A 57671-nucleotide genomic window follows, 5' to 3' on the forward strand; every position below is an offset into this window, starting at 1 on the left:
CTTTCCGCCCGCGGAGCGCGGCCGGGAGAGCGGGTGGTGCTCGCCTTCGAGGACGGCGACTGGCTCCGTTTCGTCACCTGCTTCATGGGCGTGCTGGCGGCGGGCGGGGTGGCCGTCCCGGTACGCGCCCCCGTTCCCCCGGCGCACCTGTCGTCCACCGCCGCCCAGGTGGGCGCGGCCGGCCTGGTCGCCGGGGAAGAACCCCGGGGGGCGGCCTTCGGCGGATGGCTGGCGAACGCCGCCGACCTGACCGCCACGCCACCGTCGCCGGAGACGACGCCCCGCGCGCAGACCGATCCGGCGGCGGTGATCCTCACGTCCGGCACCACGGGCGCGGCCAAGGCCGTGCTGAGCAGCCACAGCTCCCTCACCGACGACTGGCAGCAGGACGGCGAAGTACCGGCGGCCCAGCTCAACGCCCTGTTCACCTCCGTGGCGATCGGCACGAACGCGGCGCAGTCCGTGCTCAAGAGCTGCCTGATCAACGGCGTGCACGTGGTGCTCGGCCAGCCGTTCGCGCCGGAACGGCTGGCCGCGCTGATCGACGGGCATCGGGTGAGCGCCATGAGCCTGGTGCCGACCACCGCGCGGCTCGCCGTGGCCGCGCTGCGCGGGCAGGGACGCGCACCGGCGCGGATCCGGTCGGTGGTGTCGTCCTCGGCTCCGCTGGACCAGCCCACCGTGGACGGCCTCGCCGAGGTGTTCCCGCGGGCGGAGATCTTCAACGTCTACACGATCGCCGAGGGAGGCGCCGGGCTTCAGCACCGGTGCCTGCCCGGCCACCCGCCCGCGCTCGGCCGGCTGGGCCGGGACGCGCGCGTGGTGGACGGCACGGGCCACGACGTGGCCCCCGGGCAGGTGGGGGAGCTCTGGCTGCGCGACACCGGCCCGGCGCTGAACTACCTGGAGCCGCCGGGCACCGCCGAGACGGGCACGCGCTACCTGGCCGACGGCTGGATCGCGACCGGCGACCTGTGCCGGCTCGGCGACGACGCCCTCGTGTACTTCGTGGAACGAGCCGACGACGTCATCGTCTCCGGCGGCCTGAACATCGCCTCCGCGACCGTCGAGGCCGCGCTGCGCACCCATCCGGCCGTGCGGGAGGTGGCCGTGTTCGGTGTGCCGCACGCCGCGCTCGGCCTGGCCGTCGCGGCGGCGGTCGTCCTGGAGGCGCCCGGCGAACCGGTGGCCGGGCTGCGCGACCACTGCGCGCGGCGGCTGCCGGGCAGTCACGTGCCGGTGGACATCGTGGTGCTCGATGAACTGCCCGTCACACCCAACGGCAAGGTCCGCAAGCGGCTGCTGGCCGAGGACCACGTCCGCGCGGGCCGGGCCGAGGCGACGGTGGCGCAGGCGCCCGGCGACGAGGTGGAAAGGACGGTCTTCGCCGCCTTCCGCGCCACCCTGGCCGCCGGGCCGATCCAGCGGGACAGCGACTTCTTCCGGCTGGGCGGCCACTCCCTCCTGGCCACGCGGCTCGCCGCCGAACTCGAACGCCGTACCGGGCGGAGCGTCAAACCCGCGCTGGTCCTGCGCCATCCCCGGGCGGGAGACCTGTCCGACGCCCTGCGCCGGGCATGGCTCACTCCGTGATCCGCCCCTTGCACGGTGACCGGTAGCCGTGTCAGAGCGATGTCAGGTCCGTGTCGGGTCGCGGAGCCAGACTTCCCGGCATGAACACATCAACGCGGCCCCCGGCCGAAACGAAAGGCTTCGTCGCGAAGCTCCTCGCCGACCGTCACTCCGTCCCGTTCTCCATCGCCCTGCACCTGGTTCCCGGCGCGTTCATCGTCGCCGTGTACGCGTTCGCCGCCGCCCCCCTGGTCCGGGCGGCGGGTTACCCGATCTTCATGGCCTGGGCCATCGCCCTCGCGGTCGTGCTCTTCCCGCTCCAGTTGTTCCTGCTGTGGCTGGGCAAGAAGCGGACCGGCCGCTTCACGATGAAGGATGTCGTCCGCTACCACGACAGGCCACTCTCGCGCCGTAAGGTCTTCTGGCTCGGAGCCGCGTGCCTCGTGTGGATGACCGTGGTCTCGCTCTCGCTGACCCCGCTGGACAACCTCGTCTACGACTGGTTCTTCACCTGGGTGAACTACCAGGGCGCCGGCCCCGACGGCACCACCTACCTCCAGGGCTACTCGCCGGACCTCGTGCTCACCACGCTGCTCATCTGCGCGCCGTTCACCGGCTTCACCCTGCCCCTGATCGAGGAGTACTACTTCCGCGGCTTCCTGCTGCCCCGTCTCCCGCAGCTCGGCAAGTGGGCCCCGTACTTCAACACCTTCTTCTTCTCCGTGTACCACTTCTGGGCCCCTTGGACGGTCCTGTCGAAGCTCGTCTTCCTCTACCCGGGCGTCTGGCTCGCCTGGAAGGAGAAGGACATCCGCGTCTCGATCGCCATGCACCCCGGCTCGGCGTTGCTGATGACCGTGGTGGGCGTCATCGCCCTCGCCTCCGGTTACAAGATGTGAACCCGCCCTCCCGCCCCCGCCGCCATCACCGTTCTTCCTCGACGGTGATGGCGGCGGCCGTCGTCCCGCCCCGGATGACGCCATCGCACGGCCCATGACGCGCCCCGCACGGGGTAGTGCGTCAGGATGGCAGCCGGTAGGTGGGGCAAGGGGCTCGCGGCATGGTGGGCGGGCGCCCGTCGCCGGCACGGCTGGCTGGATCACCTGGTTCGCGCGGTGGTGCGCTACGACGAGACCGACGGCGGACGTCTCTCCGCCGCCCTCACCTACTACGCCTTCTTCGCCACCTTCGCCCTGGCCCTGCTGGGTTTCGCCATCCTCGGGCACGTCCTGGACGACCCGGCGGTCCTGGAGGCCGTGCAGGACTACCTGGCGGGAAACTTCCCCCGCCTCGACGTCCAGGCGCTGCTGAACGCGAGAGGTACGGCGGGCCTGCTCGCCCTCGTCGGCCTGGTCCTGGCCGGCCTGTTCTGGATGGACACCCTGCGCTCGGCGAGCAGGGCCATCTGGCGGGTGCCGGAGTATCCGGGCGGCTTCTGGTTGCGCCAGCTGATCGACCTGGGCGTCCTGGCCGGTCTCGGCCTCCTGCTCGCCGTCTCGCTCACCCTCGCCTTCGGCGCCAAGACACTGCTGACCTGGCTGGCCATGCGCACCGTCGGGGTCGACGCCTTCCCCGCCCGCTGGCTGCTGGACGGCGCCGCCTTCATGCTCGGCGTCGGCGTGAACACCCTGCTGGCCATCGCGCTGCTCAGCGCCCCACCCCGGCTGCGGGTACGGCTGCGCCGCCTCGCCGGCCCGGCGCTGCTGATCACCATCGGCGTGGAGATCCTCAAGTCCCTCGGCCAGTTCTTCCTCAATCTCACCGCGGCCAACCCCGCCTATCAGGTGGTCGCGGGCGCGGTCGGCATGCTGCTGTTTCTCAAGGTCGTCAACCAGCTCATCCTCTTCGCCGCCGCCCTGGCCGCCACCAGCGACAACGGCCACGTCACCGACCTGGCCATCCGGCCGCGGGAGCGTCAACCGGCAAAGCCTCGCACGAACGGTGAGCACGTCTCCACAGGACCCCGCTCGGCCCCCGGCGCCCGCCGCGAGCAGACAGTGCTCAAGCGGAAGGAGGCCCGTCCCGGCCGGGACCGGCCCCGAGGCACCGGTGCGGGCCAAGGACCGGGTTGAGACGGCCGGCCCCGCCGGTGAGCGGAGCCCGCCAGGGGGTCCGGCCCGCGAGCACATCCGGTTCGTAAATCACTGATAGGCCATCTGGTCACCATAACCTCTTGACACAGAGCCATGCTTGCCAAAAAGTAAATGGTGATTAGTGTCTGGAGGAGAGCGATGCGAGTCAGTGTGCTCGGTGTGGGGATGATCCCATTCACCACACCCGGAGCGAGCGAGCCGTACGACGTCATGGGGGAGAAGGCGGCCAGGGCCGCTCTCGCCGATGCGGGGATCGGCTACGACCAGGTCCAGCAGGCCTACGTCGGCTACGTCTACGGCGATTCCACCAGCGGGCAGGCCGCGCTCTACGGCCTGGGCCAGAGCGGCATCCCGATCATCAACGTCAACAACAACTGCTCGACCGGCTCCTCCGCGCTCTGGCTGGCCAGGCAGGCGGTGGCCGGCGGCGAGGTCGAATGCGTGCTGGCTCTCGGCTTCGAGCAGATGCGCAAGGGCGCGCTGCGAACGGTGTGGGACGACCGCCCCCAGCCGATGTCGCGCAGCGCCGCCACCATGGCCGGCATCCAGGGTGCCGACGAGAAGGCGCCCTTCGCCGCCCAGTACTTCGGCGGCGCCGGCCGTACCTACGCCGAGCGGTACGGCACCCGCCCCGAGACGTTCGCGAAGATCTCGGTCAAGGCCCGCAGGCACGCCGCGCACAACCCCTACGCCGTCTTCCGCGACCCGCTCACCGAGGAGGAGGTGATGGCCTCCCCGCACATCTACGGGCCGCTGACCAGGCTTCAGTGCTGCCCACCCACCTGCGGGGCGGCGGCGGCCGTACTGTGCTCAGATGACTTCGCCCGGCGTCACGGACTCGTCCCGGACGTCGCGATCAGGGCGCAGGCGCTGACGACCGACACCCCCAGCACGTTCGGCGAGGGCGACATGATGAAGGTCGTCGGCTACGACATGACCGCGAACGCCGCGCGCTCCGTCTACGAGAGCGCCGGCGTCGGTCCCGAGGACGTCGGGGTCGTCGAGCTGCACGACTGCTTCACCGCCAACGAACTCATCACCTACGAGGCGCTGGGGCTGACCCCCGAGGGCACCGCCGAGCGGTTCGTCATGGACGGCGACAACACCTACGGCGGGCGTGTGGTCACCAACCCCAGCGGCGGGTTGCTGTCCAAGGGACACCCCCTGGGCGCGACAGGTCTCGCGCAGTGCGCCGAGCTGGTCTGGCAACTGCGGGGACAGGCCGGCGCGCGCCAGGTCGACGGGGTACGGCTGGCGCTGCAGCACAACCTGGGCCTCGGCGGCGCCTGCGTCGTCTCGCTCTACGAGAAGCTGACATGAGCACCGTCGAGGTCGAGCGCGGCAGGCTGCGCTTCTTCGCCAAGGCCACCGGCCAGAGCGACCCGCTCTACACCGACGTCGAGACGGCCGTGAAGGCCGGGCACCCCGACCTGCCGGTGCCGCCGACGTTCCTGTTCTGCCTGGAGATGGAGTGCCGGGACGACACCTTCGCCTTCCTGACCGAGCTGGGCATCGACCTGCGCAAGGTACTCCACGGCGAGCAGGGCTTCACCTACCACGCCATGGCATACGCGGGCGACACGCTGACCTTCGACGGCGCGCTCACCGGCGACTACACGAAAAAGGGCGGCGCGTTGCGCTTCCTGGTCAGGACCACCACGGTGACGCGCGACGGCGAGCCGATCGCCGACCTGACGAACACGATCGTGGTGACCTCATGAGGCTCGAACTCCCGGCGATCAGCCGGACGACGCTGGCGCTGTACGCGGGTGCCTCAGGCGACCACAACCCGATGCACATCGACCTGGACGTCGCACGCGGCGCGGGCGCGCCCGACGTCTTCGCCCACGGCATGCTCTCGATGGCCTACCTCGGACGGCTGCTGACCGGCCTGGTTCCCCAGGAGCGCATCCGCTCCTACGCGGTGCGCTTCACCGCCATCACACCCCTGTACGGCAGGCCCGTCTGCGAGGCCACCGTGACCGGTGCCGAAGACGGGCTGACCCACCTCGACCTGACCGTCACCCTGGCCGACGGCGCCCTCACGCTCAAAGGCCAGGCGATCATCGAAGGAGCACTGTGAAGCTGAACGGCAAAGCCGCCATCGTCACCGGATCTGGCCGGGGCATCGGCCGCGCGATCGCGTTGAAGCTGGCCGCGGAAGGCGCGTCGGTCGTGGTCAACGACCTGGACGCCGAGCCCGCCGAGGAGACGGTGGCGGCGATCAAGGCGGCCGGCGGGGCGGCGGTCGCCTGCCCCGGCAGCGTCACCGAGCCCGGCTTCGGCGAGCGGATGGTGGACACCTGCGCCGAGTCGTTCGGCGCCCTCGACATCATCGTCAACAACGCCGGCTACACCTGGGACAACGTCGTGCAGAAGATGACCGACGACCAGTGGGACGCCATCCTCGACGTCCATCTGAAGGCGCCGTTCCGGATTCTCCGGGCGGCGCAGCCGTACCTGAAGGCCCATCCCGTCGAGCACCACCGCAAGGTGGTGAACATCTCCTCGATCGCGGGCCTGGGCGGCAACGCCGGCCAGGCCAACTACGCGGCCGCCAAGGCGGGCGTGGTCGGCCTGACCAAGACCATGGCCAAGGAGTGGGGCCGCTACCGGGTGAACGTCAACGCGGTGGCGTTCGGCCTCATCGAGACCAGGCTGACCCAGGACTCCTCGATCGAGGTCGAGGGCCAGGAGATCAAGGTCGGGGTGAACGCGAACCTGCTGGCGACGATGAAGCTGATGATCCCGCTCGGCCGCGGCGGCACGCCCGAAGAGGCGGCGGGCTCGGTGTTCCTGCTCTGCCTGCCCGAATCCGACTACGTCAGCGGGCAGGTCCTTGTCTGCGGCGGCGGATATGAGTAACGGCCTGCTGCGCGAGACGGCACGCGCCTTCCTCAAGGCCGAGGCCGTGCCGCACCTGGAACGCTGGGAGGCCCAGCATCACGTCGACCGCGACTTCTGGCGCAAGGCGGGCGAGGCCGGGCTGCTGTGCTGCTCGATCCCCGAGGAGTACGGCGGAGGCGGCGGCACCTTCGCCGACGACCTGGCGGTGCTACAGGAGCAGGCCAGGATCGGCGACTCGGGCTGGGGCAACGCGGTGCACAGCGGCATCGTCGCGCACTACATCCTGGCCTACGGCACCGAGGAGCAGAAGCGGCGCTGGCTGCCGCCCATGGCCACGGGCGAGGTCGTGGGCGCGGTGGCGATGACCGAGCCGGACGCCGGCTCCGACCTGCGCGGCATCCGCACGAAGGCGGTGCGCGACGGCGACGACTACGTGGTCACCGGGTCCAAGACCTTCATCTCCAACGGCGGCTGCGCCGACCTGGTCATCGTGGTGGCCCAGACCGGCAACGGCATCTCCTTGGTCGTCGTGGAGCACGGCTTCAGGCGCGGACGAGTGCTCGACAAGATCGGCATGCCCGCCGCGGACACCTCCGAGCTGTTCTTCGACGAGGTCAGGGTGCCCGCGGCGAACCTCCTGGGCGTCGAGGGGCGCGGTCTCGGCCACCTCATGCAGCAGTTGCCGCAGGAGAGACTGATCATCGGTGTGGTCGCCGTGACCGTCGCCGAGCGGGCACTGGAGGAGACCGTCGCCTACGTGAAGGAGCGGCAGGCGTTCGGCCAGTCGCTGATGGCGATGCAGAACACCCGCTTCGAGCTGGCAGAATGCGCCACCCTGACCAGGGTGGGCCGGGTGTTCGCCGACTCCTGTGTCGAACTGCACCTGCGCGGCGAGCTCGACGCCACCACCGCCTCCATGGCCAAGTGGTGGCTCACAGAGGTGGAGTGCCAGGTCGTCGACCGATGCCTGCAGCTGTTCGGGGGATACGGCTACATGCGCGAGTACCCGATCGCGCGCATGTACGCCGACGCGCGCGTCCAGAAGATCTACGGCGGCGCGAACGAGGTCATGAAGGAACTCATCGCCAGATCCCTGTAGGAGCACGACATGTACCTGACCCAAGGGCTGCATCGGGCCCTTCAGCAACGTCCCGGCAGCCCCTATACCGTCTTCGGCGACAGGACCCGGACCGTGCGCGAGTCGGCGGACCGCGTCGCCAGGCTGGCGGCCGCGTTGCGCGCGCTCGGCGTCGCGGCGGGTGACCGGGTGGCGATGCTCGCGCTCAACTCCGACCGTTTCCACGAATACCTGCTGGCCACATGGTGGATCGGCGCTGTGGTGAACCCGGTGAACATCCGCTGGGCGCCGCCGGAGATCCGCTACTCGCTGGAGGAGTCGGACTCGCGGGTGCTCCTGGTGGACGACGCGTTCGCCGCCGTGGCGCCCATGTTCGCCGACGTACTCGACGTCGTCATCCACTGCGGCGAGCGGCCCGCCCCGGACGGCATGCTCGCCTACGAGGACCTGCTCACCACCCACCAGCCGATCGAGGACTCGCGTACGGGCGGCGACACACTGGCCGGGATCTTCTACACCGGCGGCACCACCGGCTTCCCCAAGGGCGTCATGCTCAGCCACGCCAACATGATCACTTCGGCGCTGGGCAGCCAGGCGGGCGGCAGCTTCACCGTCCCCGGCGGGCGGCTCCTGCACGCCGCGCCGATGTTCCACCTGGCCGCCCTGTCCGCGTGGACCGCGCAGAGCCTCGTCGGCGGCACCCACGTCATCATCCCCATGTTCGAGCCCGTGGCCGTCATGCAGGCGATCGAGACCCACCGCGCCGACAGCGGCGTACTCGTTCCGGCGATGATCCAGCTGGTCGTCGACCACCCCGCGCTGGACGAGCACGACCTGTCCGACTTCAGGACCGTCCTGTACGGCGCCTCGCCCATCCCCGCGTCCCTGCTCACGCGGGCCATGAACGCCTTCCCCGGCGCCGGGTTCGTCCAGGCCTTCGGCATGACCGAACTGTCGCCCGTGGCCACGCTCCTCACCGCCGCCGACCACCGCGACGGGACCAAGCTGCGCTCCGGCGGCCGGGCGGCCCCGCACGCCGAAGTCCGCATCGTCGACCCCGAGGGCCGGGAGGTGCCCCGCGGCACGGTCGGCGAGGTGGTGGTGCGCGGCGGCCACGTCATGCTCGGCTACTGGGACAAACCTCAAGAGACCGCCCAGGCGTTGCGCGACGGATGGATGCATACCGGCGACGGCGCCTACATGGACGAGGACGGATACGTCTACATCGTCGACCGGCTCAAAGACATGATCGTCTCGGGCGGGGAGAACGTCTACTCCGCCGAGGTGGAGAACGCCCTCGCCCAGCATCCCTCCGTCGCCGCCTGCGCCGTGATCGGCGTGCCCGACCCCGAATGGGGCGAGCGCGTGCACGCCGTCGTGGTACTCAGATCCGGCTGTACGGCAAGCGCCGAAGACCTCCGGGCGCACGCCAAGAACCTGATCGCCGGGTACAAGGCTCCGCGCAGCGCCGAGTTCGTCAGCGAACTGCCCCTCTCCCCGGCCGGCAAGATCCTCAAGCGGGAGCTGCGCCGGCCGTACTGGGAAGGCGCCGACAGGGCGGTCACCTGAGACAATCGGCGCGATGACCACGACCAGGCGGCGCCCGCGCGACCGCAAGCAGCAGATCCTCACCGCGGCTCTCGATCACTTCCATCGGTCCGGCTTCCACGCCACCGGCATGGACGAGATCGCCAAGACCGTCGGGATCACCGCGGGCGCGCTCTACCGCCATTTCCGTGGCAAGCGGGAACTCCTCGGCCAGGTCGTACTCGACGGGCTGGCCCGGCTCGAATCCGCCCTGGCCGAGGCCACGCCGGACGAGGTCGTGGGCACGCTCGCCCGCTACGTGCTCGACCACCGCCAGCTCGGCGTGTTGTGGCGGCGGGAGGCCAGGCACCTGTCCGCCGCCCAGGCCGTCGGGGTGCGCGAGCATCAGCGGGCGATCCACCAGCGCGTCGCCGGACTGCTCGACCGGCCACAGGACGAGGCGGACCTGCTGGCCTGGGCGGTGCTGAGCGCACTGTCCAGCCCCTCCTACCACGCCGTCGAGCTGCCCAGGGCACGCTACGAGAGCCTGATGGCGGAGATCGGGCAGGCGCTGCGCCACACCTCCCGGCTGAGCCCGGCGGGGCCGGGCGCGGTGAGGAAGAACGCGGGGCTGGCCCGCACCTCGCGCAGGGAGACGCTGCTCGCCGCGGCGACCACGCTGTTCCACGAGCGCGGCTACCAGGCGGTCGGCATGGAGGACATCGGCGCGGCGGCGGGAATCGCCGGACCCAGCGTGTACAACCACTTCGGCAGCAAGGCCGAGATCCTCATCACCGCGCTCAACCGGGCCAACGACGGCCTGCAACTGGCGCTGGCCCAGGCGCTGACGTCCAGCTCCGGCCCGCGCGAGGCCCTGGAGGCGGTGCTGCGTTCCTACGTGGACAACACCCTGGCGCACAGCGAGCTGAACGCGATGCTGGTCACCGAGGTCATGCACCTGCCCGGTGAACAGCTCCGCGCCATGCGCCGCGCCCAGCACGACTACATCCTCGAATGGGTCGGCCTGCTGTCCGCCCAACGCCCCGAGCTGACCCAGGACGAGGCCAGGGTGCTCGTCCAGAGTGCGATGACCCTGGTCAACGATCTGTCCTTGAGCACCAGGGCCCGTTCGCGCGCGCACCTGGCCGGCGAGCTGACGGGGCTGTCGCTCGACGTCCTGGGCCTGGCATAGGCGCGCACGCGGCCACCAGCGCATCGGAGCGCGCGGGCTCGATCGCGTACCCAACGTCTCGGTCGGTGAGAGGGGGATGTCGGACAGCTGCATTCGGTATGTAAGATCGCAGGCGAAGTGGAGGGGAGTACTCCTTCGCGGCCGCGTCGTCATCACGGACCCGCCCCCGGGGCCCGGCGCGGTCGGTCCGCGAACTCGCGGGCGGAGAAGACCTCCGACGGACGTGCCAACGCCAAGTCGGAGGAGCTTTCATGCCCCCACCCTTGCCCGTGCCCGCCTGGCTGTGGGCGGCCACCATCGCCGCCCTGCTCGGGCTGATCCTGCTCGATCTGATCATCGTCAACAGGAGACCCCACAAGGTCACGATCGCCGAGTCGGCGCGGTGGATCGCCTTTTACATCGGCTGTGCCGTCGCCTTCGGCGCGGCCGTGTGGATCTTCGGCGGCGACGACCACGCGGCTTCCTACATCACCGGCTACATCACCGAGTACACGCTGAGCGTGGACAACCTGTTCATCTTCATGCTCATCATGGCGAACTTCGCCGTCCCCGCCATCCACCAGCATCGCGTCCTGCTCATCGGGATCGTGATGGCGCTGGTCATGCGTGGTGTCTTCATCGCTGTGGGCGCGCAGGCCGTACAACGTTTCAGCTGGGTGTTCTGGCTCTTCGGCGGCATTCTCATCTACACCGCGTGGAAGTTCGCCTTCGACAGCAAGGACGACGACGAGTACGACCCCAACGGCGGCGTCGTCCGGCTGGTGCGCAAGTTGTTCCCCGTCACCGACGACTACCACGGCTCACGGCTGACCATCAAACAGGACGGCCGCCGCCTGCTGACCCCGATGTTCATCGTCATCATCGCCATCGGCGGTGCGGACCTGGTCTTCGCGGTCGACTCGATCCCCGCGATCTTCGGCATCACCCAGGACGCCTACCTGGTCTTCGCCGCCAACGCGTTCGCGCTGATGGGGCTCAGGCAGTTGTACTTCCTGCTCGGCGGCCTCGTGGAGAAACTCGTCTATCTCACGTACGGCCTCGCCGTCATCCTCGCGTTCATCGGCGCGAAACTCGTCCTGCACGCGCTGCACGAGAATGAGCTGCCGTTCATCAACGGCGGCGAACACGTCACCTGGGTTCCTGAGATCAACAACTGGATATCGCTGGGAGTCATCGTCACCGTCCTCGCCGTCACAACGGTGGCCAGCCTGGTCAAGTCCAGGCGCGACAGCCGCAGGACCACCGAGCCGGCCGTGCCCGCGCACGCCGACAGGCCGAGCGACTGACGAGGGGGCGGGCCCGCCGACCGGCGGCGGGCCCGCCCCCTCGGATCATCGTCCCGGTCTGGGCAGCAGGCAGCCGGGCCGGTTCAGGTCGATCTTGTTTCCCGGCGCGACGCACGTGGTGAGCCAGTACGTCTGGGTACCGTAGGCGGTCGCCTTCTTCGCGGTGATGACGCCGTCGCGGTTCATCTCACACGGGTTGTTCAGCGTGCACCTGCCCCCGTCGCGGTTGCTGGTGTTGTTGATCCCGACGACCTCGCCGCTCGCCGCGTCGAGGACCGGGGAGCCCGAGGTGCCGGGGCCGGTCTTGCAGGCCGTCGTGTAGCGCAGGACGTCCTTGGTCATGTAGCCCGACTCCAGCACACGGTACGCGAGCCGGTCGATGGCGCACGAGTAGACCTTCTTCAGGCTGCCGGAGACCACCCGGACCTCCCTGCCCGGCTCCGGGCGCCGCGCCGAGATCGTGAGGGGGCGGATGCGGTGGTCCCGCTCCAGTTGCCGGTAGGTCGTGCCGAGCTGGTACAGCGCGACGTCGGTGCCGGTCATGGTCACATAGAGCGCTTTGGCGGCGTGCAGGGCGGCCGCGGGTCTGCCGGTGGCGTCGAGCACCTCGACCAGGCGGTGGGAGGGCCGGTCCACCAGAACCTCGTCGGGTACGGGCCACGCGCCCTCGTAGCAGTGCCCGTTCGTCAGGATGAGCGCCGGGTCGGCGGGGGTGGAGGCCGGCAGCCGTACCAGCGCTCCCGAGCAGCCGTTGACGTTGACGCTTCCGGCCAGGTCCTCGGTCGCGGCCTGCGCCGGGTGCGTCACCAGCGACAGGCTCAGAAGGGTGACGGTCAGCGCCGCGGTGATTCGTTGAAGTCTGCGCATGTCAGGTCCGTTCATTGCATGCCGGGGCAGGAGCCCCCGCTGGTGCGGCCGGTACGGAAGAAGTCGATCGCCTTCGCGGCGCAGGGCAGCCGGCTCAGCGAGCCGTGTATGTCGTCCTGGATCGTCAGCAGGGTTCCGCCGGCGGCCTTCGCGGCGTCCACCGCCCAGGCGTACGGCGTGACGGATTCGCCGACGTGGCCGGACAGTTGCAGCGGGCTGCTCCCCTTGACCGGCTGCCACGGGCGTGCGGGCCACGGCCATCCCGCGCACCAGCCGCCGAACTCGATTCTGCCGCCGGCGCCCGGGAAGCGTTGCCGGCGAGCCTCGGCGTCGGCCCACACCTGTTCGAAGTCGCGCCCGCCGGTTCCCTCGTTGCAGAAGATCGCGTTGTACTGGGTGGTGTTCATGCCCAAGGGCGCGTCGTCGAAGCCGTACACCTGCCCGGCGGCCGGGTCCGGCCGCGCCGATCGCGGGATGCCGCCCTCCCGGACGGTGGCCAGATCCCTGGCCGAGGCGGCCCAGCCGCCGGCGCCCACGCCGAGCAGCCCGCTGACCCACTCGCCGTCCAGCCGGGTGTCCTTGCCGTCCACCACCGGCTCGCGGTCGAGCCGGTCACGGAGGGCGAAGATCGTCGTGCGGACCGCGGCGGCGTCCGTCCCGAAGTGGTACTCGGCGTCGCGCCCGGCCAGCCAGGTCAGGAACCGCTCGAAGGACCTCTCGCCGACCGCGTCGGTGACGGCGTCCATGGCGGCGAGGTCCATGACGGGCGGCATCACCGAGTCCACCCACATCCGGTCCACCCGGTCGTCGAACATCGAGCGGTAGGTCAAGCCCACGGCGGTGCCGTACGACACCCCATAGAAACTGATCTTCGGCGCGTCGAGCGCCGCCCGGATCGCATCGACGTCACGGGCGATGTTCGATGTGGTCAACTGCCGGACGAAGTCGGGATCCATCGCGGCGCACCGCTTGTTGGAGGCGGCCATCCGGCTGAAGGCGGCCTTCGCCTTGGCCTTGGCGGACGCGCCGGGCGGCGGCTCGCCGGGGGAGCCCTCCTCGCAATTGATCTTGTCGCTGTAGCCCACGCCTCTGGGGTCGAACCCGATGAGGTCGTGGTCGGTGGCCAGCGTGCCTAGGCCGTTGGCCGCATACGTCGCCGAGGCGGTGATGTTGGAGATGCCGGGGCCGCCGGGGCTGATCACCAGCACGCCGCGGCGCCTGCCGGGGTCGGTGGCCTTGAGCCTGCTCACCGCGATCTTGATCGTACGGCCCCGCGGGTTCGCATGGTCCATCGGCACCGTCAGCAACGCGCATTCGGTCCCGGGGTCGTTCGCGACGGGCCAGTCCTTGGCCGTCGTGGCGCATCTCTTCCATGCCAAAGGCTCCGTCGCCGCGCCCGCCGTACCGGCCACAGGCGGCAGGCCGGTCAGGCACACGGTCGCGGCCAGCGTCAGCGCGGCACGTGAGAGATGACGAGTGCTGAGCATCGTCGCACCCTTCCGTGGTCCAGCCCGCGCGCCCCGTGGCACGCGAGGTACGCCGTCAGGCGCACTCCGGCCATCCTGGGCACCCCATGTATCCACACCGTGTCGGCCGCCCATCAGCGGTGTTTGACCTTGACGCGACGACAATGCCTAGCGTGGCGGCATGAAGAGAATCGGCGATCGACGGTACGGCGTCCGCCGTATCGGCCGTCCGGGTTTCGACCTCGCCTACGTCCGGGCGGGCAAGCCTGGCGCGACGCCGCTTCTGGTGATCCCGGGCGGCCCCGGCCTGGCCTCGGTTCTGCCCTACCGCCGCCTGCGGCGGATGGCGGCCGCGGGCGGCTTCGACGTCATCATGGTCGAGCACCGCGGTGTCGGGTTCTCCCGCCGCGACCGTGACGGCGTGGACCTGCCGTGGCCGGCCCTCACCATCACCGCGGCCGTCGAGGATCTGGTGGCGGTGCTGGACGCGTGCGAGGTGGAGCGGGCCGTGGTGTACGGCACCTCGTACGGCGGCCATCTCGCCCAGGTACTCGGTGCCACCCACCCCGGCCGGGTGGCCTCCATGGTGCTGGACTCGACCTATGCCTCGGTCACCGACTTCGACACCTGCCGCGACCACCTTCGGCGACTGCTGTGGGACGGCGCGGAGCCGGGTACGGCCGGCGTGGCCGCGACGCTGCGCAGGCTGGTGGCGTCCGGGCCGGCCCTCGCCGAGGAGGCCGGCACCGTGGTGCCCCTGGTCTATGAGATCGGTGGAGTGCCGCTGCTGAGCAAGCTACTGGCCGCCATGGCCAAGGGACGGCGGCGGCTGTGGAACCGGCTGGCCGCCCTGATCACGGCAGAGCTCACCCGGGTGCGCCCGTACTTCATGGAGTTCGACCTGGCCGGAGTGATCTACTTCCGCGAGGCGTACGCGCAGAAACCGGACGGGCGCCCGCTCGATCCGGCGATCGCCTACGCCGGAATCGCCGGCCGCTACCCGGCGTTCGCCGGCGAGCCCATCGACGTTCCCGCGGCCCTGCCGGGCTTCACCTGGCCGGTGGCCGTGCTGTCCGGTGCCCGCGACCTGCGCTCGGTCCGGTCCGTCGCCGAGCGGATCGGCGACCTGGTCCCGGACGGCGTTCTGGTGCCGTTCGACAGCCTGGCTCACAGCATCCTGGACTCCCACCCCGCCGCGGCTCTGGCCGTCGCGAAGGCCGTGGCCCGCGGCGATCATCACCTTCTCCCGCCTCTGGCGAACGGACTGGCGGCACGACGCGGCGGCGGCCGGGCCCGCCTGGCCGCCACCGCCCTGCACGTCTCACTCGCCGTCACCAGCCCCGGCAGGTAGCCCCGCGTCCGAGCGACCTCACCCGCCACCTGCTGAGCTCCCTGACGCGACCACCGTCGTCCGCTGACTGGCGGACGGCATGGGTCTGGTCATCAGTGGGCAAGATCCGTTCCCTCCGGGCACGTTCATCGGCTACGGCCGCGACCGATGCTTAGGATCAACCCATCGGGGCGCGGTGCGGGCCGCACCATGCGGCCACGCCGCGAATGAACCCCCCAGCACCAACCCTGGAGCGTTCAGCCATGTTCACCGTAGAACTCACCTGTCCTGGCACCAGAGACAACGCGGTCACGATCAAGACCGACCTGGATCTCAATCGCGGCGGCCTGGACACGATCTCCAACTCCGGAACCTGCCCCTTGTTCATCGGATCGCTCGACGCATCGGGAACCGTACTCCATGACCTGGAGGTGAAGCCCCAGGAATCCGTCAGCCACTACCAGCCGCCGGCCGGCGCCACGAGGATCTATGCCGTGTGCGTCAACTCCTGCGACGGGTTCGCGGTGCTGACCTACGACGATCCCGACCTCCGTTCCTGAGCACCTGCCTTCTGAGGGCTCCGAGGGGGCCCCGGTAAATGCGTTGCGGGGTCCGCGACGGACGGGCAAGCTGTGTTGATCGAGCGGCGGAGAGCGCTGCCTGGACTAAGGAGGGCTGACGGATGGCCATCACCGTGCTGCGGCATGTCCGCACCAGCCCCACCTCTTTGTTCAGGAGCACAGCAGTTGTCTTCCGAGTACGAACTCTCTGACCTCAATCACCAGCCGGTTCCGGCCGACGCCTTCGCCTTCACCTTCCATGCCGTCGACGAGACGCTGGGCCGCGGTCAGCGGTGGTCCACCTGGCTGGACGTCGAGCGCGGTTCGCGCGGCCCGGAACCACGCCCCTCGTGGGTCGTGACGGAACAGGCCGCCATCGACACCGAGCTCGGCATACTCAAAACCGGCAAGGAAGCCGACGTCTTCCTGCTCGAACGGGCCGTCGAAGCCATCGGGGACAATCCGGCGAAGTCCTCGCTGCTGGCCGCGAAACGGTACCGCACGGAGGAACACCGGTCCTTCCACCGCAGTACGTCCTACGTCGAAGGCCGCCGTACCCGCAACAGCCGCGACGGCCGGGCGATGGCGAAGAAGACCTCGCACGGCCGCAGCGTCGCGGCCGGTCAGTGGGCGTACGCCGAATGGGACGCCCTCAACCGGCTGTGGACCGCCGGCGTCCCGGTCCCGTATCCCGTGCAGGTGGACGGCACCGAGCTGCTGATGGAGTTCATCGACGACGGCGAGGGCGGTGCCGCGCCCCGGCTCGCCCAGGTCCGGCCGTCGAAGGAACTGCTCGGCGTGTACTTCGAGCAACTCCGCGACGGCATGCGTGAACTGGCCCGCGCGGGCCTCGCGCACGGCGACCTCTCGCCATTCAACGTCCTCGCGCAGGCGGAGCGGATCGTGATGATCGACCTTCCCCAGGTCGTCGACATCGTCGGCAACCCGAAGGGCATGGACTTCCTGATGCGCGACTGCCACAACATGGCCACGTGGTTCACGAACCGAGGGCTCAAGATCGACGAACAGGAGTTGTTCGCCGACCTGATCACGATGATGTTCTGACCACACCGGCCCCGCGTCGCTGTGTCCACCGGTGCCGGGCTACGACAGGTCGCGCCAGGAAGAGACGTCGACGAGCCGGACCAGGCCGCGGTGGCCTTCGTAGTTGCTGTAGCCGCCGTAGGCGAGGGTCTTCCGGTCGGGGCTGAAGGCCAGGGCGTCCACGCTGCTGATCTGGGAGTGAGCGAGGAGAGCCAGTTGGTGGCGGGTGCCTGGGTCCCACAGTCGTAGCGAGTCATCGCCGGCGCTGGCCAGGAGCTTGCCATCCGGGCTGAAGGCCAGGTCTTCCACAACGCCGGTGTGACCCTTCAGGGGTGCTCCGACGGGTTGTCGGCCGACAGGATCCCACAACCGTATGGAGGCCTCCCGGCCGGCGTCGCCGGCGCTGGCCAGGAGCTTGCCGTCGGGGCTGAAGGCCAGCGCGAAGACGGGCAGCGAATGGCCAACGAGAGGGACTCCACCGGGTTCGCGGGTGACCAGATCCCAGAAGCGCGTAGTGGTGTCTCGGGAGCTGTAGGGGTTGTCGCCGCTGCCGCTGGCCAGGAGCTTGCCGTCCGGGCTGAAGGCCAGCGCCTGCGCGCTGGCGGTATGGCCGGTCAGCGGGTCGCCGACAGGCTGACCGTTCGCGGGGTCCCATAGCCGCACGGTGGTGTCGTCGGCTTCGGCGGTGTTGGAGTTGTAGCCGCCGGCGCTGGCCAGGAGCTTGCCGTCCGGGCTAAAGGCCAGCGTGGTGACGATGCCGGTGTGGCCGGTCAGAGGGTCGCCGACGGGCCGGCCGGTGGCCGGGTTCCATAGCCGTACGGTCTGGTCATCGCCGGCGCTGGCCAGGAGCTTGCCGTCCGGGCTGAAGGCCAGCGCGTTCACACCGTAGGCGTGACCGGACAGCTCGGTGCCGACCTGGAGGCGGGTTTGGGGATCCCACAGCTGGATCGTGTTGCCATCGGTGGCGATGGCCAGGAGCTTGCCGTCGGGACTGAAGGCGAGCGCGGTGACGGGGTTGGTGGTGCGGGTCAGGCGGTCCGGGTCATACAGCTGCCAGGCGACGATGACGCCGGTGATGATGGCGGCCACGACGATGACGGCCACGATGAGGAGTCCGAACTGGGGGGTGAAGCCGACCATGACGACCCGGTGGGCCGGCCCACCGGCGGGCGCTGTCCAGATACTGTCCGGCCAGGTCAGCGCGGTGTCCGGCGCGTCTTGGTCACCGGCCGGGACGTCCCGGCGCGCGTCTTGGTCGCCGGCCGGGATGTCCCGGCCGGACAGCCGGACGGCAGGCGCGGAAGCATGCGGGTCATCGCGGTCGCCGCCACCGGAGACCGTGGTGGCGGCGGAGGTGGAGGTGTCGGCCAGATCGCGGCGTAACCCGCTCAGGCCCGCCGCCTCGTCGGCCAGGACGTCATCGAGCCGGGACAGGATCTCGTTGCCTGCTTGCTGGTCGAAGGAGTCCATCAGCTTCTCCCGCGCCTGCCCGGGCTCGGGTGGGGATGGGACGCCTCGGGTCAGTGACGGCGGCGCGTCCAGGGTGCGCAGCAGCGTCTGGACCTGCTGCAGGGCCTGGTCCTTGAGCCGTTCGGCCTGGGCGCGCTGGCGTTCGCTCTGGTCCAGGCGGCGGCTGGTCTGCTCATACAGCTGTTCGGCCGCCTCCAGCCGGCGCTGGGTATCTTGCAGCTCGTGGCGGATGCGGTTCAGGTCGCCTTCCAGGTCGGTGTGCTGGCGGCGTTCGGCCAGCAGGCTGTCGCGCTCGCCCCGCAGCGTGTCGCGTTCCTGGGTGAGCTCGGCGACCGCGTCCGCGAGTTGCTGGAGCATCTGCAGCAGGCCGGTGCTCAACGCCTGATGCCGGCTCACCGCCAGCTGCGCCCGGGCCAGCACCTGCTGACGGCCCGCGACCTCGGCCAGCAGCGCCACCCATTGGCGGACCTCGGCCGGCACCACCTGGCCCGCGTGTTCCTCGGCCACCGTCTCCACCGGCACCGGCAGCAACGTCGCCCGGTCAGGATCGGCCGCCTCCCACAGCGGCCGCACCTTGGCCCGTAACACATCCAGGGCCTGCCCATCGCGGCCCGCACACGCGACCAGGAACGCCTCGACGAACGGCCAGCCCGGCCGGCGTGAGCCGTTGAGGTTGGCGGAGATGACGCTACGGCTGTGCGGGATCTTCTGCGCCAGCCCGCGCACCGTCTGCCCCCGCTGGTCGGCGATCGCCCGCAACGTCGCGGCCAGCTCCCGCACCTGCACGTACTCACCGCGCAGCGGACCCCAAGTCGCCACCGCCCACGGCCCCTTCCCATCCCGGCCCATGATCCTCGGCGGACGTCCGGCCCTGTCCGCCGTTGTGCTGCGACAACACCGAACCAGCCGGGCGGACACATCTCATCACGCCTATACCGGCGTTAGCAGGCCCATCACCACGGGCGTGAGGAGATCGCAATGAACCACCCCATCGCCCAGCTCACCGCCACGCCATCACCACCCGCACCCGGCGCGCCACCCTCACCCGGCCCACCCCCACCACGGCCCCAGCCGCCACCTCCCCGACCGGGCAGATTCGGCCGGGGGAGATGGCCGCTATGGTCCTTCTGTGCATCGTATGACGCCTTCGGACCCGCGGCAGATCGAGGACTACGTGCTGAGCGAGGTGCTCGGCCGCGGTGGCCAGGGGTCGGTGTACCTGGGTGAGGACCCCACGGGTGGCAAGGTGGCGGTGAAACTGCTGCACACCACCTTCACGGGGGAAGCGGACGCGCTCAGACGGTTCACCCGGGAGGCGGAGACCGCGCGGAGGGTGGCGCCGTTCTGTACCGCGCGGGTGCTGGCCGTGGGGGTGGCCGAGGCCAGGCCGTACATCGTGAGTGAGTTCGTCCCCGGCCCCTCGCTGGAGGAGTTGGTGCGTGAGCAGGGAGTGCGGTCCGGCAGTGGCCTTGAGCGGCTCGCGGTCGCGACCCTGACCGCGCTGGCGGCCATTCACCACGTGGGAGTCGTGCACCGGGACTTCAAGCCGAACAATGTGATCATGGGTCCCGAGGGGCCCGTGGTGATCGACTTCGGGATCTCGCGGGCACTCGAACAGACCGCCACCAGCAGCGTCATGGGGACTCCCGCGTTCATGGCGCCGGAACAGTTCGCCGGTACGGCTGGCGCGGCGGCGGACATGTTCAGCTGGGCCAGCACGATGATCTACGCGGCGACGGGGCGGGTCGCGTTCCGCGGGGACACGATGCCCGCCGTGATGCACGCGATCCTCACCTCTGAGCCGGACTTGTCCGGCGTGCCGGAGGGATTGCGGGCGCTGGTGGCTCGCTGCCTGGCCAAGGACCCTCTGGTACGGCCCAGCGCGGAGGAACTGCTTGCGCGGCTGACCGGGCGCGGCATGCCCGCGACGGCGTGGATCGGCAGCGCGCCCGCCGAGGGGCCTCGCGAGGTGGCCAGGACCCTGGTGTGGGACGGGACGCCCAACCCGGGACCCTACGCGCCAGGGTCAGGCCCGAATGCGCCGGCCATGCACGCGGCGAGCGGCCGCAGAGCGGGCTCGTATGGCCCGGGCCCTCTCGCACACGCCCCGGGCCTTCACCGGCAGGGCCCGTACGGTCCGGCCCCTCATGGACAAGGCCCGTACGCGCCGACCGCTCCCGGACAGCGGACGCCGCAGAAGGGCGCGGCGAGCCTGCCGATGGCGATCGCGGCGCTGATCTGCATCGGACTGCTGATCCTGCCCCTGCTCGGAGAGGTTCTGGGCTGGGCCCCCGCGCGCCTGTTCGCCATGGGGGGCATGGTCCTGTTCATGCCCGTGATCGGCCTCGCCCTGCGGCCGCACAACATCGGCGCGACGATCACCACGATGCTGACGCTTCCGCTGGGTCTCGTCTTCTTGCTGTGGGCCACCGTGCTGGGCAGCGAGGACCACATGCCCCTGCTCCTGCTGGCCTTCGTACCGGCGATTCTGGTGGGCTTGCTGCTCGCGGCGACCGCGCTGCTGACGTGGCGGCTGAGCGCGGTGGCGGCCGTGCTCGGGGCACTGGGCGGTGCGCTGCTCTCCCTGGAAGTGGCCCTCTACCTGCTCGTTGAGATCTCCAGCTTCGACCTCTCCACGCTGGTCGCCCAGATGATCACGGCGCTGTCCCGGCTGCTGATCATCGGGTGGCTGGGGGTAACGGGCATTCAGCTGGTACGGCGAGCAGCGACCTAAGACTCCCGGCCGGATGCCGATTTCAGAGGGCCACCCTGCACCCGATCCAGGTACCAAGGGCCGTCGACCCGGGTCGCTGACCTGCATGGCCTTGAGCGGATGTGCGAAAGCGCCTGTAGCCACCGCGGGCCGGCCGCCGGTCTTCTCCTCGAACACCTTCAAGCAGATCGCATCGAGGGCGTCGTGCGTTCTGCTTATCACGACAGATCGCGTCCGGAGGGTACACGGAAACGCATGACGATCTTCGCCTGCGCAGGGTGCGATGCCGTCCTGACAGCGCCGGTGTCACCGGTCGCGCTCCCCGTCCACGCCGGCCAGAACTACGGCCATGACCTCATCGGCGTCCTCATGGAACCCGGCACCTACGCCGTCGACCCCGAGCCCTTCGGCCCGCCGTGGCGACCGTGGGCCGAGAACACTTCAGAAGAAGTGCAGGCCCGCGGCCTGTACGCGCCGGTCTACGCACTGTCCCACGGTCCACGGGACGCGATCGTTATCCCGCCGGGCGATATCCGTGGAACCGTACTGATCCCCGAGCGTTGTGACGGCGGATGCTGCGGGCCGGACGGGCGCGGCGGCCCGAACCTGGCCTGCGTGCAATGCGGTACCGAGGTGGCCACCCGCATCGATGACTGCGGGCGCTGGCAAGCCGTGTGGCTGGACCCACGCTGCGTGCGCGCACTGCCAGGACAAGATCTCGTCCCTGACAGCGTCGGCTGGGAGCATCTGCGGGAACGCTGGCCGGGCACTCCGCCGGTGGAGCCGGAAGGTTTCTGGAGCCCGCGGTGGGCTGCCGCGGTCGGCGCGGCCCTGGCCCATGTGCTGGCGGTTTCGGCCGGTACCCGGGTCACTGTTGCCGAGGGCCTCCTCGCCGAGCTCTTCCGTCGGCCGCTTGACGTCCTACTTCCTCAGCGATCGCCCTCCAAGCATCTGACCTTGGCCGGACCGGGCCTGCCCGTCGTTGCCGAAGCCATCGCTCTGGCCCCTCGGCATCCCCACACCGGCGAGACCTGGCAGCCATCTGGCGCTGGGGACGTGGTCTCACTCGATGCCGAGGTGTGGACCTACTTGGCAGCCCCCCGTGAGCGCGCTCCTGCTGCCAGAGGGCGCGCGATCCCCGAAATTGTCTACCGCGACGATCCACGGCCCCTGCTGCCGATCGGTCCGTTCCGGCCAGACTGGGGCATCTTTGTCCACACCTTGGCGCGACTGCCCCAGGTCCGTCAGCCTTGGCTCCGCGCCATCTACGATCGCGCGAGGGACCGCCCCTCCGCGGCGCCCTTCTAAGTGCCGGTGAGACGGTATCGCCTGTTGACACGTCCCGGGGGCATCTCGCGCCTTCGCCGAGCGGCCAGGTCCGGATGATCTTCCGCGCGGCCGCTGAGGGTGACGCCCGTACGTGCCCGACCCCGTTGCGCGCCGGCTCCGGGCTATGGGCTTAGAGCGCCTAACGTAATGAGGCTAAGCGTCGCCAGCAGATAAGTGCGCAGGCCAGCTTGAGAAAGGCCTCGTGGATGTCCGCGCGGACCTCCCAGCGAATGCGCAGGCGTCGGAAGGCGTGGAGCAGGGCAAAGGGACGGCCAGGACGACGTCGGGGCGCTGACGGGGGGCCGGCCACGCTTGCCGCGCACCTTGGGGATGGCCTCCAGCAGCGGGCGCAGTTGGGTGACGTCGTTGCGGTTGGCGCCGGTCAGGATCACCGCAAGCGGGATGCCTCCGGCGTCGGTGATCAGATGGTGCTTACTGCCGGCCCGCCCTCGATCGACCGGAGATGAGCCGGTCTGCGCCCCCCTTTAGCGCTCTGATCTGCGAGGAGTCAACCGCCGCTCGGGAGAGGTCGAGCACGCGCATCGTCAGCGGTGAAGGATCGGGAGCCTTGCCCCCAACCGGCGCGCCGGTGGGAGCGGCTTCGGCATCCCTGCGTACAGGAGCGGCGAGCATCTGCTCGCCACAGGAGCCTGGCCGGCCCCGCCGCCTCACGGCGAGCCAGCCGTCACCACCGATCGGGCCTGCGACATGGGCTCGGCAGACGATGCCATCGAGGCCCGGCCGCGTGAAGAGAGGTAGGCCGGCAACACGCCGATCTGGCAACCCTCGATCCGGCCCCGCGGTGCCGCTGTATGACCGCTGCGCGCCAGCCAAACAGGTGTCCTACTTCACGAAACCGGTCTCATCGGCGGTCAGGCACGCCGCTCGGGCCGAGCCGGCCGACGACAACGCCGATCACTCGCTCCCGCACCGGCAATGGCTCGGCGTCCCGACCACATATCCGCCTCCACGTCCAGCGGGCGCGGCGGGTGGTCAGCGTTTTCAGGGTGATGTCGAGGTGGCTTGGGGCGGGAAAGGTCAGCCGACACGGGTCAGGACGGCCGGGCAGAATCCACGGGGGCCCTCTCCCTTCCGCTGGAGCCATTGATCCAGCAACGCGCCCGCGCTCTGCCCTTGTTCCGCCGACCTCGTCAGACGGTTGTCGGAGAGGGTCCATGTCGTCCGGCCCGCGAAGAGCCTGACCTCCTCGGGCCGGCCCGCGTAGAGGAGCGGGCCCTGCTCGCTCTCCTTGACCAGCGCCGCCCAGCACTCCTCGTCTGCCAGCACGTTCACCTGCTCCCCCAGCGGCCAGCCGGTGTGCCAACGGCCGAGCAGCCGGTCGTGCAGGTCACACTGGCGGGCTTCGGCCACAAACTCCGAGTCGGCGCAATCCATCATGTGCCGGATGAAACCCTTGGCCAGGGCCAGTGCGGGCGTGCCGTCAAGGCGGCAGCCGATCTCGACGCCGCTGGTCAGTCCATGGACGGCGTCGAAGTTGGCGGAGAACAGCGCTCCCGCGTCCTCGTCGGCGAAGGCGCCCTTCACGTGCGTCTCCCGGTCGCCGCACACCTCGACCCCCGCATCGGCCAGCGCGAGCGCCTCCGCCCGGTGCGCCGGCCGGTCGTTGAACGTGCGCACCAGCAGGCGCGTGCGCACCCCGCGCGCGACCGCCTTGCTGATGGGCTCGATGAGCAGGGTGGGGTCCTGGGTCACCGTGTTGAGGTTCCAGGTGGCCAGGAGCAGTTCCGACCGCGCGCCGTCGATGATCGACAGCAGATGCCGCAGCACGTGCTGCTCGTCGTCATCGGTCCAGATGATGCCCGCGCCGACGCCGTCGCCCGGTTGCGGCACCTCCGCTTGCCAAGGCTGGGAAGAGCGGCGCGCCGCCGTATAGATCCCATCGGGTGGCACAGAGGGGATCTCCCAGGTACACCCGGTGTGCCAGAGCCGGGCGAACAGCCGGCCCAGCCGTACGGCTTGGGCCCGGTCGCGGATCAGAACGCCGGCCTCGCCCGTAACGTCCAGTGCCCGGGTGGTGAAGTTCGCGGTGGAGACCAGCGCGATCTCGTCGTCGGCCACGGCGAACTTGGCGTGGCAGTTCTCGTGTCCGCGCACGTAGATTCCAGCCCGGCACAACTCGTCGAACCGTTTGCCCTCAGCCGCGTCCTTGCCGGCCTCGTCTTCGAGGCCTTTCAACCCTCGGGAGAGGCTGTTCTCGTCGATCGCGGAGATCACGTAGACACCCCCGCGTAGGCGTTCCGCGGCCTGGCGCAGCTCCTCGGTCAGTTCCTGGTCGCCGAGGAAGAAGCTGGCCACGAAGACTTTGCGGCGTGCCGACCCGATCAGGTCGAGCAGCGCGGTGCGCAGGGTCCGAGGTGACTTCCGATAGGTGACCAGGTGGCTGTAGGACGCCGTGTCGTCCTCTTCGGTGTACGGCGTCGCCCGCCACCCGGGTCTGGCGAGAAAGAACCCGCCCCCGAGGCGTACCTCTCCCGCGTTGATGTGATCAGTCATAGGCGAAATCCCTCGGCGCGCGCAGCATGTAGACCAGGTCGTACTGGGCCAGCCCCCACAGCCGGTCCGCGAGCGCGGCCAGCGGCAGGGCGTCCTCCGGCAGATCGTGTTCGCGGCAGGCCCGCGCCAGGATCTCGCCCGCCTGCTCGGGCCCCGCGCCCCGCATGTTCGCCGCCGCCCGGTCCAGGGCGAAGAGAATGGCCGCCTCCAGGTCTGCGGGCCTAAGGTCGATGGGCACCGAGATCACCGTCTGGCGGTCCGTGACGTGGAACCCACCCGAGGTCGCGAGGCTGAGCCGGTCGCCCACCGCCGTCGCTGCTCGGGCATTGAGCAGCGCCCGTCCGTCTTCGACGACCAGGTCCCCGGCGTCACAACCGAGTGCCTCGGCCGCGCGAGCGGGCCCGCCCTGATCCTCCAGGAACCCGGCCAGCCGCAGCCAGTGCCCGGCCAAGGTCTCGGCGCCGCTGAGGTCGAGGCGAGCCCGCTGATCACCGGTCAGGACGTACAGGTCGACGCGAGGCGTGCTCGTGCGAACCACGCCTTCCACCCGGTAGACGGGGCAGCTCTCGGGGACGGGCTCATCCTCGGGGAAGGGCCCGATCCCGATCACGTCCTCGGGCAGCCGGGCGATGCGCCCGCGGACCAGAAGTTCGCTGAGCAGCGTGGCGGGATCGATCCCCATCATATCGGGGCCCACCGGAGCGGACACCCGATCGCCGGGGCTTGCCAGGTACGCCGGGGGCGGGCTACGGCGGCGGCGTCCGCGCGCGGGCACGCCGAAGGCGACCGCCTCGTGGGTGTGCGGCAGGTAGAGGACCGAGCAGGTGTCCCAGGCATGGCGCCGCAACGTCTCGCGCCCCAGCGTTTGCGCGATCTCGTCGTCCACCGGGTAGAGCGTCGTCCCGGTCCTGGTCAGCAGGCCGAACTCCGCGAGCCCATCGGTGACGGCCGTGATCACGTCCGCCGGAAGATCGGTGATCTCCTCGACCACCTCGGCCGTCAGCCAGCCCAGGCTGACGGCGGCCTCAAGGAGAAACGTCTCCACCGCGGACAACTCCTCGTCGATAGCCCGGCGGATCGCCACCCTTGGCCAGAAGATCATGGGTACGAGGGCTTCCAGCACCACCGCGAGGACATCGTGGGCCGGTTCTTCGACGTGGTCGGCCCACTCGACCGTGTACGCGCCGCTCACGTCAGGTCCTTGATGAGTTGATAATCGGCGCTGGGGGAATCGACCAGCTCGAACAAGCCCTGGTAGAAGGTCCGCGCGCTGGTGGCGCCGAGACGGCTGAGCGACTTGCGGTGGCCGACCAGCACGAGCGCCCGGTGGGCCCGCGTGCAGGCCACGTTGACGCGGCGCAGATCCTGCAGCCACAACGCGGACCCCGAGCCCGCGTTCGGGACGGCCCGGGTGAAGCTGATCAGGACCAGATCGCTCTCCTGCCCCTGACTGCGGTCGATCGACGAGACCAGCCTGATCTCCAGGCGGCGGAACCTTCGATAGCCAGGCCCGCCGAGCTCTCTCCAGATGAGGTCCGCCTGGGCCTTGTAGAAGCTGAGCACGCTGACCGTGGTCCGCGGCCCGTGCGGGTCGGAACGGCGCAGGTGGTTCTCATACTCGAGGCACGCGCGCACGATCCACTGCGCTTCCAGGCGGTTGACGAAGCCCGTACTGACCTGCTCCGACAGCGCGCCATCGCCTTGGGCGCTAGTGTCCAGGAAGACCACGGGGGCGGAGAAGGTCGAGGTGGTCAGCGGTCGTACTCCGCGTTCGGCCAGATCCTCGGCGGAGGGTGAGGCGTAGGCTCCGCCGTACACGGAGTCTCTGACCAGTTTGGCGATCGGGTCGACCATCCTGCGCTGGGTCACCAGCGGCTCGGTGAGGTGGGGATATCGCGCCACCGAGCGTTCGAAGAGGCTGCGCACGAAGAAGTCACGCACGTTGCGCAGCACGAGGCGGTCGGCGTCGTCGTCGGTCGCACCGCCAAGGGTGTTCTTGGCTGCGCGCCTCGCGCTCCTGAACGTCTTGCGGTACAACTCGGCCCACTGTCCGGAACCGTGGAGCGAACGCGCGTACTCGACGACGTCGTCGATCCTGACCCGGCGCAGTTCCTCTTCGTCCTGCCAGACGGCAGCGAGATGCCGCACGGATTCTTCAAGGGAGGCGGCCTGGTCGCGTTCCCACCTGTCCAGTGCCACGAGGGCGTGCAGGAACCGCTCGTCTTCGTTGTCCACGTGCGGCGGCAATTGCTTCTCGTCGCCGACCAGAACCCACCGGCGGGCCCTGACCGCGCCGATGAGGAACTCGGTGTCGGTGACCCTGCTGGCCTCATCGAGGATCATGGTGTCGAAGTCAGCGTCGCGCACCACGTCGCTGCCGCGCCCGGCGATCCCTGCAGTGGTGGCGCAGATCAGGTTCGCCCAGCGGGTGTAGGCCGCGTCGATGCCGTCGCCGATCTGGTCGTCGCTGAGTTCGCCGGTCAGCTCGCACCAGCGTCGTTCCAGCCTTTGGAGGTACGGCAGGAGCACCTGGCGATTCCTCAGCTCGTCGGCATGGAGGTCAGGCCCCTCCATCTCCAGAAGCTGGGTGGCTTCCTCGATGATCGCGTGCTGCCTCCCGAGCTGATCTCTCATGTCGGCGAGCCGCTGTGTGATCCGGCCGATCAACGCGCGATGCTCCTGCGATCGCTCCCGGATCTCGGCCTCGGCCTGCGCTAACGCGGCGGCGACGCGGGCCTGGAGGGCAGGGAGGTTGTCGAGGTCGGTCAAGCGGGTCTGGGCCTGCCTGATCGATCGCACGAGGCGATCAGGCCCGGATCCGGCCATCCACCCAAGTGGCGGGGCGCCGTTGCGCAGCGCCTCGATCGTGGGGATGATCATGCCGCTTTCGAGCCGGCTGGCCGGATCTCCGCCTATCCCGGCGACGCCCGCTCGCCACTGTTCCGCCAGCCGGTTCAGATGGCCGGTGGTGGCGTCGATGAATGCCCCGATCTCCATGGCTCTGGCCTCGGCCCGTAGCTGCGCGGGCAGGTAATAGGCACGCGCGTGCTCGTGCCGGGCCAGCTCGTGCTGCAAGGGGACGAGTTTGTCGTACCACGCCGCCCAGGACTGCTCCGCGTTCTTGAGACGCATCTTCAGATCGGCCACCTGGGGATCGGGCTGCTTGAAGAAGTCCGCCACCCCCCTTGGACGGATCTGGTCGAGGTGGGCCCGGAAGGTTTCCGCCCAGTACTTGGCATGGGCCAGGTTGGCGTTGACCTCCGCGATGCGGTCCCTGGTCACCGCGATGCGTCCGTCGAACGGGGCGAGCCGGTTCGACATCTCGACGTCTTCTCGATCGGCGGTCGTCTTGTCGGCCCTGGCGCGAGTCAGCCGTTCCTGAACCAGCTCGGCCGACCGGGCGATGCCGCGTAGCCGACCGAGGGCGGGTTCGAAGTCCTTGAGCGCCTCGCGGGCCTCGGCGATCTGCGTCTGGAGCGCCACTCGCGTCTCGGCCGCTATCGCCGACTCTTCGGCTTGTTCCTCCTGGAGTTCACGTAACCGCGTCACGTTGGGGGTGTGGGCAGACATGAGGATGCTCATCCGCCCGTCGGCGGCGACGAGTTCGGCCTCGGCCGTCTCGATGGCGGACTCCAGTGACCGCACCTGTTGCTCGCCCTCACCCGACACCTGGATCGCCGTCAGGCATCGCTCGATCCGGTCGGACTCGGCAGACCAGGCGGCCGCTCGGCTGCTTGCGGCCCGCCGTACACCCACCTTGATCTGCGCGGACAGCCGGTCGGGCAGGAACCTCCGCAGATCCTCGTCGACCTTGCCCTCGCTCCAGCTCAGCCGCAGCGCACGGACGCCCGGCTTGTCGCCGACGCGGCGCAGCGCCTCGTCGACCGCCACGTGGCTGGGAGCCAGGAGCAACACCCGCTCGCCGCGGCTGACGAGCTGTCGGATGATCTCGCAGATCACCGAGGTCTTGCCGGTGCCTGGCGGGCCCTGAACGCAGAACACGTGCGGTGTGGAGATCGCGCCGCTCACCGCGGCACATTGCTCGGGATTGAGGCTGAGTCCCTCCGCGTCAGCGAAGAACTGCTCGGGCCGGTGCTTGGGGCCTGCTTCCAGGGAGTCCGACTGGACCATGAGCGCGGCAAGGCGGGCCCATTCGCCGTGGGTGTCGCCGTTCATCAGGCTGCGCAGTGCCAGGACGTTCTGGTGCATGGTGAACCGGGAGGTCTTGCTCAGCGTCAGCTCGGCCGGGGTCTCGGCGGCGGGCGCGTCGATGACGGCGGTGTCGCCGTGCACATCTGTCACCTTGGTCTCCCAGCGCAGGTCGCCCGCCTCCACGCTCACCTGCGCGTCCTCGAACTCCGCTGCCCGACCGTGAACGCGCACCAGCAGCCGCGCAGGGCGGCCGGGCAGGGTCTCACGCACGGTACAGCGCGCCGTGACGATGTTGTGCTCGGCGCGCGTCTTCAGCAGTTGCTGCAGTTCGCGAAGCGCCCCGTAGCGGCGGGCGAGCAACTGCGCGTAGGGGCGCAGTCCCGCCCCTTTGTCGGAGGTTCGGCGGGTCGGGCCGTTCGCGCCGAGAACCCGCCACAGTTCGCGCAGGTCACACACGGCTTCGGCGTACACGAGCCGGAGCTCGAACTCGGCGCGGAACCATCCCTCGATCGGCAGCATGCGCTCCGTCTCCCGCACCTGCGCGATCACGGCCATCGGCTTGCGCTCCTTGGCGCCCGGGCGGTTGATCAGCTCGATGGTGTAGCCGCGGCCGATGAGCGTGAACCTGTTGCCCGTGGCACGACCGGTCAGAAAGGCGCCGGATCTGAGGTCGGCCGCAACCAGATGGGGATCCACGGCCAGGCTCGGGTAATGGCTGAGGACGATGGGCCCGAACTGACCGGCGGCCCTGCTGCGCTGCTCTTCGAGGTCTTCGCTCCACTCGGCCAGGACGTCGAGCATCGGTTCTCTCGGCATCAATGGTCGTTTCTGAGGAATCTGAGGCTCTCGCACAGCTGCTCCACGTCACCCTCGGGCCCGTTCAGAGCCCAGTAGGCGCGCAGCAGCAACCTGGCCTTCGCCTCCAGCAGCCTGCTCTGCTTGTCCGTGACGGGCTGGTCGCCGTGGGCCAGCACCGACCTGTTACGCGCGGTCACCAGCGTGTCGAGGTTGGACAGTGCCTTGGCGCCCTTCAGCCCCGCCTTCCCAACTACCGGATCGTCGAGCGCGGTCAGGATCACGGCCGCCGAGATGAGCCCGATGACCGGCGGAAGCGCACTGCCCAAAGGCGCGCGCCCGATGCCGCCGAGCACCTCGCGGCACGCCTCGTCGAGCCCGGACACGTCCGCGGTCAGCAGGTGATAGTCAGGCGACTTGCAGGAGAAGCCAGACGCCAGCGAGGCCAGCCGGTTCGCCAGGCTGCCTTCGATGGTCCGGTAGAACAGCAGTGCGGCGAAGTCGTGCCTGCCGACCTCCCGATAGTGCTGGCCGAGCACGAAGAAGCAGACCAGCAGAGCCTGCCCGTCGCCCTTGCGCAGCCGGGTGAGAAACTCGAGCTGCCCCTCGATCCGGGTGACGGTCTCGGCGCTGAGCAGGTTGCGGCTCTGGTCCAGCAGCGCCTCGACCGCGTCCACGCAGGTGGCGAGTTCGGTCAGGTCCAGGTCGCACCAGGCGCGATAGAGGTCTGCGAGCCCCTTCATGAACCGCGCCTTCGCCGGTTCTGCCACGCTGACGGACAGCTCACCGTAACGTCGCGCCGCCTCGCCGAAGGCGCCCGTTTTGAAGGTCTCCAGTGCCGCGTGCATCGCCTGCTCGCCGAAGAGCGAGGTGGGGTTGTCGAGGAGCAGAAACCGATCGGATCCCGGTATAGCACGGCGGGCCACTGGATCGTAGGTGCTGTCCACGTAGCAGAGGTCGAGCTGGAGCTGCCACGCGGCCAGCGCGGCGGCGGCGCTCATGACCTTGCGTCCGCCGGTGATATCGATGAGCGCGTACGGTGGGTCGATGCCGGGCTCCTGGAACCTGTCCAGCTCGCTCTTGACGATGCGGTAGATCTCCAGTGGATCGGTGGGAGCGCAGACGCGGTAAGTAGCGTCGCTGTATTTCATCTTCCGTCGCTCGTAGACATGCTTGTTGATCACGTTGATGCAGTCCACGGCGTCGCTGGAAGAAAGAATCAGCAGCCTTTTCGGGCGCAGGATCTCAAAGGTGAGAATTGTCGTTAACGGCGAAAAGCCGGACAGGCTGATCAGGAGATCGACCTGCCGCCTGGGGCGGCGGCCTCCGTGAGTCAGCGCGCGGGCGACACTCTCTTCGAGCAGGTGGTCGACGTAGTAGGCGATGGCCTGCTCCAGCCTGCTGCCCTCGCCATAGGTGTCCTGACCGCGGTCGACGCGTTCGTATCTGGCAACTCTGGCCGGGAACGAGTCCACACGGAACCCCTTGGTCGCGATGGAATGGGACTTGGACGCCGGTGACGGTAGCAGGGAATGCTGTGGGCTTACCGGAGATTTCGCGAAATAGGCGCTTATGTCGATTTTGACGCAGAAGATTCTTCCGGGTCGTCGACGCAACGGTCGCTGGCCACCTTCAGCGACGGCTTCGAGCCGGCGAACAGCTCCAGAAAGCAGGACATGTATTCACCCGATGTCCGACTCTTAGGGACTCCCGTGCCGAACCATTCAGGTCGTTGAGGCTCGTTTCGGGGCGCCGGGCTGTATCCGTGCGTCCCTCGCCCTGACCACGCTCGAGCGCCCGCGACCCTCAGCAGGGACAGCGGACGGCGCTGAAGTACCGCCGGGCACATGCTCGTTCCGCGCTGGGCGGCGTCGTGGTGAGCGCGGCAGGACAGGCGGAGGCCCGACTGTCTCGCGATAAACGCTTCGTGGATGTCGTCGCGGACTTCCCAGCGGATACGCAGACGGCGAAACCAGGGGGCAGGAGACACGGCTCTAGATCATTTTGTTAGGACCTCTAAGGCCGGGGCAACCGGCGATCCGGTACGGCTGACGCCAGCCTGATCGCGAGAATCAGCACGGCCACCAGGGCCACCGCGACCAGAGGAAGGCCCATCAGGAAACTCGCGCGCCATGACATGAGCTCGGCGACGATCATCCCGATGAGCAGTCCCGCTCCGAGGCCCACCAGGATCGCCGCGGCGGGAATCGGGATCGCCTTCCACAGTTCGGGCCCGGGGAACGCGGTCCTGAGGAGGCCGGTCCCGGCCCACAGTACGGCCGCACCGGCCAGCGCCTGCAGCGCATGGCCGCCGATCAGCAGGCTCGGCATGGGGGTGAGCGCGCACAGCACGGTAGCCAGGCCGAAGACGACCAGGCCCAGGGCCATCGACACGGTCAGCAGCACCGTCTGGCGGCGGGGCGCCGGGACCAGCACGCCCAGGAACGCGAGCAGATAGCCGTAGATCCCCACCTGCATGATCGCGGAGGGCGCCGCAAGATCAGCGATGACGATCGGCATGATCGCGATCGCCATCGTCGCGTAGACGGACACGAGTAAGGCGCAGAAACTGAGGGCGACGAGCAGCGGCCAGCGTCCGGACATGCCAGAAACCATATCCGCGGGCGATCCGGACAGAAACCCGGGCTGGAACGGCTCACCGGCCGGCCCGCCACACACGAGGCGAGGTCGCGGCCGGTGGTCACACCTCCCCACCAGTCGCCGCCCCGTCCACGGAACAGGTCTGGACAGCGGGCCGCTGTGAGCCAGATCACCGTTGAGGTTGACCTTGGGTCAGGGTGAAGGCTCGGTGGCGCGACGCCGACCAGGACATGACGACCTCGAAGGGCAAACCACCATGACCATCATCCTTTCCGATCAGGACAAGAGCACCCTGCGGATCGCCGCGTACGGCGCCGTGACGCTGGTGGCCGCCGCCGGTGCCGCCGGGAAACCTCACAAGATCGCCACCGCAGGCAGTATCGCGCTGGGCTCTGCCACCGGCCTGATCGGGCATGTGCTCGCCGACCACCCCGGGAGCAAGGATCTGGCCGGCAGGTCCGTGGCCGAGATCGCCGACCGCGTGCTGCCGGCCCTGACCTCGGCCATGAACCTCCTGAAGCGGCGGGATCCGGCCGAGGCCGGCAACTTCCGCGCCACCGTGCTGATCGCGGTCGAGACCGCCCGGACGCGGCAGGACCGGCCGAGCCCCGCCACGGCCGAGATGGTCCGCAAGGTCACCGAAGCCCTCGACGCCGCCGGCGCGGACCGCGGGGCCGTACCGGAAACCGCGGCAGGGCGGGATCGCCCGGAGCTGCGGAAGACGATCGAGGAAGTCGTCGATGCCGGTTTCGTCGGGGTGTCGCTGCGCGTGCACGATGAGCGGGGCGAGTGGGCCGGCAGCGCCGGGGTGGCGGAGCTGGGCGGGACCGCGAAGCCGCCGGTCAACGGGCATGTCCGGATCGGCAGCAACACCAAGACCTTCACCGCGACCCTGGTGCTGCAACTGGTGGCCGAGGGCAGGATCGAGCTGGACGCCCCGGCGGCCGGCTACCTGCCCGAGTTCGGGCTGGACCGGCGGATCACGGTGCGGATGCTCTTGCAGCACACCAGCGGGCTGTTCAACTTCACCGGCGAGGTGTACGACGACGGATCGATCGCGCCGGGCATCCCCGTGCCCTACGGCACCACGGGCAAGGAGTGGGTGGACAACCGGTTCAAGACCTACAAGCCGGAGGAGCTGGTACGGCTGGCGCTGTCCAAGCCGGCCCGCTTCGAGCCGGGGACGGGATGGAGCTACTCCAACACCAACTACGTGCTGGCCCGGCTGCTGATCGAGAAGCTCACCGGCCGCGCGCTGGCCGAGGAGATGCGCCAACGGATCCTGGAGCCGCTCGGGCTGTCGGGCACCGTGGTGCCGGACGCCTCGCCGGAGATCCCCGAGCCGCACGCCCGCATCTACTACCGCCACGAGGAGGACGGCCGGCGGCAGACGATCGACGTCACCCGCCACAACCCCTCCTGGGTCTCCACGGGCGGTGACATGATCTCGACCAGCCAGGATCTCCACACGTTCATCTCCGCGCTGCTGGGCGGAAGGCTCCTGCCGCCCTGGCTGCTGGCCGAGATGTGCACTGCGCGCGCCACGGGCCTGCCGGACATGGACTACGGGCTGGGCGTGTTCGTCCAGAAGACGGACCGCGGCGGCACCGTCATCACCCACAACGGCGGCACGGTCGGCTCCATGACGCTGATGTACGGCACGCCCGACGGCGGCAAGACCCTGATCGCCGTACTGAACTGGGTTGACGACGCCGACCTGTCCATCGCGGCAGCGGTGGGGAAGGCCCGGCAGAGGCTCGTCAACGAGGTGTTCTGCGGCGAGCCGGCCGATCCGGTCCGGCGGAGCTGAGCGGCGGCGTTTGGATGGCGTGGCGCGGTCAGTCGGCCGCGAGGAGCTCGGCCAGCCGAAGGGTGTCTTCGAGATAACGTTCGTAGGGGAAGCCGGCCGCGACGAGCCCGGCGCGTAGCTCGTCGTAGAGCGGCTTCCCGGCCGTGTGGAAGGCTTCCCGGCCGGCGTCAGTGAGGCGGACCAGCCGCCGCCGCGCGTGTTCGGGGTCGATGGTGATCCGCACCAGGCCATCCGCTTCGAGCGGTCGCAGCGCCCGGCTGATCGCCGGGTCGGACACCGACAGCGCCTGCGCGAGCCGATGCTGCGTCACCGGCTCGATGTCCTCCAACGTCCCCAGAAGTCGTATCTGGCTGTACGTCACACCGCCACGCCCATCGGTGCGCCGCCGGGCGGCCTCGCCCAGCAGCATGACCACGCGGTGCAGCAGATCTGCGAGTCCGTCATCCACCACCTCACCGTACCCGAATGTTGACTGGTTAATGTTAACAAGGTAAGAATGAGGTCATGGACAACGAGACCGGCGAGGTGCGAGCGGTCGCCGCGGAGCGGCTCACCACGTTCGTCGACGCGGTGATCGCGATCGCACTCACCCTGCTGGCGCTGGATCTCCCCGTCCCCACCGGCGACACCACCGAGGCGATGCTGAGTTCGGTGTCGGCCCACGGCAACGAGTACCTGGCCTTCGCGCTCAGCTTCGTCGTGATCTCCGCCCACTGGCGCGCCCACCACGAGATCTTCAGACATGTCCGTTCGCTGAACGGCCGCCTGACCAGCCTCACCCTGGTGTGGCTGTTCATGCAGGTCCTGATGCCGTTCGCGACCCGGGTGCTCACCGCCGACGGCGCCTTCCCGCCCCGGTTCAGCCTGTACGCGATCGTCCAGGTCCTGGCCTCCGCGTCGTTCGCACTGATCATCAGGGAGATCCGGCGGGCACACCTGTACCACGAGGACGTCCCGCCCCGGGTGTTCGCCCAGAGCCTGGTGCGCGGCATCTGCCTGGCCGCGGTGTTCGCGGTCTCCATTCCCGTCGCGTTCCTGACCACGGGCACCGTCGCGTACCTGTGCTGGCTCACGGCACCGATCGTGCTCACCGTCGCCCGCCGCATCCAGGACCGCACCGTCCGGTGACCGATGGGGATCCCGCGTCTCGGTACCGTGGCTTGGCATGACCGGCACCGAGATTGAGATCACCGCGGACCTGGTCCGCGACCTGCTGCGGGAGCAACATCCGGACCTCGCGGGGCTGGCCATCCGTGAGGTGGCGGGCGGCTGGGGAAACCAGATGTGGCGCCTCGGGGACAAGCTGGCCGTGCGGATGCAGCGCATGGACCCCACCCCTGAGCTTCAGCTCAAGGAGCGGCGGTGGCTACCCGTGCTGGCCCCGCGCCTGCCGCTCCCGGTGCCGGCCCCGGTGCGGTCCGGCGAACCGTCAGAGCGCTTCCCCAAACACTGGACCGTGATGACGTGGGTTCCCGGCGAGCCGCTGGACCACGGCTCGATCAGCCGCGGCGCGCACGCGGCCGACACACTGGCGACCTTCCTCCGGGCGCTCCACGTGGAGGCGCCCGCCGAGGCGGCGATGATCGCCACGGACCGCGGTGCCCATCCCAAGGACTGCACGGGCGGCTTCGAGCACTTCCTCCGGGCCGTTGACCCCGGCGACGTCGCCGACGTCCGGGACGTCTGGGCCGACGCCGTCGCGGCCGGCGCGTGGGAGGGCCCGCCGGTGTGGGTGCACGGCGACCTCCATCCCGCGAACGTCGTCGTCTCGGACGGAACGCTCTCGGGCATCGTCGACTTCGGTGACTTGTTCGCCGGCGATCCGGCGTGGGACCTCGCCGCCGCATGGGTGCTGCTACCCGCGGGCACGGCCGCACGGTTCTTCGAGACCTACGCGCGTGCGGACGAGGCGGCGATCCGGCGCGCCCGCGGGCTGGCCGCGATGAAGAGCCTCTTCCTGATGCTCATGGGGCAGAACGGAGATCGGGGCCTTCCCGGCGGCAAGCCGCACTGGGGACCCAAAGGCCGGGAGGCACTCGATCGGGTTCTGAAGGGCGTGTGACCGTCATGCCGGCTCCTCCGCCGGGGAGATCGCCAGCAGGGCGGCGAGCTGGGCCCGGCCGGAGATGCCGAGCTTGGTGTAGGCGCGGGCCAAGGTGTTGTTGACGGTCGCCACCGACAGGCCCAGCTGCGCCGCGATGGCCCGGCTGCTGAGGCGCACGGCCAGCAGGGCGACCTCGCGTTCGCGGCGGCTGAGCACCCGCAGGATCTGCTCGTGGTTGAGCAACGGCGTGACGGCGCCCTCGCAGCGGGCGCGCAGGCCCGCGGCCCGCTCGCGCGCCAGCGCCGCCTTGCTGGCCAGTCCGGACTCCCGGTGGATCCTGGCCGTGCACGTCGCGACCTCGGCGGCGAGCAGGTGCTGGCCCAGCCGGTCGAAGGCGTCCACGGCCGAGGAGAGCATTTCGCCGTCCCCCTTCCGCAGCCCGCGGGCCGAGGTGGCCAGGGCGTGGCTCATCGGGGTGCGCAGCGCCGCGTCCAGCTCTTCCAGCCGGCGGCACTGGCCGTCGCCGCCGAGCCGTACCACGTCGTAGCGCGCGAGCGCCTCGACGGTGGGAAGTCCCAGGCCGAGGGCCTGATCGGCGGCGTAGCGCGCGACGATCGCGGCGTCGGTCAGGCGGTCCTCGGCGGCCAGGGTCCAGGCGTTGCCCAGCGTCATCCAGGGGGCGTACACCCGGTTGGCGTCGTTGGCGGCCAGGTCGGCGCGTTCCATCCAGGTACGCGCGTCGGCCGCTTCACCGCCCACGGCACACGCGGTGGCCAGCCCCGCCATGAACGTGCGGGTGAGCCGCAGCGTGTCCTTGCCCTCCAGGCAGGTGATCGCCTCGCGCAGCGACCGGCCGGCGCTGACCGGCTTGCCCTGGCCGCATTCCACCAGGCCGCGGAAGCCGATGTAGCCGACCGACATGAGCGGGCTGTCGCCGGACAACACCTGGCGGTACCCCTCGTCGGCGACCTTCCACGCCTCGTGCGCCTCGCCCATCGCCAGGGACGCCAGGCAGCGGGCGATGTCGAGTTCGACCACGCCCCACGGCAGCTCGGCCCGGCGCGCCGTACCCACGGATAGGCCACGCTCGTAGTAGCCGGTGACCACGGGGGCGCGCCCGAGAAAGCCCGCGGCCGCCGTGGCGGCCGCGGTGGCCCAGATGACCGCCTGCGCGCTCGCCCTGTCCGTCGCGAGCAGCCGTTCCGCGATCTCCAGTACGGCGCCGCAGCGCCCGTCGTGCAGCAGGATCCACGAGCGGATCCCCAGTGCCAGATCCTCTCCCGGCCGGTCGGTCAGATGGTCCAGCACCCGCTCGGCGGCCACGGCGTCGCCGTCACCCCAGTACGTGGTCTCGGCCCGGACCAGTGCCCACCGGAGCAGCTCGTCATCGCCGGACGGCGGCTCCTCCGGCAGGACCGCCGCCGCCTCGGCGCTGCGGCCCCGGTATTCCAATACCTCGGCGAGCAGGGCGTCGGCCTCCACGGACGGCTCGGCGTCCCGGGCCGCCCGCGCGAGCCGTTCGGCGAGCGCGAGGTCGGCGCGGTCGATGGCCTGGCGGGCCCCGCGCCGCACGACGTCCGCGCGCACCACCGCTCCGCCCTCGACCTGCCAGATCGCGGCCCGCAGCAGGTCGTCCCGGCGGCGCAGCGGGGACTCCAGCAGGGCGTGCGCCAGCCGCCACCAGAGCTGGCGGGCCCGGCCGGCGGGCAGGCCGGCGCGCACTACCTCGCCGTAGAGCGGGTGCGTGAGCCGTACCTGCGTGCGCTTGCCCTCGCGCTCGAAGACGGTCAGCCCGTGCGTGTGCGCCTCATCGATCGCCGCCGGCTCCGCGAGCTGGGCCAGCAGAGGCAGGGGGAGCGGCTCACCGCACGCCAGCAGTTCCAGCACCAGGCGGATCCGGGGCGCCATGGGAAGCAGCCGGTGGGCGAGCAGGCGGCGCATGGCTCCCGTGGGGTGGTAGTCGCCGGTGAAGTGCCACACCCCGTGCCGCGGGCGCAGGGCCCGGTCGGCGATGGCGGTCGACAGCAGCTCGCGCAGCGCCAGGGGATTGCCCGCGGCCATGGTGTGCAGCCTGACCCTGGTCACGCCGTCCACGTCGGCCGAGAGGGTGTGGTCGACCAGGTGGTCCACGGCGGACGGCGGCATGGCGGGCAGTTCGAGCCAGGGCGCCATGCCGTCCTTCCACAACGTGGTGATCGTCTCGTTGCCCTCCCCGGAACGGCACGTCATCACCACGAACGCCAGCCGGTGCGCGGCGAGATAGCCGATCAGGGCCGCCGATCCGGCGTCGAGCAGGTGGGCGTCGTCCACGCCGATGATCACCCGCCGGGTCTCGCCGTACCGGCGCAGGCGCGTGGCCGTCGCCGCCAGGACCGACACCCCCTGCTCACCGGGCAGCCAGCCGTTCGGCAGCAGGTTGGCCACCGCGCCGAACGGGATCGACGCCAGCGCTCCGGTCGCCGCCACCCATTCGACGTGGCATCCCCGCGACTCCAGCCTCCCGAGGACCTCCCGTGCCAGCCGGGTCTTGCCGATGCCGGCCTCGCCCGAGATGACGACGCCGATCGCCTCCTCCCGGTCGAAGCACGACCGGATCGTTTCCAGTTCTTCGTCCCGTCCGACGAACGGCCATCCCCGCATGAGCACCTCCCGGGACTATTCGCCGTCCCGGGCATCGCGGATGACAGGCAGTCAACGGTCCTGTGGGCCACGCGGCGATCTCGACCGCGCCGAGGCGCAGCGCGTACGCGAAACAGATGATGACCACGACCGCGAACGCGACCACGAGACCCAGCGCGCCGCCGCCGCCGGACACCGCGGCCGGCCCGCCGGCCAGCGGCGGCCCGCACATCATGGCGCCCCACGTGAGGCCGGAGACCGTGGCCAGGGCGGGTCCCGGCGCGATTCCCGGGATCTTGGAGCTCGCCCGGAGCGCCGCCGGGATGACGGGCGAGAATCCGAGCCCCACCGCCATCAGGCCGGCGACCGCGGTCACGGGATGGGGGACCAGGAGCGCGGGGAGGAAACCGAGCCCTGCCGGCGTGGTGGGGCGCGTGCCCACGGCGGCGCCCTGATACGGCTCAGCAGCCGCTGCCGATCACCTGCCCGTCGAGCATCGCGGCCATCCGGCAGGAGAAGGTCGCCGGTGGGGACATCACTCCGGACAGCAGGGTGATGGTGGCGGGCCCGGTTCCCGACGGGCCGGTGCATCCGCTCGCCAAGATGTTCATGGTGCTGGCCAGGGGGTTGAAGTAGTAGATGCCCCGGTCGCACACGTAGGCGCGTTCGGCGGGCGGCGGTGTGGGCGCTCCCGCCGAGATGGTGGCGGCGGCGAGGGCCGCGATCAGCGTCTTCATGGCGTCGCCTCCGGTCGGCAGCCGTCGGCTCCGAGGAAGCCGTTCCAGGAGAATGCGGTGTGGCAGCGGTAGGTGCCCGCGTCCCGGCCGAACCGGAGCACGACGATGACGTCGGCGCCGCCCCAGCCGTCGCAGGGGTTGGCCGATATGTGGCCGTCGTTCGTGAACGTGCCGCTGAAGCAGGTGTGGGTGCCCGCGGCGTGGGCGGTTCCGGCGAGGAGCGGCGAGGCGGTGAGGGCCGCCGCGGCCAGGGCGGCGACGGCGGCGCGCCGGATGAGTGGCACGGTGTTGCCTCCTAGGTATGCTGCGGTTTCGCCCCACACGCTAGGAAGGCCGCCTCGCGCCGCCCAGAGGCATGCGTCACCGGTAGGCGTGGATATTTCCCCGCTAACCTCTCATTTCTTCACATCTCCGCATTTCGCCAAGGTCTGGGCTGGCGACCCTCCGCTCGACTTCCGTCCGCACGTCGCCGCCCGCCAAGGCCGAATGGGTGAGGGCTGATCGTGCGCAATGCCTGGTCGGCCGGGCCCGGCCGGTGCTGATCCGCCCTGCCCGGTATTTCGTCGCGAGGGAAATCCGGTACGGCCGGGCCGACTGGGCCTGATCTGGCTGGGTAAGCGAGACCCTCATGAAACAGGTCATCGCGAAGCCGGTCAGGATCGCCGGCGGTGTGCTCGGCGGTCTGATCGCCGGCACGGTGTTCAAGCACGCGTGGAAGCTCGCCTCCGGAAAGGACGAACCGCCCGAGGCGGACTCGACCCGCTACGGCTGGGGGGAGGTGCTGGTGGCCGCCGCGCTGCAGGGAGCGATCTTCGGCGTGGTGAGGGCGGCCATCGAGCGAGCGGCGGCACGGGACGACTGAACCTCACACCGCGAGGCCGATCCGACGGGCGTCCAGGACAATCTGGCCGCGACCGTCGGCGGCATCGGCCGCGACCCGGAGCGGGGCCCCAGAGGGCGAATCTCGCTAGCCGGGTGTCGCGTCGCGCCGGATTCTCTGGGCTTGTCCTGCGTGGATGTCGTTGACCCATTCCCAGCCGGGTTGGACTGATGGGCCGATCCTTGGGTCGCTGGGTTCGCGGCCGTCGCGCAGGGCGTGGAGGTAGGCCCGATCTTGGTTGATGCGGGCGCGTGTCTGGCCGGGGCCGCCGATGGATCCGTGGCCGGGGATGAGGACGTGGGTGTCGTCGGCCAGTTCTTCCAGTAGTTGTAGCCCTACCAGGTAGTCCTCGATCGGGTCCTGGGTGCCGTTGAAGTCGTCGAGCATGGGGATGAAGAGATCGGAGAGCATGTCGCCGGCGATGAGGACGCCGGCTTCCTTGACGAACAGTGCCGCGTGGCCGGGGGCATGGGCCGGGTGCTCGATGATCTGGACGTCCGGGCCGTGCCAGGGGATCTGTGTCGTCCGGGCGGGCAGGGCGGTGATGAGGCCGTAGAGGTCCAGGGGTATGTCGTCGGCGATTTCCGGCGGCAGTCCTTCGGCGGTCCGGGTCTTCCAGTCCGCCTGTGACAGCTGGTTGTGCAGGAAGGCGGCGCAGCGGGCCGTACCGTAGCGGGGCGCTTGGCCGAGGTGGGGGTGCCAGAGCACGTGATCCCAGTCCGGGTGGGTGGCGAAGCCTGCCACCACGGGCTGGCTCAGGTCGGACAGGTCGTCGGCCAGGCAGGCCATTTCGGCGCCGGTGATCCCGGGGTCGACGAGCAACACGCCGGTGCGGCCGCGTACGACCACGGTGTTGTTCTGGAGCAACGCGCTCTGGTGGACCAGCACATCCTGCGCGGCCTGTTTCAGCATGGGCTCGCCCTTCTCGCGTTCCGGGTGGTGGGGCGGATGTGTGTGGCAGGGACACTCCACAAACAGTGTCCGGGGGATGCTGTGTATGCTAGACACAGATCGAGGCCGGTAACAAGCGTTTCTGGAGGGCCGCACGTGGACAGCACCATCGAGCTGCTCTGGGGGGTGCGACAACCACCGAACCGGGGACCCAAACCCGCGTTCACCCTCGAAGACATCGCCACCGCCGCGATCAGAATCGCCGACGCCGAGGGGCTCGCCGCGCTGTCCATGCAGCGCGTCGCCGGCGAACTCGGCTTCACCAAGATGGCGCTGTATCGCTACGTCAGCGCCAGAGCCGAACTGATCGCCGTCATGATCGAACAAGCCGTTGGACAGCCACCCGGCCTGGACGCCATCCCCGGCGGCTGGCGCGGCAAGCTCCACCACTGGGCCCACCGGCTATGGGCCACCTGGGACCGCCACCCCTGGCTACCCGCCGCCACCACCGGCGAACGCATCATGGGCCCCCAAGAAACCGGCTGGACCGAGACCGCGGTCGCCGCCCTGACCGATACCGGCCTGACCGGAAGCGAGCAAATGGACGCGGTCCTCCTGCTCAGCGGCCACGTCCGCAACACCCAGTCAACAACCTCCGCAGGCACCCAACCCTGGCACGGCCGGCACCAGCTCAACCCCACCTTCACCGACCGCTTCCCCGCCCTGAACGCCGCCATCGCCTCCGCCGGAAACCCCACCCCCGACCAGAGCCGCGAATTCGGCCTCCAACGCCTCCTCGACGGCCTCGAAGTCCTCATCACCCAACGCACCCGCTGACCCCTCGCGCGTCGCGGGGATTCGCCATCCGAGGCCGGGTAGACGATGGTGCCGGTGGTCACGGGGAGCGTGTCGTCGAAGACGAGCGCCATCATCGCCTCGTCGGGGACCTCGAGGGACGGGCGGATTCGGGGGTGAAACCGAAGCGCGGGTAGTGCTCGGGATGCCCGGGAACGAGGATGAGATTCGCGCCGTTGCCGCGTGCCGCGAGGATGGCCGCCGAGCCGGCTCCCTGCTTCTGGAACGGCGGTGCCACGGCGCATGGCCCAATGCCAGGGCTGGGGTGGCGCCGACGTGGCAGCGGGTGAGCAGTGCGTATCCGGCGATGGTTCCGTCGGTGGTCCGCGCGACGATGGACAGGCCGGGTGACCACGCCGGGTCGCGGCGCAGGGCTTCGACCAGGTCGGCTTCCAGCGCGGTGGGGAAGGCGCCGAGGGCGACTTCGCGGATCGCGGGAATGTCCTGCGGGGCCTCGGAGCGGGTGGTCCAGGCGGATGACATGGGTGTCGGCCTTTCGCGGGGATGCGGAAACGGTGACGGGAGAGTCGTGAGCCGACTGCTTTGACGTGGCCGGTCATGGATATCGGCGCGTGATCGGCGCAGGGAAGGTCCGTGCGCAGATGTCGCGAAATTCCTGCACAGAGCTTCAAACGGCCGGGAGGAGAGCGTGGCCGCGCGGATCAGGCGGCTCCGGCTCGAACGCCGCCGGGCGGATCTGGCGGGCCGTTCAGGATGTCCTCGATCGCTTGGAGGGCTCGGTCGACGTCATCGGCGCCGACGTCGAGGTGGGTGACCGCGCGCAGCCGGTCGCCGACCGGCCCGAGGAGGATCTGGCGGCTTGCGAGCTTGTCCAGGAAGGCGTCGTGGGCCCAGCCGTTCAGCTCGAAGAAGACCATGTTGCTGTCGGGTCGCGGGGTGTGCAGGCGTACCGGCTCCATCTTGCGCAGGCCCTCGGCGAACCGGCGGGCCAGCACGTGGTCGTCGGCGAGCCGCCGGACGTGGTGGTCGAGCGCGTACAGGCAGCCGGCCGCCGCGATCCCGGCCTGGCGCAGCGCTCCGCCGCAGATGTGCTTGAGGCGGCGGGACGCGGAGATGAAGCGTTCGCGGCCTGCCAGCACCGCGCCGATGGGCGCGCCCAGCCCTTTGGTGAAGCAGATCCATACCGAATCGACGTGCGCGGCGAACTCATGGGCGGGCACGCCGGTGGCGGCGACGGCGTTGAGCAGGCGGGCACCGTCCATGTGCACGGCCAGGCCGTGCTCGTGCGCGGCGGCGCATACCTCGGCCAGCTCGTTCAGCGGCCAGACCGCCCCACCGGCGAAGTTGTGGGTCTGCTCCACGCACAGCAGCCGCGTGGCCGGCTCGTACAGCGACCCGGTAGTGGCGGCGCGCCGTACCTGCTCCGCCGTGAAGCGGCCCCGGTCGCCGTCGAGCGCCTCGGTCTGTACCCGGGCCAGCATCACGGCGCCGGCGCTTTCCGCGCGCAGGATGTGCGCGTCGCGGTGTGCCAGGATCGCGTCGCCTGGCCTGGTGTGCGCCGCGATGGCGATGTGGTTGCACATGGTGCCGCCGGGCAGGAAGAGCGCGGCCTGCTTGCCCAGCAGCGCGCACACCCGTTCGAGCAGCCGGTTGACGGTCGGGTCCTCGCCTCGCTGCTCGTCACCCACCTGCGCGGCGGCGATCGCCGCGCGCATTCCGGCGGTGGGCCTGGTCACGGTGTCGCTGCGCAGATCAATCATGGCAACAGTCTCTGGAGCGGTTTAACGAAAGCACAAGTTGCTCTTTCTTCGCTCGACCGTAAGCTGAGCTTTATGACTTTGGAGGTGCGCCGCCTTCGTGTGCTCCGTGAGCTCGCCCGGCACGGCACCATCGCCGCCGCGGCCCGCGCCCTGCACCTGACACCGCCGGCCGTCTCCCAGCAACTGGCGGCGCTCGAACGGGAGGCCGGCGCCCAGCTGCTGGAGCGCAACGGACGCCACGTCACCCTGACCGAAGCCGCGCTCACCCTCGTCGCCCATACCGAGACGATCCTCAGCCAGCTCGAAGCCGCCGCCGCCGATCTGGCCGCGATGGAGGGCGGCTACGGCGGCACCCTGCGCATCGGCGCCTTCCCGACCGCCGCCGCCACCCTCGTCGCCACCGGCCTGAGGCAACTGCTCACCTCGTTTCCCGCGGTCCGGGTGCGGCTGGACGAACTCGAACCGGAACAGAGCCTCGCCCGTCTCCGAGCCGGCGACCTCGACCTGGCGGTCGCCCACGAATACGACCTCGTACCGCGCCGAGCCGACCCCGCCCTGCACCGCGTCGAACTGCGCACCGAGGCGCTCCACCTCGCCCTGCCGCCCGGTCATCCGCTCGCCGCCCGGACGGACCTCGATCTGGCCGAACTGGCCGATGAGCGCTGGATCGCCCCACCCGACGGGCTGACCTGCCTCGACGAGCTACAACGGCTGTGCGCCGGAGCGGGATTCGAACCCGTCCTGGGCTCACACGCCTACACCCACCCCTCGGTCTTCGCGCTCGTGGCCGCCGGGCTCGGCGTCGCGCTCGTCCCCGAACTCGCGCTGTCCTGCAACCTCGCCGGCGCCACGATCAGGCCGCTCCACAACCCGGCGGCACGCCGCCGCGTCTTCGCCGCCGTCCGCAACGGCACCGCCCGGCGGCCCTCCATCGCCGTCGCCCTCACGGCTCTTCAGGCGGGCACCCCGACACCGTGACAGCCGCTCGGCCACGAACGCTGAAGCCTTTTGGTCGTTTCGTGACCGGTACCTCAGCTGGATGGGATCGCTCCGCCGTACACCCTCTGATTACTCTTTGTCGCATATCGACTACCTTGAGTTACATTGGGAGCTGCTGTGAAGGTCGCCTGCGTCGGTGGCGGACCCGCCAGTCTGTACTTCTCGATCCTGATGAAGCGGGCGGACCCGTCCCATGAGATCACCATCTACGAACGCAACCCGGCCGGCTCGACGTACGGCTGGGGCGTAACGTACTGGGACGAACTACTCAACAGTCTCCACCGCGCCGACCCCGAGTCCGCGAGCACCATCAGCGCGAACTCCGTCCGCTGGGACAACTGGGTCGTGCACGTCCACGACCGCACGACAGTGGAGCTGGAGCAGAGCGACGAGGGCTACGGCATCGGCCGCCGCGAACTGCTCGCCATCCTCGCCGAGCGGGCCCGATCCCTCGGCGTGCGGATCGAGTACGAGCGCGAGATCACCGGCGAGGACGACCTCGCCGACGCCGACCTCGTCGCCGGCTGCGACGGAGTCACCAGCGCGCTGCGCGAGCGCCACGCCGACCACTTCGGCACCAAGGTCGCCGTCGGCCGCAACCTGTACATATGGCTCGGCACCACCAAGATCTTCGACGCCTTCACCTTCGCCTTCGTGGACACCGAACACGGCTGGATCTGGTGCTACGGCTACGGATTCGGCAATGAGCACAGCACCTGCGTCATCGAGTGCGCCCCCGCGACCTGGAAGGGACTCGGGCTCGACCGGGCGAACGAGGCCCACAGCCTGGCCATCCTGGAGAAGCTCTTCACCAACCTCCTGGAAGGGCACCCGCTGATCGGCCGGTCCGGCCCCGACGGCAAGGCGCACTGGCTGAACTTCCGTACCCTGACCAACCGGACGTGGTACCGCGACAACCTCGTCCTGCTCGGAGACGCCGCGCACACCACGCACTACTCCATCGGCGCGGGCACCGCCCTCGCCCTGGGCGACGCCGCCTTCCTGGTCCAAGCGCTCCACAGCGAGACCCAACTCCAGTCCGCGCTCGCCCGATACGAGCGGGAACGCATGTCCTCGATCCGGTTCACCCAGAGAGCGGCCCACTACAGCGCCCGGTGGTACGAGAACCTCTCGCGCTACATCAGCCTGCCGCCGTCGCAGATGTGCGCCCTGCTCGGCCAGCGGCACTCGCCGGTGCTCCCACTCGTCCCGCCGCGGCTGTACTACCAGATGGACCAGGCCGCCGAATGGCTCGCCTCGAAGGTCATCCGACCACCCAAGGAAGAGAGCCGGTCATCTGATCACGCATGACCCACCCGACGACGGCATCGCCAGGGCTGCTAAATGGTGACGCAAGGCAGTCCTATGGAGTGCCAGGCGCCGAATCCGTCCCTGAACCATCCTTCCACGCAGTATTTTCCTCGCTTGAACGGCCCGAACCAGCGAGTTTCCGTGGGTGGCCTGCCTGTGCAGTTCCGCAGTTCACGGGTGTTGAAGTCGAAGCCGGGGCCCCGGAAGTGGAAATGGGACCGAGGCCAGCAGCGATTCCACCGCCATGATGCCTTGACCATGCCGGTCCTCGCGCTGTTGGGTCCCGCTTCGATACAGGTGCTGTGGTTGCAGCCGTCCGCCATGATCACTGCTTGTCCCATGGGGGAGGGTGCGAGCGCGGCGGCAGGTGCCGCCGTGGATGCCGTCAGCGTCAGTGCCAGGCCGGTGATCGTGTGCCGGATGTGCATGTCCGCTCCAAGAGTCGCAGGTCAGGCTCCGTCGCCAGCCTGCCGTACCGTCGCCGTGCTCGAATACGCACTTTTACGCACGCGCCCCGGAACGTCATGTCGCCCGGAGATACCGTGGGCGTCATGGATGCCGACAGCGCGGAGCCGTTCGGACCAATGCTCCGGCGTCTGCGCGAACGTGCGGGTCTCACGCAGGAGCAACTGGCGGAACGCGCCGGGATCAGCACGAACGCGGTGAGCGCGCTGGAGCGCGGCGTCCGGTCACGGCCCTACCGCCACACCAGGGACGCGCTCGCGGCCGCGCTCGGGATCACTGCCGTCGAGCGGGCGGCGTGGGAGGGAGCTCTCTCCGCGCCGGTGTTCCGGCCGCGGCTTCCGGCTGCCGCGTCTCCCATCCTCGGTCGCGAGCCGCAGATCGACCTCGTGCTGCGCAGGCTGTCGACGGAACGCGTGGTGACGCTGACCGGCCCTGGCGGGGTCGGCAAGACGCGGCTCGCGCTCGCGGTGTCGGAGCGGATCGAGGCGCGGTTCGCCGACGGGGTGATCTTCGTTCCGCTCGCCGCTCTCCAGGAGGGCTCGGATGTGCTGCCCGCGATCGCGCACGCGGTCGGCCTGCGGGAGCTCGGTCCCCGCGACGTGCGGGAGGTGCTCGCCGGTCACCTGCGCGCCAGACGCGCGCTTCTCGTCCTCGACAACGCCGAGCACGTGCCGGACGCGGCGGGGGAGGCGGCGGCGCTGATGATCGCGGCTACCGCGATCGTGGTCCTGGTGACCAGCCGCGCACCGCTGCGCATTCACGGCGAGCACGTGCATCCCGTTCCTCTCCTCACGGCGGGGGAGAGCGGTGCCCTGTTCGCCGCGCGGGCGGCCCAGGCGAGCGGTCACCCCCTCGACGACGGCGACCGGAGCGTCGTGGCCGAGCTGTGCGCGCGTCTGGACCACCTCCCGCTGGCCATCGAGCTGGTGGCGGCCCGGACGCGGCTGCTCACGCCGGTGCGGCTTCTCGCGCACCTCGACGCTCTGGTCCTCGGTACGGCCGGCGGCCCGCGGGACGTACCCGCACACCAGCGGACGCTGCGCGACACCGTGCGCTGGAGCTACGACCTCCTCGACGAGGCGGCGCGCACACTGCTGCGTCACCTCGCCGGATTCTCCGGAGGCTGGACGCTGCCCGCGGCGATGGCCGTCGGCGAGCTCTCGGAGACCGAGGCACTCGACCTGCACGCCACGTTGCTGGACAACAGCCTGATCGTGCGGGACACGGCGAGCGGCGAGCCCCGGTTCCGGATGCTGGAGACGATCCGGGCCGTCGTCCTTGAGCACCTGTCCGCCCCGGGCGAGGCGGACAGGCTACGCGAGCGGCACGCCAGGTACTTCTGCGACCGCATGACCACCATCGCACCTCTCCTGTGGGACCCCAGGACGGCCGAGGCCCTGGACGAGCTCGCATCCGACCACGAGAACCTGCGCGCCGCCATGCGGCACCTGCTCGCCGGCGGCGCGCTGTCCGAGGTCGCCGCCGCCTGCGCCGGATCATGGCTGTACTGGGTGGTCCGCGGTCACCTGCGCGATCCGCTGCACTGGGCACGCACGGCCCTTGGCCCGGGGACGGAGCCGGCGGTCCGTGCCAGGCTGCAGTACATCGCCGGGTGGTCGCTTCTTCCGCGCGGGCACCACGACGAGGCCGCCAGGTGGTTCGAGGCCGCCGCCGGCTCGGCCCGCGACGCCGCCGCGGACGCCGAACTGGCGTGGATCTTGTTGTCCTGGGCGCATGCCGAGGTATATCGGGGCCGGCCGGAGCCGGCCGCGGAACTGCTCGCGTCAGCCTCCGCGGCACTGGACGGGCACAGCGACGTTCACGCGCTGTCGTGCGTGGCGATCGGTTACGCGCACGTCGCCATAGCCGGCGGTTCCATGACGGAGGCCGACGCATTGCTGGCCGCGCAGCTGCCGGACATCGAGGCCCGTGGCGCGCAGTGGCCGATCGCCGTCGCGCTGGGTATCCAGGGCCGGGTCGCCGCCGTCCTCGGCGACCACGCGCGGGCGGCGAAGCTGCTCGATCGCTCGGTACGCATCTTCGGCGAACTGCAGGACACCTGGGGCATGGCTCACCAGCTCACCCATCTCGCGGACGCCGCCGCGCTCCAGGGCGACCACACCCGGGCGGCCCTGCTCTATGGCGCCGTCGACGAGCTCGCCCACGAGGTGGGCGCCCAGGTTTTCCATGTGTGGCAGGAACTGAGCGATCGCTGCCAGGCGGACGTCATGTCCGCGCTGGGGGTTGACCGCTGTACTCGACTTCGCCGCCGTGGCCGGTTGCTCAGCGTGGCCCAGGTCGTCGAACTGGCGACCGGGTCACGTGACGCCCACACAGTGGCGAGTGTGTGAGCGGTGTCCGTGGTGCTCGCCTTCGCGACGGCCGACGCTGGTTCTCATCCGAGCAGCCCAACCGAAGGACCGACACCATGTCGTACGAAGGCACCGCCAACCTGAAGATCGTGCAGGGCCTGTACGCGGCCTTCGCCGGCCGGGACCTGGAGACCATCCGCGCCGCCATCCACCCCGAGTTCGTGATGCGGCAGAGTGACCTGCTGCCGTGGGGCGGACGACGCCAGGGGCCCGACGGCTTCCTCGCCTTCCTCGGCACGCTTCTCAGCCACGTCGGCCCCGCCCTCGACATCGAGGCCCTGTACGACGCAGGCGATCACGTCGTGCAGTTCGGCCACAGCCACGGCACGGTGATCGCTCACGGCACGCCGTTTCGCGTACCGGAAGTGCACGTCTGGCAACTCCGGGACGGCCTGATCACGTCCTACCAGGTCTACGTCGACGTTCCGGCCATGCTCGCCGCGTTGACTCCACTCCCTGAGACGGCGTGAACGCGCCCGGCCATCCGAGGGCCGGCCACGTGCGCTGGGCGCCCGGATAACCGATACCGAACTGTCGGTCGAATTTGATACAACGGTCGCCGGCGTGCTCGGCGAAAGGAAGATCGTGACAATACGGGCGGAGTTCACGGTCCCCGGCGTGAGTCATGATCGACGGGGTCCGGCCCGCTGGATCTGGTCGCACCTGCGCCGCCAGCCGCTTTACCTGACCGGCTCCGTGCTCGGGGCGGTCGCGATGGTGGTGCTCAACGCGGCCATCCCCGGCCTGGTCGGTGACGCCTTCGACGCCGTACTCGCCCGGCAGGACGTGCTCCCGATCGCCCTGGTGCTGCTCGGCGTCGTCGCGCTGCGCGGCCTGCTCGACTTCTGCGCGCGCCTGAGCAGCGAGCTGCTCGCCAACCGGCTCAACCGCGACACCCGCGACGAGCTGTACGTGAGCCTGCTCGGCAAGAGCCAGACCTTCCACAACCGCCAGCGCGTCGGCGACCTGATGGCCCGCGCGGCCAACGACATCAGGCAACTGCGCATGCTGGTCGCGCCCGGCCTCGACATGATCGTCGACTCCGGCGCCCAGGCCGTCATCCCGCTGGTGTTCATAGCGTTCATCGACCCGCGGCTGCTGCTCGTGCCCGCGATCTTCATGGTCGCCTTCGGCCTCGCGCTGTGGCACTACATGCGGCAGCTCAACCCGGTCGCGACCGGGATGCGCGAGCAGTTCGGCACCCTGAACGCCGGGCTGAACGAGGCCGTGCGCGGCATGGAGGTCATCAAGGTGACCGCGCAGGAAAGCGGCGAGCGGATCAAGTTCCGGCGCAACGCCCGCGGCTACCGCGACCTGTTCGTCCGCGAGGGCCTGGTCCGCGCCCGCTACCTGCCGACCCTGCTGCTCGCCGTGGCCATGGCGGGGGCCCTGTGGCACGGCGTCCACCTGCACTCCACAGGTGACCTCACCCTCGGCCAGCTGATCGCGTTCATGGGCCTGATGGGCCTGCTGCACTTCCCGACGAACGTGTCGACGTTCACGTTCTCACTGGTCCAGCTGGGCTTGGTCGGGGCGCGCCGCATCCTGGAGATCATGAACGCCGACACGGAGCTCGACCAGCACGCGGACGGCCACACGGCTCCGATGCGCGGCGAGGTCGTGTTCGAGAACGTCTCGTTCGGTTATGAGGGCGCACAGGTCCTGAAAAACCTGTCCTTCACGGTACGGCGCGGCGAAACGGTGGCCATCGTCGGCGAAACCGGCTCGGGCAAGAGCACGCTGACCAAGCTCGTCTCCAGGACCTTCGACGTCGACTCCGGGAAGATCCAGATCGACGGCGTGGACGTGCGCGACTGGAACCTCGACTCGCTGCGCTCCCAGATCTCCACCATCGAGCAGGACATCGTGCTGTTCTCCCGTCCGGTGGCCGAGAACATCGCCTTCGGCCTGGGCCAGCAGGCCGGCCGCGAGGCCATCGAAGCCGCGGCGGCCGACGCGCAGGCCGCGGAGTTCATCGCCGAGCTCGACGAGGGCTACGACACCGTGATCGGCGAGCGCGGCGTCACGCTGTCCGGCGGCCAGCGCCAGCGCCTGGCCATCGCCCGAGCCCTGCTCACCGACCCGGCCATCCTGATTCTCGACGACTCGACCAGCGCCATCGACTCCGGCACCGAAGACCTGATCCAGCAGGCGATCGAACGCATCCAGTCCGGCCGGACCACGCTGCTGATCACACACCGGCTCGCCCAGATCCGCTGGGCCGACAAGGTCCTGCTGCTCCGGCGCGGCGAGGCGGTCGACTTCGGCACCCACGACGAGCTGCTCGGCCGTAGCCCGCTCTATCGCCGGATCTTCTCCCACTACGGCGAGGTGGAGGTGCCCGTCTAGATGGGTTTCCTGATGGACGGCCTGGAGGCCGAAGACTACGACCGCGCCTACAGCGACCGCGCCCTGCTCCGCCGCATTCTCCGCTATTTCTGGCCCAAGCGATGGGCGATGCTCCTGGTCGCCCTGATGGTCGTGCTCGGCTCCGCGGCACAGGCGGCCGTACCCCTGATGATCAGTTCGGGCATTGACAAGATCGTCGCGGGCGGCGACATCTGGGCACTGGCCGGAGGCATTCTGCTCGCGGGCGCCCTCGGCTGGGCGTTCAGCTTCGTCCGGCAGTGGTTCAACGCCAAGGCCACCGGCGACGTGGTGCTCAGCCTGCGCGAGGACGCCTTCGACGCGGTCCTGGAGCGGGACATGTCGTTCTACGACGAGAACCCGTCCGGGCGGATCGTCAGCCGGGTCACCTCCGACACCGACGACTTCGCCAACGTGGTCGGTCTCAGCATGGACCTGCTCAGCCAGGTGCTCGTCGTCGGCTTCGTCACCGGGCTGCTGTTCACGCGGAGCGTTCCGCTCGCCCTGCTGACGCTGGTCATCGCGCCGATCGTGATCCTGTGCGCGCTGCAGTTCCGGCGGATCGCGCGCACCACCACGCGCCGGGCGCAGCGCTCGATGAGCCGGGTCAACGCCAACCTCAACGAGACCATGGGCGGGATCGCCGTCGCCAAGAACTTCCGCCAGGAGCAGCGGGTCTACGACGAGTTCCGCCCGATCAACGAGCAGAGCTACGCGGTGAATCTGCGGCAGGGCTTCGTCTTCGGCAGCATCTTTCCGCTGCTGTTCCTCATCGCCGGACTGGCGGAGGTGGGACTGGTCCTGGTCGGCGGCAGGTCGGTGGTGGACGGTGGGTTGTCGGCCGGTGACTGGTATCTGTTCCTTCAGGCCATCGCGTTCTTCTGGTTCCCGCTGACCTCGATCGCCGCCTTCTGGTCGCAGTTCCAGCAGGGTCTGACAGCGGCCGAGCGGGTGTTCGCGCTGATCGACGCGCCCGCGCGAGTGGTGCAGACCGGCGCGCTGCCGGTCGGCAGGCTGGCGGGGCGGATCGAGTTCAATGACGTGAGCTTCGGCTACTCCGCCGAGGTCCCCGTCCTTCGGGACTTCAACCTCACGATCGAGGCTGGGCAGACCGTGGCGCTGGTCGGCCACACGGGGGCGGGCAAGTCCACGCTGAGTAAGCTCATCACCCGCTTCTACGAGTTCCAGGGCGGCACCCTCCTCATCGACGGCCGCGACATCAGGACCCTCGACCTCCCCGCGTACCGCCGGCAGATTGGCGCGGTGCCGCAGCTGCCGTTCCTGTTCAGCGGTACGGTCGCCGACAACATCCGCTATCCGCGCCCGGAGGCGACGGACGATGAGGTGCTGGAGGCGGCCATCGGCGTGGGAGGCGGCGACTGGATCGAGGCGCTACCTGACGGCCTGGCCACCGACGTCGGCGAGCACGGCAGATCCCTGTCCATGGGCCAGCGCCAGCTCGTGGCCCTGGCCAGGCTCCTCATCCAGAACCCCGCGATCGTCGTCCTGGACGAAGCGACAGCCAGCGTCGACCCGCTGACCGAGGCGCAGATCCAGGACGGGCTCGACACCGTGCTGGCCGGCCGTACCTCCATCGTGATCGCGCACCGGTTGTCGACGATCGAGCACGTGGACAGGATCATCGTGCTCGACCACGGCCGGATCGTGGAGCAGGGCGATCACTCCACGCTGCTGGCCAGGGGCGGGCGCTACTGCGAGGTGTACAACACCTACTTCAGGCACCAGTCGCCCAACTACCGCCCCGGCACCGGCTTCGTCACCGTCAACTAGCCGGCCAGAGCATGCTCGGGCCGGCGGCGCCACGGAACAGCGAGCACCGCCGAGCCGCATGATCGGCGCCCTACGGGCGGGTCATCGCCCCGGCCGAGGCGGCAGGCGCACGCCGGGACGAGCGGGTGCGAGGCCGCGCCGCTCACGGGCCGAACGCCCATGCCACCATCAGCGGGAACTCCTCACGCCAGAACGCGCCGCCGTGCGGCCCGGCCCGCTCCGTCATGACCACGTCCCCGCCCGCATCGCGCAGCGCGACCGCCCACCGGGTCGCGTTCTCGAGGAAGAACGGCTCCAGCGTGCCGGCGACGAGGTACGCGCGCGGTACCGAACTCGGCATCACGCCGGGCGGCCGGAAACCCGCGCCCGGCGAGGCGCAGAGGACCGCACCGTAGACGTCCGGATGCCGAAGCCCCATCGCCAGCGCCAGCTCGCCACCCGCCGACACGCCGAACACCGCGCTGCGTTCGGCGGGGAGCACGACTCCGAATCGCGACCGCGTCCACCGGCGGACGTCCTCAACGAAGAACTGCTCGTGTGCCGCGAACCGCTCCTGGTCAAAGCCCGGTGAGTACTCGTGGAGCCGCAGCGTCTCATCGGCCGGGCGGTGGACACCGACGATCATCGTGGACGGCACGTCGGCCGCCTCAAGGACTCCGCCCCACTGCGAGATCAGCTGACCGTCACCGGCGAACACGACCGCCTCGGGCGGATCCGGCGGGATGTACACCGTGACGTGCCGGCCACCGTCGTAATCGAACGTCTCGGTGACGACCTCGTGGTTACGCATGCCGAATCCCGATCCTTGAGAGCTCCTTCGACCTGCCGACCACCCACAGGCCTGCCGCCGGAGATGGTACTCACCGCCGCCATCGAAGAGGCATCCTCGCCGTGCCCCGGCGGGACCCGGTATACGCCGCCGTGGCCGCTCTGCCCACGGAGTGGTCAGCGGGTGCGCTGGTCTGCCGCACAATGAGACGCGTTCGTTATTTATCTGACGAACACTCGTGTTGAGCGGATAAGTGGTTCGGTAAATCTCTTCCCCGGAACGGCACAGTGTCATCCCCCAAGGAGGACCAGGTGATCCGTGCGACGGCGAGAATCCTGCGCGCCGCTGTCCGAGGTGCCGGAGTTTCCGGCATGCTTGCCAAACTTGCCGGTATCAGAATGCGACCCCGCTACGCCCCACTGGCGTCACATCCGGGGACGTCCGTCCTCGTCAACCGTGGGAAACGTGGTCGCCTGAGCCTGATTCCCTCGATGGGGGAATATCCGGTCTACGACGATGTCCTCTATCACTTCATGACAAATGACGAGAAGGGAAATGAGCCCTTTCGAAAGGCTCTCAACCGGCTGGCGCCAGGATGCTCCGTACTGGATCTTGGCACTGGGCGTGACCTTCTCTGGGCTCGCCAGGCCCTCCAAAGTGGCGCCAGGCGGGTGGTCGCGATCGAAGGCCAGGAAGACACGGCGCTGAAGGTCCGGAGGAAGCTCACCAGGCTGGGGGCCGGCGACCGCATCGAACTCGTGGAGGGCTGGTCGACTGACATCGACCTCCGGGATCGGGTCGACGTCTGTGTCGCGGAGGTCATCGGTTGCATCGGTGGTTCGGAGGGGGCGGCCGCTGTGATCAGCGACGCACGCCACCGGCACCTGAAGGACTCCGGCATGATCATCCCTGCGCGCTGCGTCACCCTGGCCGGTGCGATATGCATGCGCGACCTGATGCCCGCACCGGCCCTCGACCCCATCGCCCTGCATTACGTGGAGCGGACCCTGGACGTGATCGGCCGCCCCTGCGACATACGGATGGCCCTGCGCGGAGTCCGTCCGGAGGATCTGCTCACCGAGTCGGCGCCCGTGGAGACACTCGACTTCGGCACCGAACTCGACGCGAGCGCGGAGGAGACGGCCGAGGTGCTCGTGGAGCGCCAAGGACGCATCGACGGGCTCCTGTTGTGGATCCGCTTGTGGGGACACGCCGACGACGAGCCCATCGACGCCCTGGCGCAGGACCTGGGCTGGAATCCCGTCTACCTGCCGATCTTCGCCCAGCCCATTCCCGTCGAACGGGGCGACCGGCTGAACGTACGCTTCACCCGGACCCTCAGCGACGACGGCATCCACCCTGACTACTTCGCGACCGTCCGCCTGACGACCAGGAACGGGACCCACGAGGCGGAAGCGGAGTCCAGGCACCAGCCCCGCCAGTTCCGCGCCCACCCGTTCTACGCGACGCTCTTCTCCGCTTCCGGGCGCTGACCAGCCGGCACCAGGACAGCTCAGGTGGGGTCGATCGCGTGTAGGACGGTGCCGGTGTCGCGCTGGACGCGCTCATGGGTGGTTGACGCGCGCCGGAGATCAGATGGGCAGCGCAACGCCTGGTCGTCGGCGAGCTGGCGGCGATGTCGGCGTGCCGAGCGCCTCTCGCACCGGCCGGCGGGTGGCGACGTTCAGGGGCAGGGGTGGGGCGGGCGCTGCCAGATCCAGACGTCGACCGCGGTGCCGGCCGGGTAGAGGACCAGCGGGTTGGAGCCGACGGACGTGCGCGGGCTCTGCCGGGCGATCAGGCCGATGTTGTTGCAGACGTGGTCGATCGTGGAGCGCTGGATCCCGAAGGAGAAGCCGAAGGCGGCCAGCGTGGAGCGGGCCTGGCCGATGCCGAGGCCGACGATGTCCGGCATCTCGCAGAATCGTACGCCGTGGTTGGTGACGCAGACCGGGGACGCGGCAGTGCTCTGAGCGGTGGCGCTGCCGGTGAGCAGGGCGGTACCCAGGCAGGCGGTGGCGGCCACGGCGCTCACCCAGCGGAGTGTTCTCATCAGGTGTCCCTTCGGGGAGGTTTCATCACCCTTGGGGCGTTCCATTACGTTCCTCGCTGTGCCATGAGCAGGCGGTTCGTCTCGGCCCTGATCACCGCGGTGGCGCTGGGCGCCGCACCGGCCGGCCACTGCCACGTACATGTGATCCCGCGCCGGCGGACGGCCGCGCGGCTGTTCATCAGCGAGGCGACGGTCAAGAGCCATGTGCTGCACATCTACGCCAAGCTCGGAGTCAACGACCGGGCCGCCGCCGTGGCGGTCGCCTTCCGGCGGGGATTGCTCTCCGTCGACGACGCCTAGCCAGGGCGGCCACGCCGGTGCTCGGCACCCTCACCCTGGCCAGGGTGTTCATCTGGCTCCGAACCTGATCCGGAAGCAGCTCCTAGTTGAAACAGTCCTGCTTGTTGAGCGCGATGCCGTACTCGGTGACCTTGCCGCGCGTGAGGGTGAAGCTGTAGTACGCCTTCTTGTTGCCGGGCACCGCGGTCACGTAGAAGCCATGGGCGTCCTTCTTGGCGCGTGGGTAGGCCGCCTTCACCTGCTTGGTGGTGGAGCCGATCCTGATGCCTTCCGGGGTCCTCATGCCCTTGGCGGCGAAGATGGCGGCCAGTCCCACCTTCGGCGAGATGTAGATGCCCACCGAGTCCTTGGGGGTCGGGAAGCTCTTCAGGTCCCAGCCGGAGCAGCCGCCGTTGCCCGGCAACTTGTTGACGACGGCGCCCGTCGTCTTGGCCTGCTTGAGTGTCATGCCGAGCTTGACGCTGCCGTATCCGTAGGGGCCCAGCGTCGGCCTTGTCTGGGCGTGCGCCACGGTGGCACCGGAGATCAGCAGGGAACCGGCAAGCAGCGAGGCCGCAGTCATCGTCTTCATCATGTTCTGCTTTGACTGCGCGACGCCGGAAAATGTTGCGCGTCGAGCGATCTTTCTCGGCTGGTGCGGCCCGTCATGGGCTTTCGGAGTGAAAGCTTGCCGGTCGCCTGATTATGAAATCGTCATGCCGCTTGCAAGCGACCAACGGTAAACGAAGAGGGTGACCCTCTTCCTGACCGTGCTCGCCCTGCTCCTGCTGAGCGTGCTCCTGGTCGTCCTGATCTACAACAGCCTCGTGGTCAAGCGCAACGCCGTCGACAACGCCTGGTCGCAGATCGACGTGCAGCTCAAACGCCGCCACGACCTCATCCCCAACCTCGTGCGCACGGTCCAGGGCTACGCCGCGCACGAACGCCAGACGCTGGAGGCGGTGCTCGCGGCCAGAAGCGCGGCCGTGCAGCCGGCCGGTCCGGAGCGACGGGCGCGGGCCGAGTCCACGCTGAGCGCGGCCATCGGCGGCGTCATGGCGATCGCGGAGGCGTACCCCCAACTGCGGGCCAGCGAGAACTTCGCCGCATTGCAGGAGGAACTGGCCACCGGCGAGAACCGCATCGCCTACGCCCGGCAGTACTACAACGACGCCGTGCTCGCCTACAACAACGCCCTGCACACGATCCCGTCCAACCTCGTGGCCGGGCTGACCGGGCACCGGGAACGCGAATACTTCCGCACCACCGACC

General features: G+C 69.7%; 46 protein-coding genes and 3 pseudogenes (2 of these 49 only partly in view). 30 read left to right on the forward strand and 19 right to left on the reverse strand.

What is annotated here, in order from left to right:
- The 11 genes from ACIBKY_RS32340 to ACIBKY_RS32390 all read left to right on the forward strand — a co-directional run.
- A protein-coding gene (locus ACIBKY_RS32340; protein WP_397102543.1) for an AMP-binding protein crosses the window boundary here: on the forward strand, positions 1 to 1593 show its 3' portion. The gene continues 135 nt to the left of window position 1, outside the view; the window shows 1593 of its 1728 coding nt (coding positions 136–1728); its start codon lies off the left edge, out of view; it ends in the stop codon at positions 1591 to 1593.
- 80 nt (positions 1594 to 1673) lie between these two features.
- Positions 1674 to 2471 (forward strand): type II CAAX prenyl endopeptidase Rce1 family protein, encoded by a 798-nt coding sequence (locus tag ACIBKY_RS32345; RefSeq protein ID WP_397102545.1) that lies wholly within the window; start codon positions 1674 to 1676, stop codon positions 2469 to 2471.
- A gap of 126 nt (positions 2472 to 2597) precedes the next feature.
- The gene (locus ACIBKY_RS32350) at positions 2598 to 3644 is read left to right on the forward strand and encodes a YihY/virulence factor BrkB family protein (protein WP_397102547.1); all 1047 of its coding nucleotides are present in this window, start codon (positions 2598 to 2600) and stop codon (positions 3642 to 3644) included.
- A 159-nt stretch (positions 3645 to 3803) separates the two neighbouring features.
- On the forward strand, positions 3804 to 4985 hold the full coding sequence (locus ACIBKY_RS32355; protein ID WP_397102549.1) for a lipid-transfer protein: 1182 nt from the start codon (positions 3804 to 3806) through the stop codon (positions 4983 to 4985).
- Entirely contained in the window at positions 4982 to 5386 is a 405-nt protein-coding gene (locus ACIBKY_RS32360; protein ID WP_397102551.1) for a MaoC family dehydratase N-terminal domain-containing protein, read from the forward strand. Before ACIBKY_RS32355 ends, ACIBKY_RS32360 begins: the two co-directional genes overlap by 4 nt.
- Positions 5383 to 5748, forward strand: coding sequence for a MaoC/PaaZ C-terminal domain-containing protein (locus ACIBKY_RS32365; RefSeq protein ID WP_397102553.1), 366 nt, complete (start codon positions 5383 to 5385; stop codon positions 5746 to 5748). Before ACIBKY_RS32360 ends, ACIBKY_RS32365 begins: the two co-directional genes overlap by 4 nt.
- Positions 5745 to 6530 (forward strand): SDR family NAD(P)-dependent oxidoreductase, encoded by a 786-nt coding sequence (locus ACIBKY_RS32370; RefSeq protein WP_397102555.1) that lies wholly within the window; start codon positions 5745 to 5747, stop codon positions 6528 to 6530. The genes ACIBKY_RS32365 and ACIBKY_RS32370 overlap by 4 nt, the downstream gene beginning before the upstream one ends.
- Positions 6523 to 7611 carry an acyl-CoA dehydrogenase family protein gene (locus tag ACIBKY_RS32375; protein ID WP_397102557.1) on the forward strand — a complete coding sequence of 363 codons (1089 nt, stop codon included), beginning with the start codon at positions 6523 to 6525 and terminating at the stop codon, positions 7609 to 7611. The genes ACIBKY_RS32370 and ACIBKY_RS32375 overlap by 8 nt, the downstream gene beginning before the upstream one ends.
- A gap of 9 nt (positions 7612 to 7620) precedes the next feature.
- Entirely contained in the window at positions 7621 to 9159 is a 1539-nt protein-coding gene (locus ACIBKY_RS32380; protein WP_397102559.1) for a long-chain fatty acid--CoA ligase, read from the forward strand.
- A 13-nt stretch (positions 9160 to 9172) separates the two neighbouring features.
- Entirely contained in the window at positions 9173 to 10309 is a 1137-nt protein-coding gene (locus tag ACIBKY_RS32385) for a TetR/AcrR family transcriptional regulator (protein WP_397102561.1), read from the forward strand.
- Positions 10310 to 10560: 251 nt separating this feature from the next.
- Entirely contained in the window at positions 10561 to 11595 is a 1035-nt protein-coding gene (locus ACIBKY_RS32390; protein ID WP_397102563.1) for a TerC family protein, read from the forward strand.
- Positions 11596 to 11640: 45 nt separating this feature from the next.
- Here the strand turns inward: ACIBKY_RS32390 and ACIBKY_RS32395 are convergent, their stop codons facing one another.
- A complete protein-coding gene (locus tag ACIBKY_RS32395; protein WP_397102565.1) occupies positions 11641 to 12462 on the reverse strand; it encodes a serine protease in 822 nt (273 codons plus the stop codon).
- An 11-nt stretch (positions 12463 to 12473) separates the two neighbouring features.
- Positions 12474 to 13949: an alpha/beta fold hydrolase gene (locus ACIBKY_RS32400; RefSeq protein ID WP_397102567.1), complete on the reverse strand. Its 1476-nt coding sequence runs from the start codon at positions 13947 to 13949 to the stop codon at positions 12474 to 12476.
- Positions 13950 to 14109: 160 nt separating this feature from the next.
- On the opposite strand from ACIBKY_RS32400, the gene ACIBKY_RS32405 reads away from it, so the two are divergent.
- The 3 genes from ACIBKY_RS32405 to ACIBKY_RS32415 all read left to right on the forward strand — a co-directional run bounded on the left by ACIBKY_RS32405 (position 14110) and on the right by ACIBKY_RS32415 (position 16883).
- On the forward strand, positions 14110 to 15279 hold the full coding sequence (locus ACIBKY_RS32405; protein WP_397102569.1) for an alpha/beta fold hydrolase: 1170 nt from the start codon (positions 14110 to 14112) through the stop codon (positions 15277 to 15279).
- A gap of 242 nt (positions 15280 to 15521) precedes the next feature.
- Positions 15522 to 15818: a hypothetical protein gene (locus tag ACIBKY_RS32410; protein ID WP_397102570.1), complete on the forward strand. Its 297-nt coding sequence runs from the start codon at positions 15522 to 15524 to the stop codon at positions 15816 to 15818.
- 186 nt (positions 15819 to 16004) lie between these two features.
- A complete protein-coding gene (locus ACIBKY_RS32415) occupies positions 16005 to 16883 on the forward strand; it encodes a serine protein kinase RIO (protein WP_397102572.1) in 879 nt (292 codons plus the stop codon).
- Between the two features lie 39 nt (positions 16884 to 16922).
- Here ACIBKY_RS32415 and ACIBKY_RS32420 read toward each other — a convergent pair whose 3' ends face one another.
- On the reverse strand, positions 16923 to 19151 hold the full coding sequence (locus ACIBKY_RS32420) for a helix-turn-helix domain-containing protein (RefSeq protein WP_397102574.1): 2229 nt from the start codon (positions 19149 to 19151) through the stop codon (positions 16923 to 16925).
- A 319-nt stretch (positions 19152 to 19470) separates the two neighbouring features.
- Between ACIBKY_RS32420 and ACIBKY_RS32425 the strand changes: the two genes are divergently transcribed.
- Together ACIBKY_RS32425 and ACIBKY_RS32430 are read left to right on the forward strand one after the other, a co-directional pair.
- Positions 19471 to 21066, forward strand: coding sequence for a serine/threonine-protein kinase (locus ACIBKY_RS32425; RefSeq protein ID WP_397102575.1), 1596 nt, complete (start codon positions 19471 to 19473; stop codon positions 21064 to 21066).
- Between the two features lie 234 nt (positions 21067 to 21300).
- Positions 21301 to 22353: a hypothetical protein gene (locus ACIBKY_RS32430; protein ID WP_397102577.1), complete on the forward strand. Its 1053-nt coding sequence runs from the start codon at positions 21301 to 21303 to the stop codon at positions 22351 to 22353.
- Between the two features lie 160 nt (positions 22354 to 22513).
- On the opposite strand, the pseudogene ACIBKY_RS32435 reads toward ACIBKY_RS32430, so the two are convergent.
- The 6 genes and pseudogenes from ACIBKY_RS32435 to ACIBKY_RS32460 form a co-directional block, all read right to left on the reverse strand.
- Positions 22514 to 22908, reverse strand: a pseudogene (locus tag ACIBKY_RS32435) (transposase); the annotation flags it as partial.
- Between the two features lie 504 nt (positions 22909 to 23412).
- Positions 23413 to 24888, reverse strand: coding sequence for a phospholipase D-like domain-containing protein (locus ACIBKY_RS32440; RefSeq protein WP_397102578.1), 1476 nt, complete (start codon positions 24886 to 24888; stop codon positions 23413 to 23415).
- Positions 24881 to 26080 (reverse strand): hypothetical protein, encoded by a 1200-nt coding sequence (locus tag ACIBKY_RS32445; protein ID WP_397102580.1) that lies wholly within the window; start codon positions 26078 to 26080, stop codon positions 24881 to 24883. The genes ACIBKY_RS32440 and ACIBKY_RS32445 overlap by 8 nt, the downstream gene beginning before the upstream one ends.
- Complete coding sequence (locus tag ACIBKY_RS32450) at positions 26077 to 29856, reverse strand: AAA domain-containing protein (protein WP_397102582.1); 3780 nt, start codon at positions 29854 to 29856, stop codon at positions 26077 to 26079. Before ACIBKY_RS32450 ends, ACIBKY_RS32445 begins: the two co-directional genes overlap by 4 nt.
- Positions 29856 to 31310, reverse strand: coding sequence for a TIGR02710 family CRISPR-associated CARF protein (locus ACIBKY_RS32455; RefSeq protein ID WP_397102583.1), 1455 nt, complete (start codon positions 31308 to 31310; stop codon positions 29856 to 29858). The genes ACIBKY_RS32450 and ACIBKY_RS32455 overlap by 1 nt, the downstream gene beginning before the upstream one ends.
- Positions 31311 to 31851: 541 nt before the next feature.
- Positions 31852 to 32439 (reverse strand): hypothetical protein, encoded by a 588-nt coding sequence (locus tag ACIBKY_RS32460; RefSeq protein WP_397102585.1) that lies wholly within the window; start codon positions 32437 to 32439, stop codon positions 31852 to 31854.
- A 253-nt stretch (positions 32440 to 32692) separates the two neighbouring features.
- Here ACIBKY_RS32460 and ACIBKY_RS32465 point away from each other — a divergent pair, with 253 nt between their 5' ends.
- Positions 32693 to 34246 (forward strand): serine hydrolase domain-containing protein, encoded by a 1554-nt coding sequence (locus tag ACIBKY_RS32465; protein ID WP_397102586.1) that lies wholly within the window; start codon positions 32693 to 32695, stop codon positions 34244 to 34246.
- Between the two features lie 28 nt (positions 34247 to 34274).
- Here ACIBKY_RS32465 and ACIBKY_RS32470 read toward each other — a convergent pair whose 3' ends face one another.
- Positions 34275 to 34694, reverse strand: coding sequence for a MarR family winged helix-turn-helix transcriptional regulator (locus ACIBKY_RS32470; protein WP_397102588.1), 420 nt, complete (start codon positions 34692 to 34694; stop codon positions 34275 to 34277).
- Between the two features lie 56 nt (positions 34695 to 34750).
- On the opposite strand from ACIBKY_RS32470, the gene ACIBKY_RS32475 reads away from it, so the two are divergent.
- Both ACIBKY_RS32475 and ACIBKY_RS32480 read left to right on the forward strand, forming a co-directional pair.
- Positions 34751 to 35374, forward strand: coding sequence for a TMEM175 family protein (locus ACIBKY_RS32475; RefSeq protein ID WP_397102590.1), 624 nt, complete (start codon positions 34751 to 34753; stop codon positions 35372 to 35374).
- Positions 35375 to 35411: 37 nt separating this feature from the next.
- Positions 35412 to 36308, forward strand: a complete 897-nt coding sequence (locus ACIBKY_RS32480; protein WP_397102592.1) for an aminoglycoside phosphotransferase family protein — start codon at positions 35412 to 35414, stop codon at positions 36306 to 36308.
- 3 nt (positions 36309 to 36311) lie between these two features.
- On the opposite strand, the gene ACIBKY_RS32485 is transcribed toward ACIBKY_RS32480, so the two are convergent.
- The 3 genes from ACIBKY_RS32485 to ACIBKY_RS32495 form a co-directional block, all read right to left on the reverse strand.
- Entirely contained in the window at positions 36312 to 38930 is a 2619-nt protein-coding gene (locus ACIBKY_RS32485) for an AAA family ATPase (RefSeq protein WP_397102594.1), read from the reverse strand.
- A 440-nt stretch (positions 38931 to 39370) separates the two neighbouring features.
- Positions 39371 to 39646 carry a hypothetical protein gene (locus ACIBKY_RS32490; RefSeq protein ID WP_397102595.1) on the reverse strand — a complete coding sequence of 92 codons (276 nt, stop codon included), beginning with the start codon at positions 39644 to 39646 and terminating at the stop codon, positions 39371 to 39373.
- Complete coding sequence (locus tag ACIBKY_RS32495) at positions 39643 to 39930, reverse strand: hypothetical protein (RefSeq protein WP_397102597.1); 288 nt, start codon at positions 39928 to 39930, stop codon at positions 39643 to 39645. Before ACIBKY_RS32495 ends, ACIBKY_RS32490 begins: the two co-directional genes overlap by 4 nt.
- Positions 39931 to 40274: 344 nt before the next feature.
- Here ACIBKY_RS32495 and ACIBKY_RS32500 point away from each other — a divergent pair, with 344 nt between their 5' ends.
- Positions 40275 to 40508, forward strand: coding sequence for a DUF4235 domain-containing protein (locus tag ACIBKY_RS32500; RefSeq protein WP_397102599.1), 234 nt, complete (start codon positions 40275 to 40277; stop codon positions 40506 to 40508).
- A 105-nt stretch (positions 40509 to 40613) separates the two neighbouring features.
- Here ACIBKY_RS32500 and ACIBKY_RS32505 read toward each other — a convergent pair whose 3' ends face one another.
- Positions 40614 to 41438, reverse strand: a complete 825-nt coding sequence (locus tag ACIBKY_RS32505; RefSeq protein WP_397102601.1) for an MBL fold metallo-hydrolase — start codon at positions 41436 to 41438, stop codon at positions 40614 to 40616.
- 135 nt (positions 41439 to 41573) lie between these two features.
- Between ACIBKY_RS32505 and ACIBKY_RS32510 the strand changes: the two genes are divergently transcribed.
- Positions 41574 to 42254 (forward strand): TetR/AcrR family transcriptional regulator, encoded by a 681-nt coding sequence (locus ACIBKY_RS32510; RefSeq protein ID WP_397102603.1) that lies wholly within the window; start codon positions 41574 to 41576, stop codon positions 42252 to 42254.
- Between the two features lie 23 nt (positions 42255 to 42277).
- Here the strand turns inward: ACIBKY_RS32510 and ACIBKY_RS32515 are convergent.
- Positions 42278 to 42755, reverse strand: a pseudogene (locus tag ACIBKY_RS32515) (GNAT family N-acetyltransferase); the annotation flags it as partial.
- A 179-nt stretch (positions 42756 to 42934) separates the two neighbouring features.
- A complete protein-coding gene (locus ACIBKY_RS32520; protein ID WP_397102605.1) occupies positions 42935 to 43993 on the reverse strand; it encodes a threonine aldolase family protein in 1059 nt (352 codons plus the stop codon).
- Positions 43994 to 44065: 72 nt separating this feature from the next.
- Between ACIBKY_RS32520 and ACIBKY_RS32525 the strand changes: the two genes are divergently transcribed.
- The 6 genes from ACIBKY_RS32525 (at position 44066) to ACIBKY_RS32550 (ending at position 53298) form a co-directional block, all read left to right on the forward strand.
- The gene (locus ACIBKY_RS32525) at positions 44066 to 44971 is read left to right on the forward strand and encodes a LysR family transcriptional regulator (protein ID WP_397102607.1); all 906 of its coding nucleotides are present in this window, start codon (positions 44066 to 44068) and stop codon (positions 44969 to 44971) included.
- 138 nt (positions 44972 to 45109) lie between these two features.
- A complete protein-coding gene (locus ACIBKY_RS32530; RefSeq protein WP_397102609.1) occupies positions 45110 to 46303 on the forward strand; it encodes an FAD-dependent monooxygenase in 1194 nt (397 codons plus the stop codon).
- A gap of 551 nt (positions 46304 to 46854) precedes the next feature.
- The gene (locus ACIBKY_RS32535) at positions 46855 to 49119 is read left to right on the forward strand and encodes an ATP-binding protein (protein WP_397102611.1); all 2265 of its coding nucleotides are present in this window, start codon (positions 46855 to 46857) and stop codon (positions 49117 to 49119) included.
- A 77-nt stretch (positions 49120 to 49196) separates the two neighbouring features.
- A complete protein-coding gene (locus ACIBKY_RS32540) occupies positions 49197 to 49610 on the forward strand; it encodes a nuclear transport factor 2 family protein (RefSeq protein ID WP_397102613.1) in 414 nt (137 codons plus the stop codon).
- Positions 49611 to 49758: 148 nt separating this feature from the next.
- Positions 49759 to 51489: an ABC transporter ATP-binding protein gene (locus ACIBKY_RS32545; protein WP_397102615.1), complete on the forward strand. Its 1731-nt coding sequence runs from the start codon at positions 49759 to 49761 to the stop codon at positions 51487 to 51489.
- A complete protein-coding gene (locus tag ACIBKY_RS32550) occupies positions 51490 to 53298 on the forward strand; it encodes an ABC transporter ATP-binding protein (protein ID WP_397102617.1) in 1809 nt (602 codons plus the stop codon).
- Between the two features lie 142 nt (positions 53299 to 53440).
- Here ACIBKY_RS32550 and ACIBKY_RS32555 read toward each other — a convergent pair whose 3' ends face one another.
- Positions 53441 to 54088 (reverse strand): alpha/beta hydrolase, encoded by a 648-nt coding sequence (locus ACIBKY_RS32555; RefSeq protein WP_397102619.1) that lies wholly within the window; start codon positions 54086 to 54088, stop codon positions 53441 to 53443.
- A gap of 650 nt (positions 54089 to 54738) precedes the next feature.
- Between ACIBKY_RS32555 and ACIBKY_RS32560 the strand changes: the two genes are divergently transcribed.
- Entirely contained in the window at positions 54739 to 55560 is an 822-nt protein-coding gene (locus tag ACIBKY_RS32560) for a hypothetical protein (protein ID WP_397102621.1), read from the forward strand.
- Positions 55561 to 55751: 191 nt separating this feature from the next.
- Here the strand turns inward: ACIBKY_RS32560 and ACIBKY_RS32565 are convergent, their stop codons facing one another.
- Positions 55752 to 56120: a PASTA domain-containing protein gene (locus tag ACIBKY_RS32565; protein ID WP_397102623.1), complete on the reverse strand. Its 369-nt coding sequence runs from the start codon at positions 56118 to 56120 to the stop codon at positions 55752 to 55754.
- Between the two features lie 153 nt (positions 56121 to 56273).
- Here ACIBKY_RS32565 and ACIBKY_RS32570 point away from each other — a divergent pair.
- Positions 56274 to 56420: pseudogene (locus ACIBKY_RS32570) on the forward strand (LuxR C-terminal-related transcriptional regulator); the annotation flags it as partial.
- Positions 56421 to 56502: 82 nt separating this feature from the next.
- On the opposite strand, the gene ACIBKY_RS32575 reads toward ACIBKY_RS32570, so the two are convergent.
- Positions 56503 to 56982 (reverse strand): hypothetical protein, encoded by a 480-nt coding sequence (locus ACIBKY_RS32575; protein WP_397102625.1) that lies wholly within the window; start codon positions 56980 to 56982, stop codon positions 56503 to 56505.
- A gap of 169 nt (positions 56983 to 57151) precedes the next feature.
- Between ACIBKY_RS32575 and ACIBKY_RS32580 the strand changes: the two genes are divergently transcribed.
- On the forward strand, positions 57152 to 57671 hold the 5' portion of the coding sequence (locus ACIBKY_RS32580) for a LemA family protein (protein WP_397102627.1). Its footprint extends 32 nt past the window's final position; 520 of the gene's 552 nt are visible here — the first part of the coding sequence; it begins with the start codon at positions 57152 to 57154; its stop codon lies beyond the right edge, outside the window.

Source organism: Nonomuraea sp. NPDC050394, from assembly GCF_044459065.1.
GTDB lineage: Bacteria > Actinomycetota > Actinomycetes > Streptosporangiales > Streptosporangiaceae > Nonomuraea.

Bases quoted from the DNA above. Each gene is read 5' to 3' on its own strand.
- ACIBKY_RS32540 (WP_397102613.1), top strand. From the start codon at position 49,197: ATGTCGTACGAAGGCACCGCCAACCTGAAGATCGTGCAGGGCCTGTAC.
- ACIBKY_RS32365 (WP_397102553.1), top strand. From the start codon at position 5,383: ATGAGGCTCGAACTCCCGGCGATCAGCCGGACGACGCTGGCGCTGTAC.
- ACIBKY_RS32410 (WP_397102570.1), top strand. From the start codon at position 15,522: ATGTTCACCGTAGAACTCACCTGTCCTGGCACCAGAGACAACGCGGTC.
- ACIBKY_RS32345 (WP_397102545.1), top strand. From the start codon at position 1,674: ATGAACACATCAACGCGGCCCCCGGCCGAAACGAAAGGCTTCGTCGCG.
- ACIBKY_RS32550 (WP_397102617.1), top strand. From the start codon at position 51,490: ATGGGTTTCCTGATGGACGGCCTGGAGGCCGAAGACTACGACCGCGCC.
- ACIBKY_RS32450 (WP_397102582.1), bottom strand. From the start codon at position 29,856: ATGCCGAGAGAACCGATGCTCGACGTCCTGGCCGAGTGGAGCGAAGAC.
- ACIBKY_RS32475 (WP_397102590.1), top strand. From the start codon at position 34,751: ATGGACAACGAGACCGGCGAGGTGCGAGCGGTCGCCGCGGAGCGGCTC.
- ACIBKY_RS32460 (WP_397102585.1), bottom strand. From the start codon at position 32,439: ATGTCCGGACGCTGGCCGCTGCTCGTCGCCCTCAGTTTCTGCGCCTTA.
- ACIBKY_RS32520 (WP_397102605.1), bottom strand. From the start codon at position 43,993: ATGATTGATCTGCGCAGCGACACCGTGACCAGGCCCACCGCCGGAATG.
- ACIBKY_RS32395 (WP_397102565.1), bottom strand. From the start codon at position 12,462: ATGCGCAGACTTCAACGAATCACCGCGGCGCTGACCGTCACCCTTCTG.
- ACIBKY_RS32490 (WP_397102595.1), bottom strand. From the start codon at position 39,646: ATGAAGACGCTGATCGCGGCCCTCGCCGCCGCCACCATCTCGGCGGGA.
- ACIBKY_RS32385 (WP_397102561.1), top strand. From the start codon at position 9,173: ATGACCACGACCAGGCGGCGCCCGCGCGACCGCAAGCAGCAGATCCTC.
- ACIBKY_RS32505 (WP_397102601.1), bottom strand. From the start codon at position 41,438: ATGCTGAAACAGGCCGCGCAGGATGTGCTGGTCCACCAGAGCGCGTTG.
- ACIBKY_RS32565 (WP_397102623.1), bottom strand. From the start codon at position 56,120: ATGAGAACACTCCGCTGGGTGAGCGCCGTGGCCGCCACCGCCTGCCTG.
- ACIBKY_RS32430 (WP_397102577.1), top strand. From the start codon at position 21,301: ATGACGATCTTCGCCTGCGCAGGGTGCGATGCCGTCCTGACAGCGCCG.
- ACIBKY_RS32440 (WP_397102578.1), bottom strand. From the start codon at position 24,888: ATGACTGATCACATCAACGCGGGAGAGGTACGCCTCGGGGGCGGGTTC.
- ACIBKY_RS32360 (WP_397102551.1), top strand. From the start codon at position 4,982: ATGAGCACCGTCGAGGTCGAGCGCGGCAGGCTGCGCTTCTTCGCCAAG.
- ACIBKY_RS32355 (WP_397102549.1), top strand. From the start codon at position 3,804: ATGCGAGTCAGTGTGCTCGGTGTGGGGATGATCCCATTCACCACACCC.
- ACIBKY_RS32405 (WP_397102569.1), top strand. From the start codon at position 14,110: ATGAAGAGAATCGGCGATCGACGGTACGGCGTCCGCCGTATCGGCCGT.
- ACIBKY_RS32380 (WP_397102559.1), top strand. From the start codon at position 7,621: ATGTACCTGACCCAAGGGCTGCATCGGGCCCTTCAGCAACGTCCCGGC.
- ACIBKY_RS32575 (WP_397102625.1), bottom strand. From the start codon at position 56,982: ATGACTGCGGCCTCGCTGCTTGCCGGTTCCCTGCTGATCTCCGGTGCC.
- ACIBKY_RS32400 (WP_397102567.1), bottom strand. From the start codon at position 13,949: ATGCTCAGCACTCGTCATCTCTCACGTGCCGCGCTGACGCTGGCCGCG.
- ACIBKY_RS32375 (WP_397102557.1), top strand. From the start codon at position 6,523: ATGAGTAACGGCCTGCTGCGCGAGACGGCACGCGCCTTCCTCAAGGCC.
- ACIBKY_RS32390 (WP_397102563.1), top strand. From the start codon at position 10,561: ATGCCCCCACCCTTGCCCGTGCCCGCCTGGCTGTGGGCGGCCACCATC.
- ACIBKY_RS32555 (WP_397102619.1), bottom strand. From the start codon at position 54,088: ATGCGTAACCACGAGGTCGTCACCGAGACGTTCGATTACGACGGTGGC.
- ACIBKY_RS32465 (WP_397102586.1), top strand. From the start codon at position 32,693: ATGACCATCATCCTTTCCGATCAGGACAAGAGCACCCTGCGGATCGCC.
- ACIBKY_RS32350 (WP_397102547.1), top strand. From the start codon at position 2,598: ATGGCAGCCGGTAGGTGGGGCAAGGGGCTCGCGGCATGGTGGGCGGGC.
- ACIBKY_RS32425 (WP_397102575.1), top strand. From the start codon at position 19,471: ATGACGCCTTCGGACCCGCGGCAGATCGAGGACTACGTGCTGAGCGAG.
- ACIBKY_RS32525 (WP_397102607.1), top strand. From the start codon at position 44,066: ATGACTTTGGAGGTGCGCCGCCTTCGTGTGCTCCGTGAGCTCGCCCGG.
- ACIBKY_RS32485 (WP_397102594.1), bottom strand. From the start codon at position 38,930: ATGCGGGGATGGCCGTTCGTCGGACGGGACGAAGAACTGGAAACGATC.
- ACIBKY_RS32480 (WP_397102592.1), top strand. From the start codon at position 35,412: ATGACCGGCACCGAGATTGAGATCACCGCGGACCTGGTCCGCGACCTG.
- ACIBKY_RS32500 (WP_397102599.1), top strand. From the start codon at position 40,275: ATGAAACAGGTCATCGCGAAGCCGGTCAGGATCGCCGGCGGTGTGCTC.
- ACIBKY_RS32535 (WP_397102611.1), top strand. From the start codon at position 46,855: ATGGATGCCGACAGCGCGGAGCCGTTCGGACCAATGCTCCGGCGTCTG.